The sequence below is a fragment of the Pseudarthrobacter cellobiosi genome, from assembly GCF_023913815.1.
Classification (GTDB): Bacteria; Actinomycetota; Actinomycetes; order Actinomycetales; family Micrococcaceae; genus Arthrobacter; species Arthrobacter cellobiosi.
This window is the reverse complement of sequence record NZ_JAMXBK010000014.1, coordinates 57,672-104,788: the sequence shown is the minus strand read 5'-3', so window position 1 is coordinate 104,788 and position 47,117 is coordinate 57,672. Positions and strand designations below refer to the sequence as shown.

46 protein-coding genes and 3 pseudogenes (1 of these 49 only partly in view) are annotated in these 47,117 nt (G+C 65.8%); 29 read left to right on the top strand and 20 right to left on the bottom strand.

All coding sequences use genetic code 11. From position 1 onward, the window contains the following. Positions 1 to 1,503 (bottom strand): excinuclease ABC subunit UvrA (locus NG701_RS01530; RefSeq protein ID WP_509908561.1); only part of this gene is annotated, 1,503 nt, incomplete at its 3' end. 48 nt (positions 1,504 to 1,551) lie between these two features. Here NG701_RS01530 and NG701_RS01525 point away from each other — a divergent pair. The 4 genes from NG701_RS01525 to NG701_RS01510 all read left to right on the top strand — a co-directional run bounded on the left by NG701_RS01525 (position 1,552) and on the right by NG701_RS01510 (position 4,801). Then, on the top strand, positions 1,552 to 2,661 hold the full coding sequence (locus tag NG701_RS01525) for an adenosine deaminase (protein WP_252563834.1): 1,110 nt from the start codon (positions 1,552 to 1,554) through the stop codon (positions 2,659 to 2,661). A gap of 240 nt (positions 2,662 to 2,901) precedes the next feature. Further along, the gene (locus NG701_RS01520; protein WP_252563832.1) at positions 2,902 to 3,777 is read left to right on the top strand and encodes a pullulanase X25 domain-containing protein; all 876 of its coding nucleotides are present in this window, start codon (positions 2,902 to 2,904) and stop codon (positions 3,775 to 3,777) included. A gap of 158 nt (positions 3,778 to 3,935) precedes the next feature. Beyond that, a complete protein-coding gene (locus NG701_RS01515) occupies positions 3,936 to 4,481 on the top strand; it encodes a YceI family protein (RefSeq protein WP_252563829.1) in 546 nt (181 codons plus the stop codon). 5 nt (positions 4,482 to 4,486) lie between these two features. After that, the gene (locus NG701_RS01510; RefSeq protein ID WP_252563826.1) at positions 4,487 to 4,801 is read left to right on the top strand and encodes an acylphosphatase; all 315 of its coding nucleotides are present in this window, start codon (positions 4,487 to 4,489) and stop codon (positions 4,799 to 4,801) included. An 85-nt stretch (positions 4,802 to 4,886) separates the two neighbouring features. Here the strand turns inward: NG701_RS01510 and NG701_RS01505 are convergent, their stop codons facing one another. The 3 genes from NG701_RS01505 to NG701_RS01495 form a co-directional block, all read right to left on the bottom strand. Further along, positions 4,887 to 6,095 carry an MFS transporter gene (locus tag NG701_RS01505; protein WP_252563823.1) on the bottom strand — a complete coding sequence of 403 codons (1,209 nt, stop codon included), beginning with the start codon at positions 6,093 to 6,095 and terminating at the stop codon, positions 4,887 to 4,889. Positions 6,096 to 6,104: 9 nt separating this feature from the next. Beyond that, positions 6,105 to 9,857 (bottom strand): TM0106 family RecB-like putative nuclease, encoded by a 3,753-nt coding sequence (locus tag NG701_RS01500; RefSeq protein ID WP_374208640.1) that lies wholly within the window; start codon positions 9,855 to 9,857, stop codon positions 6,105 to 6,107. A 90-nt stretch (positions 9,858 to 9,947) separates the two neighbouring features. After that, positions 9,948 to 11,144, bottom strand: coding sequence for a TerC family protein (locus NG701_RS01495; protein ID WP_252563822.1), 1,197 nt, complete (start codon positions 11,142 to 11,144; stop codon positions 9,948 to 9,950). A 138-nt stretch (positions 11,145 to 11,282) separates the two neighbouring features. Here NG701_RS01495 and NG701_RS01490 point away from each other — a divergent pair, with 138 nt between their 5' ends. Beyond that, positions 11,283 to 13,583 (top strand): FdhF/YdeP family oxidoreductase, encoded by a 2,301-nt coding sequence (locus tag NG701_RS01490; protein WP_252563819.1) that lies wholly within the window; start codon positions 11,283 to 11,285, stop codon positions 13,581 to 13,583. 34 nt (positions 13,584 to 13,617) lie between these two features. On the opposite strand, the gene NG701_RS01485 is transcribed toward NG701_RS01490, so the two are convergent. After that, positions 13,618 to 13,947, bottom strand: a complete 330-nt coding sequence (locus NG701_RS01485) for a DUF6457 domain-containing protein (RefSeq protein ID WP_252563816.1) — start codon at positions 13,945 to 13,947, stop codon at positions 13,618 to 13,620. A gap of 212 nt (positions 13,948 to 14,159) precedes the next feature. Here NG701_RS01485 and NG701_RS01480 point away from each other — a divergent pair, with 212 nt between their 5' ends. After that, positions 14,160 to 15,344 (top strand): serine hydrolase domain-containing protein, encoded by a 1,185-nt coding sequence (locus tag NG701_RS01480; RefSeq protein ID WP_252563814.1) that lies wholly within the window; start codon positions 14,160 to 14,162, stop codon positions 15,342 to 15,344. Positions 15,345 to 15,569: 225 nt separating this feature from the next. On the opposite strand, the gene NG701_RS01475 is transcribed toward NG701_RS01480, so the two are convergent. Further along, entirely contained in the window at positions 15,570 to 16,718 is a 1,149-nt protein-coding gene (locus NG701_RS01475; RefSeq protein ID WP_252563811.1) for an ROK family transcriptional regulator, read from the bottom strand. Positions 16,719 to 17,016: 298 nt separating this feature from the next. Here NG701_RS01475 and NG701_RS01470 point away from each other — a divergent pair, with 298 nt between their 5' ends. The 3 genes from NG701_RS01470 to NG701_RS01460 all read left to right on the top strand — a co-directional run bounded on the left by NG701_RS01470 (position 17,017) and on the right by NG701_RS01460 (position 20,356). After that, positions 17,017 to 18,429, top strand: coding sequence for an ABC transporter substrate-binding protein (locus NG701_RS01470; protein WP_252563809.1), 1,413 nt, complete (start codon positions 17,017 to 17,019; stop codon positions 18,427 to 18,429). Positions 18,430 to 18,506: 77 nt separating this feature from the next. After that, positions 18,507 to 19,427, top strand: coding sequence for a carbohydrate ABC transporter permease (locus NG701_RS01465; protein WP_252563807.1), 921 nt, complete (start codon positions 18,507 to 18,509; stop codon positions 19,425 to 19,427). Further along, positions 19,427 to 20,356: a carbohydrate ABC transporter permease gene (locus NG701_RS01460; protein WP_252563804.1), complete on the top strand. Its 930-nt coding sequence runs from the start codon at positions 19,427 to 19,429 to the stop codon at positions 20,354 to 20,356. The genes NG701_RS01465 and NG701_RS01460 overlap by 1 nt, the downstream gene beginning before the upstream one ends. Here NG701_RS01460 and NG701_RS01455 read toward each other — a convergent pair. Beyond that, positions 20,331 to 20,873, bottom strand: coding sequence for a Gfo/Idh/MocA family oxidoreductase (locus NG701_RS01455; RefSeq protein WP_252563801.1), 543 nt, complete (start codon positions 20,871 to 20,873; stop codon positions 20,331 to 20,333). The two genes, NG701_RS01460 and NG701_RS01455, sit on opposite strands and share 26 nt — an antisense overlap. A 116-nt stretch (positions 20,874 to 20,989) precedes the next feature. Here NG701_RS01455 and NG701_RS01450 point away from each other — a divergent pair, with 116 nt between their 5' ends. Genes NG701_RS01450 through NG701_RS01430 form a run of 5 tightly spaced genes read left to right on the top strand, consistent with a single transcriptional unit; the run spans position 20,990 to position 26,340 of the window. Continuing rightward, complete coding sequence (locus NG701_RS01450; protein WP_252563798.1) at positions 20,990 to 22,054, top strand: zinc-dependent alcohol dehydrogenase; 1,065 nt, start codon at positions 20,990 to 20,992, stop codon at positions 22,052 to 22,054. After that, positions 22,051 to 22,848, top strand: coding sequence for a sugar phosphate isomerase/epimerase family protein (locus tag NG701_RS01445; RefSeq protein ID WP_252563795.1), 798 nt, complete (start codon positions 22,051 to 22,053; stop codon positions 22,846 to 22,848). Before NG701_RS01450 ends, NG701_RS01445 begins: the two co-directional genes overlap by 4 nt. Continuing rightward, positions 22,845 to 24,173, top strand: a complete 1,329-nt coding sequence (locus NG701_RS01440) for an MGH1-like glycoside hydrolase domain-containing protein (RefSeq protein ID WP_252563793.1) — start codon at positions 22,845 to 22,847, stop codon at positions 24,171 to 24,173. The genes NG701_RS01445 and NG701_RS01440 overlap by 4 nt, the downstream gene beginning before the upstream one ends. Continuing rightward, complete coding sequence (locus tag NG701_RS01435; protein ID WP_252563790.1) at positions 24,170 to 26,077, top strand: glycogen debranching N-terminal domain-containing protein; 1,908 nt, start codon at positions 24,170 to 24,172, stop codon at positions 26,075 to 26,077. Before NG701_RS01440 ends, NG701_RS01435 begins: the two co-directional genes overlap by 4 nt. A 47-nt stretch (positions 26,078 to 26,124) precedes the next feature. Next, positions 26,125 to 26,340 (top strand): hypothetical protein, encoded by a 216-nt coding sequence (locus NG701_RS01430; protein WP_252563787.1) that lies wholly within the window; start codon positions 26,125 to 26,127, stop codon positions 26,338 to 26,340. A 78-nt stretch (positions 26,341 to 26,418) separates the two neighbouring features. Here the strand turns inward: NG701_RS01430 and NG701_RS01425 are convergent, their stop codons facing one another. After that, complete coding sequence (locus tag NG701_RS01425) at positions 26,419 to 27,603, bottom strand: metallophosphoesterase family protein (RefSeq protein WP_252563785.1); 1,185 nt, start codon at positions 27,601 to 27,603, stop codon at positions 26,419 to 26,421. Positions 27,604 to 27,747: 144 nt separating this feature from the next. Here NG701_RS01425 and NG701_RS01420 point away from each other — a divergent pair, with 144 nt between their 5' ends. Next, the gene (locus NG701_RS01420) at positions 27,748 to 28,215 is read left to right on the top strand and encodes an SRPBCC family protein (RefSeq protein ID WP_252563782.1); all 468 of its coding nucleotides are present in this window, start codon (positions 27,748 to 27,750) and stop codon (positions 28,213 to 28,215) included. Positions 28,216 to 28,248: 33 nt separating this feature from the next. Here NG701_RS01420 and NG701_RS01415 read toward each other — a convergent pair whose 3' ends face one another. Further along, positions 28,249 to 28,746: a DinB family protein gene (locus tag NG701_RS01415; protein ID WP_252563780.1), complete on the bottom strand. Its 498-nt coding sequence runs from the start codon at positions 28,744 to 28,746 to the stop codon at positions 28,249 to 28,251. Positions 28,747 to 28,858: 112 nt separating this feature from the next. Between NG701_RS01415 and NG701_RS01410 the strand changes: the two genes are divergently transcribed. Next, positions 28,859 to 29,182: a hypothetical protein gene (locus NG701_RS01410; RefSeq protein WP_252563778.1), complete on the top strand. Its 324-nt coding sequence runs from the start codon at positions 28,859 to 28,861 to the stop codon at positions 29,180 to 29,182. Positions 29,183 to 29,239: 57 nt separating this feature from the next. Here the strand turns inward: NG701_RS01410 and NG701_RS01405 are convergent, their stop codons facing one another. Both NG701_RS01405 and NG701_RS01400 read right to left on the bottom strand, forming a co-directional pair. Next, positions 29,240 to 29,557, bottom strand: a complete 318-nt coding sequence (locus NG701_RS01405; protein ID WP_252563776.1) for a hypothetical protein — start codon at positions 29,555 to 29,557, stop codon at positions 29,240 to 29,242. 178 nt (positions 29,558 to 29,735) lie between these two features. After that, entirely contained in the window at positions 29,736 to 30,893 is a 1,158-nt protein-coding gene (locus tag NG701_RS01400) for a glutamate--cysteine ligase (protein WP_252563773.1), read from the bottom strand. A gap of 339 nt (positions 30,894 to 31,232) precedes the next feature. Here NG701_RS01400 and NG701_RS01395 point away from each other — a divergent pair, with 339 nt between their 5' ends. The 7 genes from NG701_RS01395 (at position 31,233) to NG701_RS01365 (ending at position 35,224) form a co-directional block, all read left to right on the top strand. Next, positions 31,233 to 31,613, top strand: coding sequence for a VOC family protein (locus tag NG701_RS01395; RefSeq protein ID WP_248762184.1), 381 nt, complete (start codon positions 31,233 to 31,235; stop codon positions 31,611 to 31,613). 115 nt (positions 31,614 to 31,728) lie between these two features. Further along, the gene (locus NG701_RS01390) at positions 31,729 to 32,073 is read left to right on the top strand and encodes an iron chaperone (RefSeq protein WP_252563770.1); all 345 of its coding nucleotides are present in this window, start codon (positions 31,729 to 31,731) and stop codon (positions 32,071 to 32,073) included. 150 nt (positions 32,074 to 32,223) lie between these two features. Then, positions 32,224 to 32,568 carry a hypothetical protein gene (locus NG701_RS01385; RefSeq protein ID WP_252563767.1) on the top strand — a complete coding sequence of 115 codons (345 nt, stop codon included), beginning with the start codon at positions 32,224 to 32,226 and terminating at the stop codon, positions 32,566 to 32,568. Between the two features lie 13 nt (positions 32,569 to 32,581). Beyond that, positions 32,582 to 33,115, top strand: a complete 534-nt coding sequence (locus NG701_RS01380) for a GNAT family N-acetyltransferase (RefSeq protein WP_252563765.1) — start codon at positions 32,582 to 32,584, stop codon at positions 33,113 to 33,115. Beyond that, a complete protein-coding gene (locus NG701_RS01375) occupies positions 33,105 to 33,824 on the top strand; it encodes a hypothetical protein (RefSeq protein ID WP_252563762.1) in 720 nt (239 codons plus the stop codon). The genes NG701_RS01380 and NG701_RS01375 overlap by 11 nt, the downstream gene beginning before the upstream one ends. A 62-nt stretch (positions 33,825 to 33,886) precedes the next feature. Then, positions 33,887 to 34,222, top strand: coding sequence for a cupin domain-containing protein (locus NG701_RS01370; protein ID WP_056346835.1), 336 nt, complete (start codon positions 33,887 to 33,889; stop codon positions 34,220 to 34,222). 45 nt (positions 34,223 to 34,267) lie between these two features. After that, positions 34,268 to 35,224 carry a 2-hydroxyacid dehydrogenase gene (locus tag NG701_RS01365; RefSeq protein ID WP_252563761.1) on the top strand — a complete coding sequence of 319 codons (957 nt, stop codon included), beginning with the start codon at positions 34,268 to 34,270 and terminating at the stop codon, positions 35,222 to 35,224. Between the two features lie 26 nt (positions 35,225 to 35,250). Here NG701_RS01365 and NG701_RS01360 read toward each other — a convergent pair whose 3' ends face one another. Next, positions 35,251 to 36,168, bottom strand: a complete 918-nt coding sequence (locus tag NG701_RS01360) for a proline iminopeptidase-family hydrolase (protein ID WP_252563758.1) — start codon at positions 36,166 to 36,168, stop codon at positions 35,251 to 35,253. Positions 36,169 to 36,363: 195 nt separating this feature from the next. Continuing rightward, positions 36,364 to 37,122, bottom strand: a pseudogene (locus tag NG701_RS01355) (DEAD/DEAH box helicase); the annotation flags it as partial. Positions 37,123 to 37,439: 317 nt separating this feature from the next. Here NG701_RS01355 and fdhA point away from each other — a divergent pair. Then, on the top strand, positions 37,440 to 38,651 hold the full coding sequence (fdhA, locus tag NG701_RS01350) for a formaldehyde dehydrogenase, glutathione-independent (RefSeq protein WP_252563756.1): 1,212 nt from the start codon (positions 37,440 to 37,442) through the stop codon (positions 38,649 to 38,651). A gap of 64 nt (positions 38,652 to 38,715) precedes the next feature. On the opposite strand, the gene NG701_RS01345 is transcribed toward fdhA, so the two are convergent. Then, on the bottom strand, positions 38,716 to 39,516 hold the full coding sequence (locus tag NG701_RS01345; protein WP_252563753.1) for an alpha/beta fold hydrolase: 801 nt from the start codon (positions 39,514 to 39,516) through the stop codon (positions 38,716 to 38,718). A gap of 130 nt (positions 39,517 to 39,646) precedes the next feature. On the opposite strand from NG701_RS01345, the pseudogene NG701_RS21275 reads away from it, so the two are divergent. The 3 genes and pseudogenes from NG701_RS21275 to NG701_RS01335 all read left to right on the top strand — a co-directional run. Continuing rightward, positions 39,647 to 39,784: pseudogene (locus NG701_RS21275) on the top strand (LacI family DNA-binding transcriptional regulator); the annotation flags it as partial. Positions 39,785 to 39,835: 51 nt separating this feature from the next. Further along, positions 39,836 to 40,723 carry a LacI family DNA-binding transcriptional regulator gene (locus NG701_RS01340; protein ID WP_252563750.1) on the top strand — a complete coding sequence of 296 codons (888 nt, stop codon included), beginning with the start codon at positions 39,836 to 39,838 and terminating at the stop codon, positions 40,721 to 40,723. 11 nt (positions 40,724 to 40,734) lie between these two features. Beyond that, complete coding sequence (locus NG701_RS01335) at positions 40,735 to 41,730, top strand: aldo/keto reductase family protein (RefSeq protein WP_252563736.1); 996 nt, start codon at positions 40,735 to 40,737, stop codon at positions 41,728 to 41,730. Between the two features lie 89 nt (positions 41,731 to 41,819). Here NG701_RS01335 and NG701_RS01330 read toward each other — a convergent pair. Then, positions 41,820 to 41,987, bottom strand: a pseudogene (locus NG701_RS01330) (dihydrofolate reductase family protein); the annotation flags it as partial. Between the two features lie 4 nt (positions 41,988 to 41,991). Here NG701_RS01330 and NG701_RS01325 point away from each other — a divergent pair. Further along, a complete protein-coding gene (locus NG701_RS01325) occupies positions 41,992 to 42,498 on the top strand; it encodes a GNAT family N-acetyltransferase (protein ID WP_252563733.1) in 507 nt (168 codons plus the stop codon). A gap of 31 nt (positions 42,499 to 42,529) precedes the next feature. On the opposite strand, the gene NG701_RS01320 is transcribed toward NG701_RS01325, so the two are convergent. From NG701_RS01320 to NG701_RS01305, 4 genes are all read right to left on the bottom strand, one after another. After that, positions 42,530 to 43,048: a GNAT family N-acetyltransferase gene (locus tag NG701_RS01320; protein WP_252563730.1), complete on the bottom strand. Its 519-nt coding sequence runs from the start codon at positions 43,046 to 43,048 to the stop codon at positions 42,530 to 42,532. 45 nt (positions 43,049 to 43,093) lie between these two features. Then, the gene (locus NG701_RS01315; RefSeq protein WP_252563727.1) at positions 43,094 to 43,609 is read right to left on the bottom strand and encodes a hypothetical protein; all 516 of its coding nucleotides are present in this window, start codon (positions 43,607 to 43,609) and stop codon (positions 43,094 to 43,096) included. Then, positions 43,606 to 44,865 carry a serine/threonine-protein kinase gene (locus NG701_RS01310; RefSeq protein WP_252563725.1) on the bottom strand — a complete coding sequence of 420 codons (1,260 nt, stop codon included), beginning with the start codon at positions 44,863 to 44,865 and terminating at the stop codon, positions 43,606 to 43,608. The genes NG701_RS01315 and NG701_RS01310 overlap by 4 nt, the downstream gene beginning before the upstream one ends. A 644-nt stretch (positions 44,866 to 45,509) precedes the next feature. Further along, positions 45,510 to 46,016, bottom strand: coding sequence for a PEP/pyruvate-binding domain-containing protein (locus NG701_RS01305; protein WP_252563722.1), 507 nt, complete (start codon positions 46,014 to 46,016; stop codon positions 45,510 to 45,512). A gap of 140 nt (positions 46,017 to 46,156) precedes the next feature. Between NG701_RS01305 and NG701_RS01300 the strand changes: the two genes are divergently transcribed. Then, positions 46,157 to 46,300, top strand: a complete 144-nt coding sequence (locus tag NG701_RS01300; RefSeq protein ID WP_156380336.1) for a hypothetical protein — start codon at positions 46,157 to 46,159, stop codon at positions 46,298 to 46,300. A 424-nt stretch (positions 46,301 to 46,724) separates the two neighbouring features. Here the strand turns inward: NG701_RS01300 and NG701_RS01295 are convergent, their stop codons facing one another. Then, positions 46,725 to 47,117: the end of a serine hydrolase domain-containing protein gene (locus NG701_RS01295; protein ID WP_252563719.1), read on the bottom strand. The gene runs 1,323 nt beyond the window's last position; 393 of the gene's 1,716 nt are visible here — the last part of the coding sequence; its start codon lies off the right edge, out of view — the gene reads right to left on this strand; the stop codon is at positions 46,725 to 46,727.

Sequence of the window (47,117 nt, the reverse complement as noted above, 5' to 3'; positions counted from 1 at the left end):
GCCGCCGCGCGCCCCGCCGCCGCGCGCCCCGCCGCCGCGCGCCCCGCCGTCGTCGAACAGGAAGGGCCGGGTGACCGACTCCTCGATGGCCGCGAGCCCGGCAACCGGCCCGCTGTAGAGCACCTCGCCACCGCCTTCCCCGGCGCGGGGACCCACGTCCACCAGCCAGTCGGCCCGGCGGACCACGTCCATGTTGTGTTCCACCACAAACACCGAGTTACCGGAGGCCTTGAGCTGGTCCAGGACCGCCAGGAGCGGTTCGGCGTCGGCCGGATGGAGGCCGGCGGACGGTTCGTCGAGCACATAGATCACGCCGAACAGTCCCGACCGGAGCTGGGTGGCGATCCGGAGCCGCTGCATCTCACCGGGGGAAAGGGTGGGGGTGGCGCGGCCCAGCGCCAAGTATCCGAGGCCCAGATCCAGGAGAACGGTGATGCGCTGCAGGAGATCGGCCGTGATGGCCACTGCCACCTCGTTTTCCTCGCCGGAGGACTGCCGGCGTGACGCGGTTCCGGCTTCCTTCAGCCCGGCGGTGGGGCGGATGATTTCGGCCAGTTCGGCCATCGGTGCGGCGTTGAGGTCGGCGATGTTGCGGCCGGCAAAGGACACCGCAAGGGCTTCAGGCCGGAGCCCGGTGCCGCTGCAGCGCGGGCAGGGGCCGGATTCCATGAACGCCAGGACGCGCTCACGCATGGCGGCGCTCTGCGAGTCCGCCAGGGTGTGCAGGACGTAGCTTTTAGCGCTCCAGAAGCGACCCTTGTACGGCTTGGCCACGCGGTCGCGCTCGGGCGTGACTTCCACGACGGGCTGCTCGTCCGTGAACAGGATCCAGTCGCGCTGCTTCCTGGGCAGCTTCCGCCAGGGCACATCCACGTCGTAGCCCAGGTGGCTGAGGATGTCGCGGAGGTTCTTGCCCTGCCAGGCGCCGGGCCACGCTGCGACGGCACCTTCCCGGATGGTCAACGCGGGGTCCGGGACCAGGGATTCCTCGCTGACGGTGTGCGCGACTCCCAGCCCGTGGCATTCAAGGCATGCGCCGGCCGCTGTATTCGGCGAAAACGCGTCGGAGTCCAGCTGATCGGCGCCGGCCGGGTAAGTGCCCGCCCGCGAAAACAGCATGCGGAGCGAGTTGGAGAGCGTGGTCACTGTGCCCACGGTGGAGCGGCTGCTGGGCGCGCCGCGGCGCTGTTGAAGCGCGACGGCGGGCGGCAGCCCGGAGATCATCTCCACCCTGGGATTATGGCCCTGCTGGATGAGGCGGCGTGCGTACGGGGCCACGGATTCGAAGTAGCGGCGCTGGGCTTCGGCGTAGATGGTGCCGAACGCCAGTGATGACTTTCCCGAGCCGGAGACCCCTGTGAAAGCCACGATGGAATCGCGCGGCACATCCACGTCCACGTTCCGCAGATTGTTCTCCCGCGCGCCCCGGACGCGGACGAAGCCGTCCGCCAGATGGCCGTGAGTGGGAAGGGAAGGATCGTCAGCCTGTTTAGGGTTGCGCATTGATCCGACTCTAGCCGCGAACCGGCCGGCGGGCGATATCCTGACCCGATGGACAACAACCGGGACACTGCCGCCGATCCGCTGCCACAGACGGGACTACCAGGTACGGAAGTGCCCGGGACGGAACTTCCAGGGACTGAACCTTCGGAGACGGATCTGCCCGAGACCGACGCCGGGGCGCAGCTTCTGCCCGTGGCGGAACTGCACCTGCACATTGAGGGCACGCTGCAGCCGGAACTGATCCTCGCACTGGCCAAACGCAACGGCATCACCCTCCCGTACTCCGGCCTGGAGGAGCTCCGGGGACTGTACGAGTTCACGGACCTGCAGTCCTTCCTGGACCTCTACTACGCCAACATGGCGGTGCTGCAGACCGAACAGGACTTCGCCGACATGACCCGCGCCTACCTCGCCCGCGCCGCCGCCGCGGGGGTCCGGCACGCGGAGATCATGATGGACCCGCAGGCCCACCTGTCCCGCGGCGTCAGCCTGGAAACCTGCGTCAACGGGGTGGCGTCGGCGCTGGCCACCTCCCAGGAGGACTTCGGCATGTCCACCCTGCTGATTGCCGCATTCCTGCGGGACCAGTCCGAGGAATCCGCGCTGGAGGTCCTGGACGGACTGCTGGCCATGAATGCCCCCATCGCGGCCATCGGCTTGGATTCGGCCGAGGTGGGCAACCCGCCGGCCAAGTTTGAGCGGCTGTTCGCCAAAGGCCGCGAAGCGGGCCTGCGGCTGACCGCGCACGCAGGCGAGGAGGGGCCGCCGTCGTACATTATCGAAGCGCTGGACATCCTGGGAGCGGAACGGATCGACCACGGCATCCGCTGCATGGAGGACCCGGACCTGGTGGAGCGGCTGGTTGCGGACCGGATTCCGCTGACGGTCTGCCCCCTCTCGAACGTCCGGCTGCGCGCCGTGGACACCCTGGCGGACCATCCCTTGCCGGCCATGCTCGCCGCCGGGCTAAACGTCTCCGTGAACTCGGATGATCCGGCCTACTTCGGTGGGTACGTGGACGACAACTTTTCCCAGCTGAAGGGCGTTTTTGACCTTTCAGACTTCGACAGGTCACGGCTCGCGGCCAATTCCATCCATTCGTCGTTCGCCTCCGAGGAGCGAAAAGCAGAGCTTCTGGACGAACTGAACCGCGGGTAGCTCCGCGCGTTCCCACTCGCTACACTCGTGCCCGAGCGCGTCCGGGGAAGAGTCCGGCGATACCAGGGATTTGCGCTCCAGGGTTGAGTAAACAGCCCCTTAGCCGAGACTCCTGCCTCACTTGTGCTGTAATCCGCGTCATAGTCGGTCATGACACGCAGAGTTAACCAATTCAAGTCGCGCGATTAACAGGGTCTTGGCAGGATGCCTAGTGACAGATCGCATTATGCAAGGGGAATCATGGCAAAGTCCATCGCAGATAACACCGACCTCCGACTCAAGACTGTGCTGCACGTCCTGACCGAAGGCGTATGGTCCGGCGGTTCACTCAATGCCGGCGAGGTTCTGGCGGAAGCCACCGCGCGCGTGCCTTTCAGTGATCACGAGGCCACGCTGCTCAGCGGCGGCATTCCGCGTGGACACAAGACGCTCACGTCCGCCACGGCCAAGCTGGTCAAGGCCGGCTGGCTGGTCAAGGGCCGTTCCGGCTGGACCATCACCGATGACGGCATGCGCGCCACGGTGGCCTTCCCCGATGCGGATTCCTTCGCCACAGCGCTCGACGCCGGCACTCCGGTTCCTGCCGACGTGGCCATTCCGCCGGCGCCTGCACCCGCACCGGCAGTCAAGGCGGCTCCCGCCAAGAAAGCGCCGGCGAAGCGGACTCCCGCTAAGAAGGCCGCCGACGCCGTCGGTAAGGCCGCCAAGGCCATCGAGGACGCCGTAGAGCCCGTGGTCAAGGCCGTCCGCTCGCGCAAGGCAGCCCCTAAAACTGCGACTAAAGCAACGGCAGAAGCGCATGCCGTTGAGACTTTCCCGCAGCCCGAGGCCGTGGCGGTTGCCGGCGACTTCAACACCATCCTGGGTGCGCCGGAAAACTGGGCCCCGCAGTATGACGAGGCCCAGCTGACGCTCGATGCCCTGGACCAGCTGTGGAAGATCAGTGCCGACCTGCCCGCCGGCTCATACACCTTCAAGATCGCCCTGAACCGCTCGTGGGACGAGAACTACGGCGCGTTCGGCACGTTCGATGGCCCCAACCACGAACTGCACCACGACGGCGGCACGGTCATTATCCGCTACGACCACCGCACGCGGGACATCACCATCAACTGACCAGGCCCGCCCAGCCCGCTGAGTTTTCGTCCAGATAACGGCATCTGGGGGCGGATTTGGGGTCAGTATCTGGACAAAAACTCCGGAGTGAAGCAGTGTGGAAACCGGTCGTCCTGGCCGGTTTCCACAGCACTGTTTCCCACAAAGGAGATGCAAAAGTGACCCTACCTTCAGGCCTTACATCGGGCGTCTGGGCCCTGGACATGTCGCACAGCGAGATTGGCTTCACTGTCCGGCACGCGGGAATCAGCAAGGTCCGCGGACGTTTCACGGACGCCTCGGCCGAAGCCCGCGTTGGTGCATCCCTGGCTGACGCTTCGCTTCACGCCACGGTCAAAACGGCTAGCTTCGATTCCGGCGACGCCAACCGCGACGGGCACGTGAAGGGGGCGGACTTCTTCGATGTGGAGGAGTACCCCGAGATGACGTTCCGGGCCACCTCGGTGGAGGGCGACGGCGAGGATTACACGCTCACGGGCGATCTCACCATCCGCGGAATCACCAAGCCGGTGGAGCTGGAGGTCGAGTTCACCGGGGTAGCGGTGGACCCCTTTGGTGCCACCCGAGCAGGATTCTCCGCGGAGTGCGACATCAGCCGCAAGGAGTTCGGCCTGACCTGGAATGCCGCACTGGAAGCCGGCGGCCTGCTGGTCAGTGACAAGGTGAAGATCAACGTCGAAGCTGCGCTGGTTAAGCAGTCCTGACTGCCATGAGTTTTTCCGGGCGCCTGGATGACTCCGGCCGGGATAACGGCGATATCCGGCTCTCTGCCCGCGTCTTTGGCGTGGTGCAGGGGGTCGGATTCCGTTTCTGGACGATGGGCAAGGCCGACGAACTGGCCCTCAAGGGCGTGGTGAGGAATCTCGACGACGGCTCGGTGTCCATCGTGGCCGAGGGGCCTGAGCAGCAGATCCAAAAGCTCCTGGACTGGCTGAGGTCGGAGAAAGTCCCCGGCCGGGTGGAACGGGTGGAGGAGTCAATCTCCGCGGCCGACGGATCGTTCCGGGACTTCCGGGCCCGCTGACAGGCTCCCCGCCAGCCCCGCGCGGGAGGGGGCCACGTGGACGTTGGGGACGTTTTCGGCCCCGCGCTGAAGGCTGGGGACGTTGTTAGGCCAAACTGGATTGGCGCTCTTTCGGCCCCGGCGGGTAGGCGTGCCGCCGTCCCGCCAGGATCAGCACAAACGCGACGGCGGCCGGGATGGCGGCGGCGATCGGGATCAGGAGCGGCCCCGCGATGGTGAGGGCGGCGGCGCCGAACATCGCCCCGATCATGATCCCGATCTGGATGGTCAGCACCGTCAGCCCGTTGGCGGCGTCCCTGTACTCGCCGCCGGCGCGGAGGATGGCGGACTGGTTGTAGATCCCCATCGCGCCGATGCCTGTGCCCCAGACCAGCATCAGGACCAGCGTGACCGGGAGCGCCAAGGCCGGCAGGACGCTTCCCACCAGCGGGAGCAAGGCCAAGGACAATACGACGCCGGCGACGGTGATCAGGAGCCAGCGCCGCGGCCGGGAATCCACGGTGATGCCGGCGATCCAGATACCCACCAGCCCGGCAACTCCGAGGACACTGATGGACAGCGGGATGCTGAAGTCAGGCAGCCGGACCTCGCGCAGGAACGGCGCAATGTAGGTGAACAAGGCGAAATGGGCCATAAGCATCAGCGGCCAGGCGACGGCGACAGTCTTCACTCCCGGCTGGCCGATCGCTTTGCGCAGGGACGGGTGCGGGGCGTCGGGGATGCGCCGCACCGGGGGAAGCAGCCACACGGCCAGGAGCGCCAGCACCACCCCGGAAGCGGCCAGGACCAGGAACGCCGCGCGCCAGCCGACAATGTTGCCCAGGGCGGTGCCCACCGGGGCGCCGATAGCCAGTCCCAGGCTGTTGCCGCTGAACACGATGGCCAGTGCCTTGCCCACTTTGTGAGCGGGGACGATCCGCGCCACAAACGGGGCCATGGCGGACCACAGCAGGCCGTGCGCGATGCCGCCCACCACGCGCGAACCCATGGCCGCGCCGAAATCGGAGACGATGGCCACCAAGGCGTTGCTGGCCGCGAAGAACAGGATCAACGCGATGAGCAGGTAGTGGCGCGGGACCCGCGACAGCAGCAGGGACAAGGGGATCACGGTGACCACGATGATGGCTGCATAGCCGGCCGTCAGGTACCCGGCGGTCGCCTCGGAGACCCGGAAGTCGGCGCTGATCTGGGGCAGCAGGCCGGAGGGCAGGAGTTCGGTGGTGATGGCGGTGAAGCCGATGGCGGCAAGGACTATCAGGGCGCCGACAGGCAACCTGTTGCTCTGGGATGTCACCCCTTGAACTTACCTTGAGTCAGCGGTGAGAACACGGTTTCTCAGGGTGTTGCGCGGGCCATGGATGCCAGTGCTGAGGCCGATGAAGGCGCCAAGTTCCTCGAGCACCGCCGGTTTGGCCGGCATGTAATTCGTGAGCTCGGGGGAGCGGATGATCACGGCTCGCCACTGGCCCCGTGACACAGCCACGTTGATCCGGTTCCGGTTCAGCAGGAATTCGGCCCCGCGGGGAGCTTCGGCAACCGCAGAACAGGCCATGGACACCAGGACAACCGGCGCCTCCTGGCCCTGGAACTTGTCCACCGTGCCCACCCGGACACCCGGCAGGCCGGCGTCGTGCAGGGCCTGCCGGATCAGCTGGACCTGCGCGTTGTAGGCGGCCACCACCAGGATGTCTTCCGGGTTCAGCGGCCTGGCCGGCTTGTCGTCGCCGGGAAGCCATTTCAGCCCGATGTGCCGCTGGGCCTGACGGACCACCTCGGTAGCTTCCTCTGCGGAGGACTTGGTGTTCCCGCTGTGGTCCACAAAGACTGTTTCCACCCCGGCCGGCAGTTCCGCGAGGCTGCGGAGGGATGCCGCAGGCGCAGCTTCCAGTTTTCCGTCGTAGCTGAGGACGGACACGGCCCGGCACAGGTCCGGGTGCATGCGCCAACTGTCCGCCAGGAAGTAGCCCAGTTCGCCGGGGAGGGTGGCGTGCCCGGCAGCGAGCCAGCCCAGGGCCGACTCGTCCACGGGCTCCGGGTGCGAGCCCTGCGTGACCTGCGGCAGCTGCTGCGGGTCACCGAGGAGCAGGAGCCGCTTGGCGGCGCGGGCCACGGCCAGGGTGTTGGCCAGAGAGAACTGGCCGGCTTCGTCAATGACCAACAGGTCCAAGGATCCGGCGGGGACGGACCTGCCCGTCATGGTCCAGGCGGTGCCGCCCACCAGGCAGCCGCCGGGGGAGACGAGCAGCGCGGCGACGTCGTCGTCGGACGTGCGGTGCCACAGCACGGGATGCGGGGCCGCCAGCTTCTTCGCCACCCGCGCCGGATCCACACCGGCGGTTTCGATCGCGGTGCACAGCATGTTCTCCACCACCGCGTGGGACTGCCCCACCACCCCGATCTTCCAGCCCTGCTTCACCAGCCGGGCAATGACATGCGAGCCGACGTAGGTCTTGCCCGTCCCGGGAGGGCCCTGCACGGCAAGGTACGAATGATCGAGATCCAGCAGCGTGGCGGTGATCGCCGTGACGTAGTCCGCTGCACCGGCGACGTCCTTGCCGACGGCGGCGGGACCCGGCATCGAATGGAAGCGCGGCGGCACCTTGCGCAGGATGTCGACGCCGGGGTGTTCCGGAAGGACGGGGACCGAGGCGCCGACACTCTGGGCCAGCTCGGCCAGGGCGGCTTCGATGCTGGCGGTGCGGATCGGCTGGTCCTCGGTGAGCGCCACCGGAATATGCGGATAGGCGGGGACCTTCCCTGTTTCCCGCTCCTCGATGGTGATCATGGTCTGGCCGGCAACCCGCGGGTGGTCCTCCACAGCGGTCACCAGCGTGCCAAAGGTGAACCCGCGGCCCGTGGTGGCTCCCAGCGGATCGTCCAGGCCGTCAGGGACCGGGGAATCGTAGAGCCGGCACCAGGTGCTCCCGGGTTTGAACTCCGACCCTTCGCTCATAACTCCGGTCAGCCTCAGCGTGCGGGTGCGCATCCGGGCCGTGGGCTTTGCGAGCTCCCAGTCCGTCAGTATTTCCGCGGTATCCACCACAAACACGTTGCGGTGCTCGGACCAGTGGTCGATCTCGGACTCGGTGCGGTCGAAGTGTTCCCACCAGAACTGCTTGCGCTCGCGGCGGTGGTATCCGGTGGCCGCGGCCACCATGGCTACGGCCCGTTCGTCGCTGGTCCACGGCCGGTTGTCGGGGAGGCCGGCCAGGTAATCCTGCAGGCGGCGCTCCTCCGGTGTTGGTTCGGGTTCCGGAATTGGTGGCGGGGCAGCAACGGCGGACGACGACGGCGCCGGCTGCCCGCCGTCGTCGGCTGTTCCGTGCCTGTCCGCCGCGCGTGAGGCAGACGTCCCGCGCAGACCCAGCAGCCAGTCACGGAGGCGGAGGGTGGAGAGGCAGTCGTACTCGTTGTAGTCGGAGATGGAGGCCAGGATGTGGGCGGCCGCGGCGTCGTCGCCGTCGTCCCGGGCGGCGCAGTAACCGGCATACGCCACCACGGACGCTCCGGCGTCCTTCACGTCCCCGGAGCGGAGGTTGCTGCCCATGTACAGGGGCTCAAGCTTCTTGATGGAGTAGGAGGGCTCGGAGATCCGCAGCGAATGCCGGGCGGTGGCGTAGAGGTCCACGAGGAGGCCGTCGCGGAGCCAGTTGTCCACGATGTCCTCGCCGGCGAGGTGCGTGACGGACAGGTTCCGCAGCGCCGATTTCTCGTAGGCGGCGTAGTGGTAGACGTGCATGTCCGGGAACCTGGCGCGGCGCTCTTCGACATAGGCGAGGAAGTCCAGGAAGGCCTGCCGCTCCTCGTTGCGCGAATGCGCCCAGAAGGGCCGGAATAAGGGCTTGTCGGCGGCGTGGACGTCAGCAGCGTCACCGTCAAACACAGGTGCCTCGATGACGCCGAACAGGTACTCCAGCCCCCACTTGCTGGTGGCGGGGTCCTGCCAGAGGGGATCGCCCTCGAAGTCGAAGAAGATGTCGCCCGGGCTGGGCCGGGGAATCTCTGCCAGGGCGTTCTCCGGCAGCACCTTGAACGTGACGGTGTGCTCCTCGCCGTCCTTGGCGAAGGTGCGGGAACCGTCCGGAACGTCCCGGCCCAGCTGCATCCTGGCCTGGTCGCCGAGCCGGGCCACCGAGCCGGTGGCCTTGCTGAGCGGGAGATCCGCCAGTGCGTCGATGGTGGTGATGTGATCGGCGATGAGTTTCTTCCGCCGGAGGGTGGTCATGCCGCCCACCATCAGGAGGTCGCGGTGGGACTGGACCTGCTCGGCGCAGTAGTTGCACCGCCCGCAGAACGCGACGCCGGGCTGTTGCCACTGCACCGCCGAACCGGCCTCCCGGTGGGCGGCGGTCAGGGCACGGAAGCGGTCGCGGCGCTCGCGGAAGACCGGCAGCAGGTCCGGCAGGGAGTGGTGGCTGCGGACGTAATCGCCGTCCACCACGGCGCCCAGCACCAGCGTGACCCGGGGCGACGGGTCCAGGCCCATGCCGATGAGCTGGTCGCCGTAGGCGGCGAGTTGGAGGAGCGCGCCCACCTTGGCGTGCCGTGCCAGCTTGGTGTCCCACACCTCGTAGCGTCCAGGATTGCCGGTGCCGGCAGCCTCGTTGACGATGAAGTCGGCGTAGCCCAGGAATTCGCCGTCGAAGAAAGTTGCCTGGAAGACGACATCGGCCCCGGCGCGGAGCGCGAGTTCCGTTTCAGCGTGCTTGGCCAGCAGCTCGCCGCGCGTGTTCTCCCCGCGCTCGATCGAGTACACCCCGGCCCCGCGGCTGGCGTCCCAAGCGCCGTACTGGGCGATCAGGCCGGCCAGGACCTTGGCCTCGTGCTTGTCACCGAGCGCCCCGGCACGGCGCTGCATTTCGTCGTCGGGAAACTGCGCCTTGGGGGACCGGCCCAGTTTCTCGTCCAGGATGCGGAGCGTGCGGTACTCACATTCGCTGGCGGCCACCAGATCGCTGGCGGAAAACACTAAGTCCTGCGGCGCGCTGGGGCGGGGATCAGCGAGGCGCGGATCAACAGTACCGGGATCAGCGCTGGCTGGATCGAGCAGAAACACGGGGCCTCCCCATTGACGTGCCTGGCCGGAGGGCAGTTCCCCTGGCGCTGGTTTGAATCTAGCAAGAGGGGCTGACAATAAGGCCCCCGGCTACTCCTGTGCTGCCCGCACCTGCGCGTCGTCGTGCTCGGTGTGGGCTTTGCGGAGGAGGTCCATGAATTCGGTTTCGTTGCGGATAAGCCGTTTGTACTTCTCCGGCAGGCTGCGGATCTGGTCTTCCTCCCGGACCATCCGGGCGAAGAGCTTGTCCCGCTCCGCCATGTCCGTTTCGTAGTTGAGGTCCAGGTATTCGGTGGCGTGCCGTTTGGCGCCGGAAACCGCGTTCTTGGCCTTGCCCTTGGGGCTGAAGATCGAGGCCAGGACGGTGACCGCCAGGACGCCCAGGATCACGGTCAGGGACACGCCGGTGCTGACTTCGATGACGTTGACGTGCTCGCCGTCGTTGATGAACGGCAGGTTGTTCTCGTGCAGGGCATGCAGGATGAGCTTGACGCCGATGAAGCCGAGGATGGCGGCGAGACCGTAGGCAAGGAAGATCAGCCGGTCCAGCAGTCCGTCGATCAGGAAGAAGAGCTGACGCAGGCCCATGAGCGAGAACGCGGTGGCTGTGAAGACGATGAAGACGTTCTGCGTGAGGCCGAAGATGGCGGGGATGGAGTCCAGTGCAAACAGGATGTCGGTGCCGCCAATGGCAACCATCACCAGGAGCATCGGGGTGAGGACGCGCTTGCCGTTCTCATGGGTGAAGAGTTTGTCGCCATCGTAATGGGCCGACGCCGGGAGGTACTTTTTGGCGAGCCTGACCACCAAACCTTCGGAGTCGTCGTCGTGATTGTCCGGCTTAAGCAGGTTCCCAGCGGTGATCAGCAGGATCAGGCCAAAGATGTAGAACACCCACGCGAAGGTGTTGATCAAAGCGGCGCCAAGGAAAATGAACGCCGTCCGGGCGATCAGCGAAAACACGATGCCGAAGAGCAGCACTTTCTGCTGGTCCGCACGGGGGACCTTGAAGCTGGCCATGATGATCAGGAACACAAAGAGGTTGTCCACGGACAGGGCCTTCTCCGTGATGTACCCGGCGAAGTACTCAGTGCCCATGGTGGTGCCGCCGAACAACAGCACCCCCAGGCCAAAGAGGAGGGCGATCCCCACATAGATGGAGGACCAGATGGCCGATTCCTTGAGCGTGGGGGTGTGGGCCTTACGGACATGGAAGAAGAAATCGAAAGCCAGCAGGCCCACGATTCCCGCGATGGTCAGGGTCCAGACAAAGGGAGGGACGTCCATCAGTCCACCCTACCTAGGCGTTTGCCGTTAGTCCTGCTTGACTTGGATGACCCCCTCAGTAAGGGTGGACTGGGACCGTCACACCGCGCTGAAAACCAGTGCGCTGCCGGTGTGAGCTTGAACCAAGGAGAGTGCAACGTGGCACGCAAGAACCCGCACGTGGAAGAGGTCAACGAGGCTGACATCGAGGTCAGCGGCCACCCCAAGACGTGGGCCGCCGGCGTCCCGGGTGTCTACCACTCGTTGGAGCCGGCCGTGCAGCACATGGGTGTGGTCAGGACCGGGAAAACCCTGCTGGCGCTGAACCAGAAGGACGGTTTCGACTGCATGAGCTGCGCGTGGCCGGACCCCGGGCACCGCAAGACGTTCGAGTTCTGCGAAAACGGCGCCAAGGCTGTCACCTGGGAGGCCACCCCGGTGGTGATCGGCTCCGAATTCTGGGCCGAGAACCCGGTCGGCGACCTGCGGCAGCGGTCCGAGTACTGGCTGGGGATGCAGGGGCGACTCACCGAGCCTGTCCACAAGCCAGCGGGGCAGGACCACTACCGGCCGGTCAGCTGGGAGCAGGCTTTCACCATCGTCGCCGACAAGCTCAAAGGGCTGCCGAGCCCTGACCAGACCGCGTTCTACACCAGCGGCCGGACCTCCAACGAGGCCGCGTTCCTCTATCAGCTGTTTGTCCGGGCCTATGGGACCAACAACCTGCCGGACTGCTCCAACATGTGCCACGAGTCCTCTGGCTGGGCCATGGGCCAGACCATCGGCATTGGCAAGGCCACCATCTCCTACGATGACTTCGCCAAGGCGGACCTGATCATCGTGATGGGCCAGAACCCGGGCACCAACCACCCGCGGATGCTGACCGCCCTGGAGGAAGCCAAGGAGGCGGGAGCCAGCATAGTGGCCGTGAATCCGCTGCCGGAAGCGGGCCTGATGCGCTACAAGAACCCGCAGAAGGTCAAGGGGATCATTGGCCGCGGCACGGAGATCGCCGACCAGTTCCTGCAGGTCCGCATCGGCGGGGACATGGCCCTGCTTCAGGCCGTCTCCAAGCGGGTTCTCGACGCCGAAGCTGCGAATCCGGGCACGGTGCTGGACCACGCGTTCCTCGCCGAACACTGCCAAGGTCTGGAGGAGCTTCGCGAGCATCTGGCCCAGCTGGACGAGGCTGCCGTGCTGGCGGCCACCGGCCTGCGGACCGAGGAGATCGACGAGCTCGCGGACCGTTATCTCAGGGCGGAGAAGGTGATCATCACCTGGGCCATGGGCATCACCCAGCACAAGAAAGGTGTGGCCACCATCAAGGAGATCATCAACCTCCTGCTGCTCCGGGGCAATATCGGCAAGCCCGGCGCCGGTGCCTCTCCCATCCGCGGTCACAGCAACGTCCAGGGCGACCGCACCATGGGCATCTGGGAGCAGATGCCGCCGGCATTCTTGGACGCCCTCGGCAAGGAATTCAGCTTTGAACCGCCGCGCGAACACGGCGTCGACGCCGTCGAAACCATCAGGCAAATGCGCGACGGCGGCATCAAGGTTTTCGTGGCCATGGGCGGTAACTTCGTGGGAGCCATTTCGGACACCCACGCGGCGTTCGCGGCAATGGAGAACACTGAGCTGTCGGTCCAGATTTCCACCAAGCTCAACCGCTCGCACACCGTCACCGGGGCAGAGGCCCTGATTCTGCCCACGATGGGCCGCACGGAGATTGACATGCAGGAATCCGGTCCGCAGTTTGTCTCCGTGGAGGACACGGTCTGCGCGGTTCATGCCTCACGCGGGACGGTGGAGCCGGTGGCCCCGGGCCTGCTGTCCGAAGTGGCCATCGTCAGCAGGCTGGCCGAAAAAGTGGTGGGTAACTCCGTGCAGGCGGACTGGGCCGGGTTCGAGAAGGACTACGACCTCATCCGGGACCACATCTCGCACGTGGTCAGCGGCTGCGAGGACTACAACCGGAAGATCCGGCAGGACGGCGGCTTTGTGCTGCCGAACGGGCCGCGGGATTCGCGGACGTTCACCACCCCGACGGGCAAGGCCATGCTCACGGTCAACGAGCTCGAACATGTGGAGCGGCCGGCCGGAACGCTGATCCTGCAGAGCATGCGCTCGCACGACCAGTTCAACACCACCATCTACGGCAACAACGACCGCTACCGGGGTATCAAGAAGGGCCGCGAAGTGGTGTTTGTTAGCCCCGGGGACCTCGCCGAACTGGGGCTCAGCGACGGTCAGCACGTGGATATCCGCGGCGTGTACAAGGACAACGTGGAGCGCGTGCTGCGGAACTTCCGGGTGGTCTCGTACCCGACGGCGGCCGGTTGCGCGGCAGCCTACTACCCTGAGGCCAACGTGCTGGTGCCGCTGGACAGCGTGGCCGAGGGCAGCCAGACGCCGGCGTCGAAGGCAGTGATCGTCCGGCTGGAGCCGGCAGCCGGTTAGACGGTTAGGAGCGAGACCCGGCGGCCGGGGCTCCCTACTGACCGGTGTCCGCCCAGCCCCCAGCCGCCGGGCCGCCGTCGTGCCCGTCCTCGCACAGCCGGAAGGCGACGTCGGCCGCTTGGGTGACTGCCGCCGTCGACTTTTCCTTGGATCCGGCGCTGCCGTTGCCGGCGGCGAGCCCTGCGGCGTAACCCACCAGGAAAGTGGTGACCGGTGCGGCCGCATGGATCACCGAGCCGGCAGACTTCCTGGCCAGATCAAGGAGGAGTTCCTGATCCACCTCCAGGTCCAGGATCTGCAGCGCCTGGGCCAGCCGGCGGGTCCACTGGTCCAGGACCTGGGCTTCGTTCTCGTCAACAGTCATGTTAGCTCCTAGGTTGCCGGTTCGCTGCTAGTGGGCGCCAGGGGGAGTCCTTGCCCATTGCCCACGACACTACAAGGCCTGGGCGGCTGAGTCACCGGGCTGCCGCAGCGTCCTTGACACTCCCTTTAGCCCTGAGGAACATCGAAGATGCCGGTGCAGCTGGCGGTCTCTTGGGTGTTCAGTTGCTTACCGGCCCCGTGAAGGGACGTGGGATGCAGGCAGCCGTTCATGGTTTCAGTTCCTTCGGCCTTGCGGCCGGCGTGGCAGCGGCCGTGCTGGTGGCCTCGCTCGCAGGCTGCACCAGCGCCCCGGATCCGCCAGATCAGCAGTCCCCGACCCTTCAATCCTCTCCGGCGACGGCGACGGCCCCGAAGACGCGGGCTTTTGTTGCCGCGCTGGAAAGGTACAGCGCGGAAATGCGCGCGGCAGGAGCGACGGCCGTCATCATCCAGCTGAAGTCAAGGCTGGGCGAATGGTCCTCGGCCGAAGGCGTCCGCAGCCTCGAAAACCAGGAGCCCGTGCAGCTGACCGACCAGACCCATATCGGCGACATCACCATGACCATGGTGGCGGTGTCGGTCATGAAGCTGGTGGAGGAAGGGAAAGTCCAGTTGGATGACCCCATCCAGAAGTACCTGCCGGACTTCGAGAGCATCATCAAGCCGCCTGGACCCATCACCATCCGCAGCCTGCTCAGCCACCGGTCCGGGATGCCCCACTACTGGGATAGTCCCATCGACATAGGGAACAGGCGCTTTACCCATGAGGAGCGTCTGTCCTTCGTTGCGGCCATGTCGTGGACCGGCGGATCGGGCAGTCGTTACTACTACTCGAACACCAATTATTCAGCGCTCGCGCTCCTCGTCGAGAAGCTGCGGGGCAAGGACATCGGAGCGGTCATTCACGACGACAACGTGGTGCCGTTGGCGCTGCAGGACACCCTGATGACGGGGGAGGAGCCGGGCCCGCAGCGGATGGTCCACGGCTACACCAGGGAAAATGGCGAGCTGTTTGACAACACGCTGGCTCCGTTCCACGCAGGTTCCCCCGATACGGGGATGATTTCCACGGTCCCCGAACTCAACACCTATTTCGCCGCCCTGCAGAAAGGGACCCTGCTGACGCTCCAAAGCGTGCAGGAGATGCATCATCCAAAGTACGAAACATTCGGCCTTGGTCTCGTCAGACGGTATGACGAGTGCTCCAACAATGACTACTTCGGCCATGTCGGGGTGGTGCGGGGATACGCGGCGCTGGCGCTGATCAGCGCGGACGGGTCCCGTCAGGTGGCCATGGCGGTGTCCCGTGCACCCGCCCCTGACCTGATTGGTTTCGATGACGAGCGGTCGCTCGAGATGGCCGGCGTGGCGCTGGAAGCGCTCAACCTGGCCTGTTAGCCGGCGGAAAGCCGGCGACGAAATAAGACGGGGGTACCGAGGTTAGGCTGTACCGGAAGCCGAACCGAGGAGATCCTGTGCACGATGTCACCATCCGCCACAACCCGGAGCGCCAGCGCTTCGAAGTGCTGACCGGCAGGCCACCGCGCCGGCGCACCTGGAATTCCTGAAGGCGGTCCTGGCTTCAGGCGCCGCCCAGGCGTAGCGGTCAGTTGCCGGCTGCGCTCAGCCGAGCCGGGCGTTGACCGCGGAAGCAGAGAATACTTGGTTCACCAACAGGGAGGACATCCCGCGGATTCCGGCGTCCTCGCCCAGGGCTGCAAGCCGGACGTCAAGGTGACGCGTGGCCCGGGGGAGCGACATGGGGTACAGCGTTTCGCGGATGCCGCCGATCAGCGAGGACGATGCAAGGTCTCCGGCAATGAGCAGGACTGCCGGGTTAAGCAGGCACACCACGGTGGCCATCACTTCGCCGAGCCGCCGGCCCGCCTCGTGAGTCAGCCGCATGCTGTCGACGTTTCCCGCCAGTAGCTGCTGGCGCACATCCCGCCCCGAGGAAGCCTCGATGCCCAGGCCTGCGAGCGCGCGGGCGATCGCGCCTCCGCTGGCTCCTGCGGCGAGGCAGCCGAAGGAGCCGCATTGGCACTGCAGCTCAGCGAAAGCAGGGTGGCGGACGTGGCCGATGTCGCCCGCGCCGCCGTCGACGCCCTGGTAGATCTGCCCGTCGATGACCAGCCCGGTGCCGATGCCGGTGGAAACCTTCACCAGGCACAGCGAAGTGGTGCCGGCGAACCCGGCACTGTATTCGCCCACAGCCATCGCGTCCGCGTCGTTTTCCACCAGGACCGGAACCGGGAACGCGTCCTGGATGAACTCCACTATCGGGTAGGCGTCCCATCCGGGCATGATGGGCGGTTGGCTGGGCCGGAGCGTGTGCGGATCCACCGGGCCGGGGATGGAGACGCCCACCCCCGAGACCTTCGACGCCGGCGTCTTGGACCTCTTAAGGAGTCTGTATCCCGCTTCGATGATGCCGTGCAGGACTTTCTCCGGACCGTCGTCGACCGCAATATCCAGGTGCTCATCGGCCACGATGGCCCCGCTGAGGTCGGTGAGGGCGACGCGGGTGGAGGTTGTTTCAACCGACGCTGAAATCGTGCAGGAGTGCTGGAGGTTGAAGGCCAGGTCAGTGGGGCGGCGTCCGCCGGATGGCCTGGCAGTGCCGGCCTCGCGGATCAGTTCGGCCTTCAGGAGCGCATCCACACGCTGTGCCACCGTCATGCGGGACATGCCTGTTTCTTCCTGGAGGTCCCCGCGCGTCCGGGCCTTACCCGACCGGATCAGCTGAAGGACGTCCCCTGGTCCCACGTACATCTGCGGCTCCTACGGTTGAAAGGCACTCTGGCAATCCTAGATGCTCCTGAGGTGAAGGAGGCAGAACCTGCTTGCGCCCGTGTCGATTGACTCTGCAGCTAATGCTAGACAGTTAGGCAACATTTGGATAGCCTTTAGGCACAAGTCCCGGCTTTGTGACTGCGCTCATGGCCAGGAAGTTTTTCAGCACCTGTTTGCTGGCCCGGCCGAAGCGGTCCGGGCCAGACGGAAACGGGGGCCCAGCGCGCGAATCCGCGGCACCGGTTCCGGGGCCGCCGAAGACAGGAGCATCGAAGTGATGAGAACCAGAGGCCGCTCACAAGTGGCCGTGATTGCGGCAGCGTCGCTGACCATGGCAATGCTGGCAGGCTGCACACCCAACGAAGGTTCGAATGGCGGCCAAACCACTGGCGGCACGCAGGCGATCACCGTCTGGACGGCGGACACCCTGCCGGATCGCGTCGCCAAAACGGAGGAGATCATCGCCAAGTTCACCGCCGCCACGGGCGTTCAGGTTGACCTGGTGGGCGTGCCGGAGGACCAGTTCAACCAGGTCCTGACCTCATCCGCTGCGGCCGGGGACCTCCCGGATGTCATTGGCTCCATTTCACTTGCGCAGGTCCGCACGCTCGCCGCTAATGACCTGGTGGACCCCGCAAGCAACAAGGCGGTCATCGAGAGCCTGGGCGCAAGCACGTTCTCCGAGCGGGCCCTCGAGCTGACGCGGGACGGCGACCAGCAGCTGTCGGTCCCCGACTCCTCCTGGCAGCAGCTCCTCTACTATCGGAAAGACCTCTTCGAGAAGGCCGGCATTACGGCACCGAAGACCTATGACGACATCAAGGCAGCGGCGCAAAAGCTGGACACCCCGCAGCTCGCAGGCCTTGCGGCAGCCAATAAGCCCGGCGAGGCGTTTACCCAGCAGACCTTCGAACATATTGCGCAGGGCAACGGGTGTGAAATGGTCAATGACCAGGGGGACATCACTTTTGACAGCCCCGAGTGTGTGGGTGCCCTTGAGTTCTACCGCGACATGCTGACCCAGTACTCGGTTCCGGGCGCCCAGGACGTGGACACGGTCCGCGCTTCCTACTTCGCCGGCCAGGCAGCCATGGCTATATGGTCCACCTTCATCCTGGACGAGATGGCCGGCCTGCGTGACAACGCCAAGCCCACGTGCCCGGAGTGCGTTGCCGATCCTGCCTTCCTCGCCAAGAACACGGGCGTCGTGACAGGTATCCAGGGCCCCGACGGCGAGCAGCCAGCCCAGTTCGGCGAGATTGTGTCCTGGACAGTCATGAAGGACTCTGCCTCGGATTCCGCGAAGAAGTTCGTGGAGTACTTCATGACCGAAGGCTATGTTGACTGGCTGTCCATCGCCCCCGAAGGCAGGCTTCCGGTCCGTGCGGGAACGGCGGACAAGCCGACTGAATACTCGGACAAGTGGAAGACCATGCCTGCCGGTGTGGACCGGAAAGAACCTCTGGGCAACTTCTACTCCGAGGACGTCCTCTCCATCCTTGAGCAGGGTCCGGATGACCTGAAGCGCTGGGGTATCACCCAGGGCCAGGGCGACCTGGTGGGCGCAGCCTTGGGCGAACTGCCCATCGCCAAGGCGGTCAGCGACGTCACTTCCGGCGGAGTCGATCCTGAAACCGCAGCCAAGCAGGCCGCGGAATCCCTTCGCTCCATCCAGGGTTCGCTGAAGTGAGTTCGGTCAAAAAAGACGTTCCTGCCGGGCCGGCGGCATCAGCCGCCGGCCCGCGGGGGCGCCGCCAGCTTTCACCGATGGCCAGGGAGGAGCAGCGGGCCGGACTTACCTTGCTTTCGCCCACGCTGGTCCTGGTCCTGGTCATGGTGGTTCTGCCGATCCTCTGGACCCTGGTGCTGGCGTTCCAGCGTGTGCGGATCCTGAATATCCGTGCCGCCGGCATCTTCGGCCCGTATACGGTGGCCAACTTCGACAGCGTGTTCTCAAGCAGCTTCTTCACGTCACTCGGCACTACGCTGGCCTACTCCATCTTCGGCACCGCTGGGGCGATCATCCTGGGGCTGATCGCGGCACTGGCCCTCCGGAAGCCGTTCAAGGGCAGGACGCTGATCCGCGCGTCCATGCTGATCCCTTACGTATCACCCATCGTGGCCGTGACATTTACCTGGACCACCATGCTGGATCCGCAGTTTGGCCTCATCAACTATTGGGGAAAGCGGCTGCTCGGCTGGGAGGAATCCATCCCGTTCCTCAGCGAGCGGGCCAGGGAAGTCTCCTTCCTCGGCCTGAACTTCGAAATCCCCACCGCACTGATTGCCGTTATCGTTTTTGAAATGTGGCGGTCCTTCCCGTTCGCCTTCCTGTTCCTCACTGCCCGGATCAACGCTATTCCGGACAGCCTGGAGGAGGCCGCCAGGGTGGACGGGGCAACCCCCATCCAGCGCTTTGTCCACATCATCCTTCCGCAGCTGTTGCCTACCATCGCCATGCTGTCCGTCCTGCGGTTCATCTGGACGTTCAACAGCTTTGATGACATCTACCTGCTCACCGGCGGTGGCGGCGGCACCGAAGTGGTGGCCGTGACCGTGTTCAACTTCCTGACCGCCCGTGGCGATATTGGTGCCGCGTCTGCCCAGGCGCTGGTGCTGGCCGTAATCCTCGGCCTGATGGTGGGAATCTACATCAAATTCTTCGGCAAGAAAGAGGAGGTCTCCTGATGGCTGTCCCCGTCGAAACGAGACGCCCGGCCTCCCCGTCCCGGCCCCCGGAGGGTTCGCGCTGGACGCGGGACGTGATCGAGACCAAGGTCTTCGGTGTGCTCCGCTGGGTGGTGATCGTGGGCCTGGTGCTGGTGACGCTGTTCCCGTTCTACTACATGTTTATCCTCTCCATCAGGCCCCTTGACTCGCTGCTGCGCGATCCAGGCTCGCTGGTCATTCCGTTCGGCGAACTCGATTGGGGTTCCTACCGCAACATCATGACTCCGCAGGAGGACGGCGGCCAAGGCTTCCTGAGGTTCATGGGCAACAGTGCCATGGTGGCGCTGGGAACGGTGCTGATTTCGCTGCTGGTGGCCATTCCAGGCTCCTACGCCATCAGCCGGCTGAACTTCTTCGGCCGCCGCCAGATCAGTGCGCTGTTCCTGGCCGTGTACCTGTTCCCCAGCATCCTGCTGGCCATCCCGCTGTTCACCTTCTTCACGCGGCTCGGCCTGCGCGGCCAGTTGGTGGCACTGCTCATCGTGTACGTGGCCCAGGTCATCCCGGTCACCATCTACATGCTGCGCAATTACTTCGACACCATTCCCACCAGCCTCGAGGAAGCCGCGGCCCTGGACGGCTGCAGCAGGCTCGGCGTGCTGCGCCGTATCAGCCTGCCGCTGGCCATGCCGGCTATCATTTCCAACGGCCTGTTCGTGTTCATGATCGCGTGGAACGAGTTCCTCTTCGCCCTGCTGTTCCTGGTGAACACCCGTTCCAACTGGACCGTCTCGCTGGGCCTGTCCCAGCTGGCTGGCAGCATTGAAGTGCCCACCACCGTGCTGATGGCCGGTTCGGTGATCCTCACGCTGCCCATCATCATCATCTTCTTCGCTGCTGAGCGGCTCCTCACCGAGGGCCTTACTGCCGGCGCGGAGAAAGGATGATGGCGGGCGATTCGGCCGCAAGGCCGGGCACTCCGACTACTGCACGCCGTCCTGGCCGGGCAACTGGACAACGGTATGGTGCCGCACATGCTCCGTCACTGTGGAATGTGGTCAGGGTGACATAGTCCTTGTTGCCTTCGGCGCGAACTGCCTGGACCGGTCCGGCAGCGAGTTCCATGAGGTCCAGCCGGTGCGGGCCCAGGTCGTACAGCACGCCCAACTCCTCGCGCCAGCCTTCGGTGGCTTTGCCGGCCGGGAATCCGGTGTTGAGGAATCCTCCGTCAAGGAATCCGCCGAGCAGCTCTTCGAACGTGCCGAAGGCCCGCACGCCGTGCTCTGCGGCAAGCGCCTTGGCGGTGCTCCCGCTCGCGGACCACACGCCTGCAAGTTCGGTCTCGGCGCCCGCGCTGTGCAGTGGTGCGTGCAGGGTTGCGGCCCATTGGCCGGCGCCCACCAGCCCGACTTTCACAGCCGGATTGCGGGCAGGGGATTGCCTCGTGGAGGCGTCGGTAACCATGTGATGAAGATACTGCAGATTATGCATAACATCTATGCACAAGTAGGCTAGTTGTTATGCTAATGTCGTTTGCATCACAGTCCTAGCCACCTCACCTTCCTAAGGATCGATCTGAAGTGTCCCGCTTGCTCCGCATGGCCGCGCCGCGCAGCGTTGCCGTGATCGACCAGCGTTCCGTTCCGCTCGAAGCCGGTCAGGCGCGGGTGCGGACCATCTATTCCGGCATTTCGGCGGGCACCGAGCTCACTGCCTACCGCGGCACCAACCCCTACCTGACATCCATCTGGGATCCCGACGCCCGGTTGTTCCAGCCCGGGCAGGAGGCGCTTGGCTATCCGCTGGATGGCTGGGGATATTCCGAAGTGGGCGAAGTGTTGGAGCTGGCACCGCAGGCAGGACAGGCGGTGGACACCGTTGATGCCGATCCTCCCGTGCAGGTGGGCGACATGGTCTGGGGGATCTGGGGCCACCGGGACGAGGGCGTTCTCGCGGCGGAATCACTGCGGGGCCACGTGCTGCCGGACGGGATGGATCCCCTCGCCGGCGCCTTCGTGCGGGTTGGCGCAATCGCCCTGAGTGCCGTGCTGGCCGCGGACCTGGGCCCCGGCTCCACCGTGGCCATCTTTGGCCAGGGCGTCATCGGACTGCTTGCCACCCGCTTCGCAGTGCTTAACGGGGCAAAGGTGATCGCCGTGGACGGAATCCAGGCCCGCCGCCGGCGCGCCCTCGAATGGGGTGCCCTGCATGCCCTCGGCCACGCCCCGGAACTGGCAGGGGACATCCGGCGCATCACCGGCGGCGCCGGCGTGGATGTGGCCATCGAGCTCAGCGGAAACTACCGTGCACTGCACGAAGCCACCCGGGCGGTAGGTGCCGACGGCACCGTCATCGCCGCCGGCTTCTATCAGGGCGAAGCCGCCGGTGTCCGGTTCGGTGAGGAGTTCCACCATAACCGGGTTCAGCTCCTCGCTTCCCAGATCGGCTCCGTTCCTAACCGGCTCCGCTCCCGCTGGACCGTGCCCCGGCTGCAGCAGACCGTGGTCGACCACCTAGCCGACGGCCGGGTGAACGCGCCGGCCCTGGTGACCCACACCTTTTCCTTGGCGGATTCCGCCAAGGCCTACGAACTTCTGGACACGGACCCTGAGTCCGTCCTCCAGGTGGTATTGGAGTTCCCATGACCCTCATCACTGTCCAGGAGCAGCACCTGCCCGGTACCAGTTTGGCAGAGAAATTCGACCAAGCCCTTGCCTGGGGATTCGACGGCATCGAACTGCGGTCCGCCGGCGGGCTGCAGTTCCAGGCGCGACTGCCGGAACTGCGCCGGGCCCGGGATGCCGGTGTGGTCATGCCCACCGCCTGCGTGGAGATGCCCCACTTTGTCGGAGCCTTCGACGACGAACTGCGGAAGGACGCCGTCGTCCAGCTCAAATCGCAGCTGAGCGTTATGGCCGAGATCGGCGGCCGGGGCGTCATGACGCCGGCATCCTACGGCATGTTCTCCAAGCGCCTTCCGCCATTCATCCCGTCGCGCACCGAGGACGAGGACACCGCCGTGCTGGTGGAATCATTCACGGTGCTTGGCGAGCATGCGGCCGCCGAAGGGGTGGAGATCTATCTTGAACCCCTTAACCGCTATGAGGACCACATGATCAACACCCTCGCCGACGGCGTGCGGTTGCTGACGCTTGTGGGCCTGGACGCCGTACGCCTGGCTCCGGACACCTATCACATGAACATTGAGGAAAGCGACCCTGCGGCGGCCCTCCAGGACGCCGCCGGATACATCGGCCACATTCAAGCAAGCGATTCCAACCGCCTCGAACCCGGTGCTGGGCACATCGACTGGGCCCTCTTTGGTGCGACGCTGAAATCCATCGGCTACCAGGGCACAGTGGCTGTGGAATCCCGGTTGTCCGGGCCAGCGGAGGAAGTCCTTCCACGGGTGCCCTCCCTGTTGGGGCGATACCTGTGACGGCCGTCTCGGGGACCAGCGACGGCGTGTCATCAGTAATGGCCGAGCTGATCGCCGCGCGTTCCACGGCGGTGCTGGAGGCCAACTGGCGCACGACCCACACGGTTCCGGCCGCTGGCCTCTATCCCCACCAGTGGAGCTGGGATTCGTCCTTCATTGCCGTGGGCCTCAGCCGGATCTCACCCCGCCGCGCGGGCCAGGAGATGGATGCCCTCTTCGCCGGCCAGTGGGATGACGGCCGGCTGCCGCAGATCATCTTCGATCCCCACCGGGACGAGGACTACGCCCCGGGGGCATCGTTCTGGCAGTCCCGCCTCATTCCCGGCTCCCCGAAGCAGGTGGAGACGGCAGGCTTGGTCCAGCCGCCAAACCACGCGTGGGCTGTCTGGAAAATCCACCAGGCCGACCCCGCCGAATCCCGCAGCCGCTCCTTCCTGGAGCGGAACTACTCCAAGCTGGTCCACTGGCACGAATACCTGTCGGGCCGCCGCGACCGCGGCGGGTCCGGCTTGGCCTGCATCGTGCACCCCTGGGAGTCCGGCACGGACAATTCGCCGCTGTGGGACACGGTGATGAAACGGATCCCGGCGGACAACAAAACCGATCTGAACCGGCCCGACCTGCAGCACGCCGACGCCGGCGAGCGGCCCAGCCAGAAGGAGTACGGCAAATACTTCTGGATGGCTGAGCGCTACCGGGACCACGGCTGCGACGACGCCGATGCGGACTACCCGTTCCTGATGGAGGATCCGCTGTTCAACACGCTGCTGGCGGTGTCGGAGCTGGCCCTGGCGGACATTGCCGCCGAGGTGGGCCTGCCCGGCGAGGCCCACCGAGACCGGGCGCAACAGACCACCGAAGCGCTGGAGGACCTGTACGTCCCGGAACTGGGCTGCTACTCAGCCCGCGACATCACCGATGGAACAGTGGTCAAGAAGGCGACCATCAACGGCCTGATCCCGCTCCTGCTGCCCGGACAGGTCCACACCGACGCCCTGCTGGAGACCCTGAACGGACCCCGCTTCATGGACGGGCGCGCCCTGATGGTGCCCAGCTACGACGCCACGGCCGTGGACCACAATCCGGCCCTGTACTGGCGCGGCCCGGCCTGGTTCAACATGTCCTGGATGATCGCCGAGGCGCTGGACAGGCTTGGCCACACCGACCAGGCGGCCTTCCTTCGGGGCAACATCGGCAGGCTCGCAGCGGAGCACAACTTCCCCGAGTACGTAGACCCCTGGACCGGAGCCGCGCACGGGACCCGCAGATTCAGCTGGACCGCCGCGCTGGCCCTGGAAACCACCTATCATCGGAGCACGCCATGACCGCTGTTGCACCCCCGTCCGCCGTCTCGGTCCTCGTGGCCCACGGCGCCATGATGCGCGGCGCTGCCGACGGAAGCGTGGGCCGGGCAGACGCACCCGCGCAGGGAACCGAAGGCCTCTACATTGCCGATACGCGCCTGCTGTCCCGTTGGATTCTGGAGATCAACGACTCCACCTTCTGGGATGTGGGCAGCGTCCGTGAACCGGGCCGCCGCGAGACCGCCCTCAGTCCGGCGGCACGGCGGAACCAGACGCACGACCTCTTCGTCCTCCGGACCCAGGAGCTGGACGCGGGAGGCCTTACCGACACCCTGCGCATCCGCAACCTTGGCCGGGAGCCAATCACCGCACGGCTGGTCCTGCGGGCCGGCACAGACTTCGCGGACCAGTTCACCGTCCGCACCGACGGCCGGATCTTCGATCTCAGCGCCGCCGCCAGCAGCATGGACGTCCACGACGACGGCTCGCTGGCTTTCGATTACAGCCACACTTTCCGGGGCCGGACCTTCCAGGCCGGCGTCCGCCTGGCCGCGAGCATCCCGCCTATGGTCCGCAGGGAGCCTGCCGACGGGCGCTTCGTCGGCGCCGCCCTGTCCTGGGATCTGGCGTTGGCAGCGGGGGAGACGCAGGCCCTGACTGTTTCTGCGGTCGCCAGTGGCGGGCAGGCACGCCCGACGGTTCCGGCCGCCGTCGTACGTTCCGGCGAGGGGCTGACCGCCTTGGCGCGCCAGAGCCTGAAAGACCTTGATTCGCTGCTGATGCCCTGCCCCGTCAAGCCCGAACTGACCATCCCCGCGGCCGGGCTGCCCTGGTTCCTCACGCTCTTCGGCCGGGATTCCCTGCTGGCGTCCATGCTCACGCGCGAAGAATGCCCGCAGCTGCTGGGCGATGTGCTCCGCGCGTTGGCTGCAACGCAGGGAACGGTGGATGATCCGGCCCGGGTGGAGCAGCCGGGGAAGATTGTCCACGAGGTGCGCGTGAGCGAGCTGGCCCAGCTGGGTGCCGTTCCCTACGGCCGCTACTACGGCACGGTGGACTCCACACCGCTGTTCCTGATGGCGATGGGGCAAGTGGAGGATCCCGCGCTGCTCCGCGACCTGGAGCAGCCCGCCCGCGCCGCCGTCGAGTGGATCCTCGGCGACGGCGGCCTGAAGGACACCGGGTTTGTCCGCTACACTCCGGACCCCGCCGGCCTGCTCCACCAAGGCTGGAAGGACTCGTTCGACGCCGTGGCCGGAGCCGACGGCCGCGAACCGGTAGGCGCCATCGCCCTTGCCGAAGTGCAGGGTTACACCTGGCGCGGCCTCCGGGAATGCGCCCGCCTCGCAGCCGAGCAGTGGGATGACCCGGCCTGGGCAGGCACTCTTCGCGGGCTCGCCGACGAGCTGAAGCTCCGCTTCCGGGACGAGTTCTGGATGGAGAACCAGAACTTTCCCGCCCTGGCCGTGGACGGTGAAGGCCAGCAGGTTGACGCGCTGGCCGCCAATGCCGGCCATCTGCTGTGGGCGGGGATCCTCGATGCCGACGACGCCCGTGCGGTCGCTTCCCGGCTGCTCCGGGACGATTTCTTCACCGGGTGGGGGATCCGGACCCTCGCTGAAGGCCAGCACTATTACCACCCGATGTCCTATCACAACGGCTCCGTCTGGCCGCATGACAGCATGCTGGCCGCGGAGGGAATGGCAGCCTACGGGCTGACCGACCAGGCACGGACCGTGGCAGCGGGGATCCGGGAGGCTGCCGCGCACTTCGGCAACAGCCTGCCGGAACTGTTCGGCGGTTTCTCGCGGGCGGATTTCCCTGTGCCGGTTAGGTACCATCACGCAGGTTCGCCGCAGGCCTGGGCTGCGGCCGCGGGCCTGGCCGCTGTCCGCCTGACCAGTAGCTCCGAACGGGCGGACTAAGAAAAGCACACGGGTTGCAATGCCGCCGCCGGGCTTATCGTGGAGGTATGGACTCGCCAAAGGTGCAGCTGTACTTGGATATCACCGCTAAAGGCCTGTGCCTGCTGGGCGTCGCGCTGATGATCTTCGGCCAGGGTGGATGGTTCTACGTGGGCGTCGCCACCGTGGTCCTGGGCGTGCTGTTCATCGGCGCCACGCTGATGGCCACCCGCAACCTGCGGCACAGGGGATGGGACAGCAGGAACCGGCCAACAGCCGGATAGCCCGCCCCACCCACTCGCCCGCCAGTCCCGCCGGAGCCACACGGAGCGGCAACCTAGTCTTGGCCGATGGTAGCGTCCCTAGACCTGGGCCGGATCCAGCGGCTGCGGAACGATCGGCTGGTCGTTGGCCGTCAGGTCTATGCCCATGTCCTTGGCGAAGACCAGCCGGGTGTCCTTGTAGATTCCGGGGTGGTTCTCATCCAGCTCAAAGACCCGGGCGCCGCGCAGGCGGTTCCGTTCAGCGCCGGGGAGCCCATAGGCGCCGAATCCGGTTCCGGGGGCGTAGCCGAGCTGCACCCCGTAGTAGTTGCCCACGTAGGTATTGACGTGATCGTGGCCCACAAAGTAGCCGAGCACATCCCCGCGCTCCAGGAAGGCGCTGAACAGGCCGGAGTTGATGGGGCCCGGGCACTCGTCCTCGTTCCGCTCGCCGACGATGTTGTGCTTCGTGAGGGCCCGGGTGTGATCGGCCTCCGTCCGCGAGTCGAGGCTGGCGAACCACATGTTGCGGTGCTCGTGGAGCGCAATGTGGCCCCACATCAGGGAGGGGACCTTCTTGCCGTACTTCTGCTCGGTGGCGATGGACAGGTTGCGGTACCAGGTGACCTGGTCCATGCGTACCCAGTCCCAGTCGGGGTAGCCTTCGAAGTCCTGTCCATTGATGGCGTCCGGGGCATATCGGCCGGTGTCGATGAGCCACAGGCCGAAGGCCGGCTCCTTGGACTTGGCCGACTGCACGAGCAGCATCGAGTTCGACGTCCCGGTGAGCCCCGGCGTGGAGTCGCCGTTCATGTTGAATTCGTAGGTCTGCAGGAACTGCAGCATTTTGGCCTCGGTCATGCCCGTCCGTGCCACGGAATCCTCGTCGTGGTTGCCGAACGTGACGGCCCACGGGATCTGCCGGCGCTCCATGGGCTGGACCACGTGGTTGAGTGCCTGCTTGACCTCCAGCTCAGAGTCGCAGCCGCCATTGATCACATCGCCGTTGATCACCACGAAGTCCGGCTTCTCCGCGTCCAGGGTCTTGTCCATGAGCTCGATCGTGCGGCGGTCCGTTTGCTCGTCGTCCTGGGTGTCGTTGAACTGGATCACTTTGAAGCCGCCGTCTGGGCGGAAGGCAAGTGCGGGCTTGGGTGCCTTCGCCCCCGGCGCCGCGTAGCTGCCGGTTGCTGCGGCCACTGTCAGTCCCAGCGCGCCAAGCGTCCCAGCGGCAGCCAGCGCTGCCCGTCGGCTGATGTTGGGCTGGTGGATTCCGGTGGTCATCGTTGCCTCTTTCGCTGATGCGGCCGTACCTCCGGCCGTCGATCCTGCGACTGTAGGCGAGCCAAGTTTCGGGTTCCGGAACACTTGGTGAACGCCGCGTGCAAGACCCGCTGAATCTCGGCTCCATCCGCCTATGATTGCGGCATGTCATCTTACGAAGTCACTCGCAGCGCCGTTATTCCCGCCCCCGCAGAAGACGTCTTTCCGCTGGTCAACGGCTTCCTTGAGTGGACCAAATGGTCGCCTTGGGAGAACGTGGACCCGAAATTGAACCGCTCGTATTCGGGCAACGACGCCGGTGTGGGGGCCAAGTATGCATGGAGTGGCAACCGCAAAGCAGGCAGCGGAACCATGGAAATTGTCGAGTCCGACTTTCCCCGGAGTATCAAGGTCCGGCTTGAGTTCACCAAGCCGTTCAAGGCTGTGAACCCCACCACTTTCACGTTTACCCCGGCCGACGGCGGAACCCAGGTCACGTGGCGGATGACCGGCGAGAACAAGGGGCTCGCGAAGATTTTTGCCATGATCGTGAACATGGACAAGATGGTCGGCGGCGACTTCGAGCGCGGGCTGGCTGCGCTCTCGGCCGCCGCGACGGCCAACAAGGCCTGACCCGGCGCTGCTGACGCCGGTGCTTGCCCGGCGTCAGCCGTTGAGGATCTGCTCGCGCAGAATATCGGCGTGCCCGCAATGCTGGGCGAACTCCCGCAGCACGTGCAGGTATACCCAGTGCAGCGGGAGCGGGCCGCGGCGGTTGCCGGGGAGCACGTCGTCGAACTCCAACAACGACGTCGCCTGGCGCGATGCCTCGCAAGCCTCCCGGTGCGCCCGCCGGACGCTGGCGATGGTGTCCTGGGCCGTGAGGATGAACGACTCGTCGGGTGTTGCCGGAATGCCGATCTCGGTGCGCGGCCGGCACGTGATGGCCTCGTCGAACCAGACCTTCTCCACGAACGCCGCGTGCTTCACCAGGCCCAGCAGTGTGGTGCGGGATGCCACCAGCGACCGGCGCGCCTGCTCCTCGGTGAGGCCGTTCAGGCAGGCGCTGAGCATGTTCCGGTGGTCATCGATGAAGGCCTCGAACTGGGCGCGCGCGGGCTGGCAGATGGCGTTCTCGGCGAACGCGGCTGAAGGAGCAGACATCCCCGAAGTATTGCAGGCAGGGGTCGCGGGGCTATGCTCGGCTCGCTGGGGAAGGCCCGGCGTCGGCCGCTCACCCGTGGTGATCGCCGCGCCGCGCGCCTATGGTGAGGTCATGTCTGATTCCTTTTCGTCCTTTGTGGACACCTTCAAAAACATTGGCGTCACGAAGGCTTATGGCCCGGCCGTCCAGGTGGGCGGGGAAGAGATCACCCCGGTCGCCCTGGTGTCGTTCGGGTTCGGGGGAGGCGGCGAAGCCGGTGACGGTGCCTCCGGCGGGGGTGGCGGCGGGATGGTGCTGCCGCTGGGGGTATACCGGACCGTCGGCGGCCGCGCGGCGTTCCGTCCCAACACCGTGGTCACCCTGATGTGCCTGGTCCCGGTGATCCTGGCTGCCGGCGCCGCTGCGGGCCGGGCCATCCGCGCCTCGCGGTCCTAGCCGTACTGCCCGGCCAGAGGCCCGCCTGGCCAGAAGCCCGCCTGGCCTGTGTGGCAACTAGCCGGAGACGCGGCGGTTGCGCGCCTGGCGTGCCAGCCGGATGAATCCATAGACAAAGACGGCCTCGATCAGGACCATCAGCCCGAGCAGCAGCCACTGCCCCTGGGCCATGAAGACCACTGCGCCGGTCAGGACCAGGGTGGTGCCGAGCGCCAGCGCGTACACGGCGAAGCCGAGGGCCACTTTGGCGCTGCGCACACCCGTCCGGAAGCCAAAGCCCACCGGTTCGCCGCCGGGATAGCCGGCCACACGGTCCGGGACTGCGGGCTTGAGCCTGTCGAATTCCGCCCAGGGATCCGGGTCCTGATTGCTCATGCTTCCATTATCCCGCGGTTCCCGGCCCACTTGCGGCCGACGGATTCTGCTCAATCGTTCGACGGCGGCATGCGGGCCGCCCCGGAAATCCAGCCCTCCCGGCAGGGTGGAAGTTGATGATTGAGCAGAATCCGACGCGAGACCAAAGCGCGCGGGTTTGCTCTATCAGGTTTGGTGGCTAAACCACTGGGTTGGGGACCAAAAGTGATAGGTCATCCGAGGTGCTCGGCTCGTAGAAAGCCGGCTCCTGGTGGGTAATGACGACGGCGTCGCTCACCACGTCAGCCAGCCTGCCGTGGCGCGCGTAGGCCTGGCGCTGCAGCCTGGCACCGGTTCCGTTGCTGAAGATCCGGTGCAGGGATGCCTCGACGTAGGTAGCGTCGCCCGCTTCGACCAGGGCGTCGCGGACATGGTTATGGAGCGCGGCGATGACATTGCGCGCGGATTCCGGCTTGTGGGTCAGCGGGTGGAGCAGCTCGCCCTGGGTTCCCCACCGGCTGGCCAGCCAGGCCCCCTGGCGCAGGATGATGGCCGGAACCATGTCCGGGTCCTGGCCGGATTTCCATTCCCGGGCAGCGGTCTCCACCAGGCCCCGCACTAGGGCGGCGATCAGGACGGTGTCGCGGGGATCGAGGCAAACGTCGGATACCCGGATTTCCACGGTGGGGTGGCGGGCGGAGAGGCGGGCATCGAAATCAGGGTTGTTGACTACGCCAGTGCCGGCCAGGTCCGCCACCCGCTGGTGGTAGGCCTGCGCCGAGCCGAAGATTTCCGTCGGCCCGGCAGAGGACCACCGGTTCCAGGCCTGTGTGCGGAAGCTCGCATAGCCGCTGTCAGCGCCGTCCCAGAACGGGGAATTGGAGCTCAACGCCATCAGCGGCGGCAGCCAGGACCGGATCCGGTCCAGGATTGCGACGCCTTCCTCATCGGAGTCGACGGAGACATGGATGTGGCATCCGCAGGTCAGCTGCTCACGGGCTGTCAGGGCGAACTTTTCCAGCAGCGCGTCATAGCGGGGATTGCTGGTGGAATGGGGTGTCACCGCCAGAGGGGACGTGGCAAGCGCGGCGATCCTGGCGCCCGCTTTTCGGGCAAGCGAGTCTGCGTAGGCGCGGCCTGACAGGATTTCGGCGGAGAGTCCGCTCAGGGTGCTGTGCGGGTGGGTGATCACTTCGAGCTGTTCCTGGTGAAGCTCGACGGCGAGCACCGGGTGCGTGGAAAGGTCCGCCGGTTCGCCCGGGTCCTGGAGGCGCAGCAGGTCTGCTGCCAGAGGCAGGGGACTGCCGTTGGAGGGATCAACGATCAGGAATTCTTCTTCAACACCAAAAGTACGCACTAGCTAAGTGTGCGCCAACAAAAGCGGCCCCAGATCCACAGTTGTTCCCGGCATCCGTGGGGGCATCCGCGAAGGCACCGTGGGGGCCTCTTTGAGGGCCGCCTGGAGCGGTTGAAAATCCCCTATATCCTCGGGTGCCCTTTCAGTTCCATAATGGCCACATAGGCTTCGGGGACCCTCGCGCCGATGATGGCTGGCGCGGCGCAGGAGAGTCCCAGGTGGCCGCTCCGGCACTTGGCGCAACGGGCGGCCACGCGGCACCGGACGACGGGGTTCCGGATCCGCCACCGGGGGAGAGCATCGCCACCAACGCGAAAGCAAGGCACAAAGGAAATCATCATGCTCAAGGATCGAACCATCATGGCTGTTCTCGCGGCGAAGGACATCAACAGGGCGAAGGATTTCTATCGGGACAAGCTGGGCCTGGAACCGTCGGATTCCATGGAGGATGACAGCTTGTTTTACAGCGGCGGCAACGGAACGGGTTTCCTGATTTACCAGACAGAGAATGCCGGGACGGCCAAGAACACCCAGATGGGCTGGGAAACGGACAACCTCGAAGCTGAGATGGAGGAACTGCGGGGCCGCGGGGTCGTCTTTGAAGACTACGATTTCCCCGGCCTGAAGACGGAGAACGGCGTTGCTGATAACGACTGGGGGAAGTCCGCCTGGTTCCTGGACAGCGAAGGGAACATTCTCAACATCTCCCAGCGCAAGTAGCCACCCGCAGGCTGATTGGCGCACGAAGGGGCCGCACTTGCCGCGAAGGCAGGTGCGGCCCCTCGCGCGCCACACTCAGGAATAGCGCGCCACACCCAGGAATAGAATGGGCGCCATGGGCTCCGTTGACGATTCCTTGGCCGATCTCCCTGAGCCGGACGGCGGCTGCCTGCAACATGTGATCGACATTGCAAGGGCCGTTGTGCCGGAGGCCGAGCAGGGGATGAGCTATGGGATGCCGGCCCTGAAATTTGAGGGAAAGCCACTCGTGGGCGTCGTTCGGGCAGCCAAGCACCTCTCCGTCTTCCCGTTTTCCCCGGCGGTGATTGACGCCGTCGCCGGCCGGCTTGAAGGGCACTCCCTGTCCAAAGGGACCATCCGGTTCACGGCGGCGCATCCCCTCCCCAACGACGTGCTGGAGGACATCGTCCGGCTGCGCCGTGCCGAGATCCTCAAGTAGGCCCGGCGTCGGTCAGCCTGGCGCTGCACACGACGGCCGAAGCGGAGACGCTGCGCCAGTGGGGCGGGGACCCGGACCTGGGACCAAACCTCATCAACGGGCTGGCACCAACCAACCGGGGTCATAGTCGCGGACTACGAAGCGCACCGCATGGACTGGGATTCGGTGTCGGTCCAGACCACCGAGGCGCAGACGCAGCAGTTCGTCTCCCTGTACGAAGCGCTGCAGGACTTTGACGATTCCGCCGCAGTGCTCCGGGGGGACCTGCCCAAACTCGCGTTCGCCGACGCCGAGGACCAGATCGACTACAAGCCGGTTTGGCGCGGTGTCCGGGTGTCCATCGGGGAGCCCCTGGCGAGGCATCAAGCGGCCCTGACCGAGGCCGGGTGGGACGTCCGCGTCCTGCCGGGCCTAAATCATCCGGGTGCAATGGACAGTGCCGTGGCGCTGCCCATTCTGGCAGGCTGGCTGCAGAATGCGGGCTGGGTGAAGTAGCTAGGCTGGGGCCATGGACTTTCTCATCAGGCAGGCCACTCCCGAGGACGCTGAAGCCGTGGTGCACATGCACACCCTGGCCCACGAGGAGACCTATGGGGACCGGCTGTCAGCGGAGTTCTTCCGCACACGGAGGGCCAGCATTCCCGAACGGGTGGAACGCCGTCGACCATTCCTGGCCGGCAGCGACCCGCGGATCATTGCCGTGGACGCCAACCATGAAGTTGTGGGTCTCGCCGACTCGGGTCCCGCACGGGATGAGGACGGCCCGGAGGTGCTGGAACTGTATTCGCTGTACACACTCCGGCGGACGCACGGCAGCGGGCTGGGGGCCGCGTTGCTGAGCGCGGCCATAGGTGAGAGCCCGGCGTATCTCTGGGTGCTGGAGAACAATCCCCGGGCGTTCGCCTTCTACCGCAAACACGGCTTTCGCCCTGACGGCACCCGCGGCCAGCTGCCACCCGAGTGGGAAGAGCTGCCGGAATTACGGATGGTCCGTCCGGCGCGGGCGGGTCGTGATCATGCGGACAGGGTCATTGCCGGATAAGGGGTCACTACCGCGCTGGGCCAGGATCGTCGTCGCCGTTTATCTGGCAGTGACGGTGGCCGCTGTCGGAGCTTCGCTCGTTACCGGTTCCTTCGAAACGGGTCTGGATGCCGTGTTCCGGGAGCGGCTGTGGCTGGCCGTGGTGGTCCTGACGCTTCCCGTTTCGGCGGCGTATTTCGCCGTGGCCTTCCTCCTTGACACCTCGAGTCCGCCATCGCCGGGTGTGTTGAGTCCGACGACGGTTATCCACTACCTGGGATTCCTCGCCCTTGCGGTGGTCAACGCAGCGCTCTTCCGGTGGATGATCCTGAGCATCCGAAGGCCCGTTCCAGCCGCTGCCACGCCCACCGCCACGCCTGTGGCTGTGCCTGCCGCGGTGCCTCAGGTTCCGGTGGTGACAATTCACGGGGTCACCCGGAACGTCCGCAACCTCTGGTGGACCGTGCCCCTCGCTGTCCTGCTGAGCTTCCCGCAGTGGCTCGTAGCGGGTCTTGCCTGGTGCGGGATCAGCGGCTGCAGCGGTGGAGGCTTCGGGGTGTCCACCGGGACCGAATGGTTAGCGGTCACCATGAGCGTGGTGAACGGGTTGATTCTCGCGGTGGCTGTGTTCGCAGTGCGCTGGCTGTATCCCACGCGGAGGCGCGCCCTCATTGCCCTGGCGGCCGGAACGCTGTTCGGGCTTCTGGGGGCTGCCGTCACGCACGGGTAGCACCGCAGGACGGTGAGTGAACGGCCCTCGGCAACGCACGCAATCGTAGGTACGGTTGCGTCATGCAAAAGATATCGATTGAGGCTTTGGCCCGTCAGCAGATCGCTGCCGCTGTTGCGGCACCCAGCGGGCGGGCAGCCGATACAGCGTTCGGCGGGCATGAGAAGAAACTGCGCCAGACCGTCATGGCCTTCCGTGCCGGCACGCAGCTCAGCGAGCACCAGAACCCCGGCGAGGCAACGGTCTACGTGCTGAAGGGATCGGTCTGGCTGAGGGCTGGCGGGGAGTCGTGGCAGGGCAAGGCAGGGGATCTCCTGATCGTGCCGGACGGGCTGCACAGCCTGGAAGCGGAAGAGGACTCGGCGGTGCTGTTCACGGTGGTCAAGACCGACCGGTAGCGCGGAGCTGGTTAACTGGCAGGGAAGTCGAGAGAAGGAGCACCCATGTCCGGTTTGCCCGCATCACCGAAACTACGGGTGAGTCTGCCCAGCCAGAACCTGGTGGACGCACTCGAGCCGTCCGCCGGCGTCGAACTCTTCCTGTGGGACCTGACCGGCCCGGCTCCGGCGGAGCAGTTCGACATTGTGGTGCCGCCCTACATGGGCGGGGTAGGGGCGCTGGCTGCGCTGGACTCCGTGGACGTCGGCCTGGTGCAGAGCCAGCTGATCGGGTACGACGGCGTCGAGGCGGTTCTGCCCGCGGGGTGCCTGTTCGCCAACGCGGCCGGAGTGCATGAGACGTCGACGGCGGAACTTGCGTTGGGCATGATCATCGCCAGCCAGCGGGGGATCCCGGACTTTGTGCGGCATGCGGCGACGGGAATCTGGGACCACCGCGAGCGCCCCAGCCTGGCCGACAGGCGCGTGCTCCTGGTGGGTTACGGGGGAGTGGGGAAAGCGATTGAGGCCCGGCTGCTGCCGTTCGAGGCCGAGGTGACGCGGCTGGCCAGCCGCGGCCGCGACGATGAGCGCGGCAGGATCCACGGGATTGATTCCCTGTATGAGCAACTGCCGCTGCACGACATTGTGGTGGTCAGCGTCCCCCTGAGCGAGCAGACCCGGCACCTGGTTGACGCCCGGTTCCTGGCGGCCATGCCGGACGGCGCACTGCTGGTGAACGTGGCCCGCGGGCCGGTGGCGGATACCGAGGCCCTGCTGCGCGAGACGTCCTCCGGCAGGCTGCGGGCGGCCCTGGACGTGACGGATCCGGAACCGCTGCCGCGCGATCATCCCCTGTGGACCGTGCCCGGTGTCCTCATCACCCCGCACGTGGGCGGGGCCAGCTCGGCCATGCTGCCGCGGGTGGCGCGGCTGATCCGGAAGCAGATCGGCTTGCTGCAGGCCGGGCAGGAGCCCGTGAACGTGGTGCTGGGCGGGCTTGTCGGGCGTTCATCCGGTTGAGACTCAGGCAGGGACTTACGGGACCGTCAGCCCCGTTGAACCTGTAAGGGCGTTTCCGTGGGTGCCTGTTCCGCCCGGTGCAGGAAATCTCGCAGTACCTCCTGGTAGCGCTCAGGTTCCTCGAGATGGGGCATATGGCTGCTCTCCTCGAAGATGACCAGCTCCGATCCCGGCACCAGGCTGTGGTACCAAGCCGTGTCCTCCGGCCGAATCTCATCGTGACGGCCGCACAGGAACAGTGTAGGAACCGTTAGTTCACCCAGGCGACCGGTAACGTCATAGTCCTTGTGGATGCCTGTGATCTGGAATTCGCTCGGCCCTTGCATCCGCTCATAGATAGCCTGGTTCAGTTGGCTAAAAGTCCGCATCAAAGGATCCGGCCACGGGTCCAGCCGGCAGACGTGTCGAAGGTAGAACTCCATCGTGGCCGCCTGGTATTCATCGGAGTCCGTAGTTCCTGCGGCCTCGTGCCGGTCCAGCACAGCGCGGACATCCGCGGGCAGGGCCGCGCGCAGTGCCGCTGCGCCGACGGCGTAGCGGGGCAGGCTCAGGCATGGATTCGCCAAGACGAGGCTCGCCAGCCTCTCCGGCGTCCGGAGGGCGTACTCGGTCGCGATGATCGTCCCCCATGACTGGCCGAGCAGGTGGACGCGGCCCAATGCGAGGCCGTCAAGGATCCTGCTAAGTTCGTCAACCAGGCGCTCGTTGGTCCACATCTCGATATCGTCGGGCGCATCCGATTTTCCCGCCCCGAGCTGATCGTAGAAAACCACCGGCCGCTCATCGGCCAGGGCCTCCAACGGCTCGAGATAGTCATGGGTGGCACCTGGGCCGCCGTGGACAATGACCAGCGGTGTGTGCTGACCGTCGCCCACGACCCGGTACCAGACACTGCCGCCGGGAACCTCCAGCCGGCCCTCCCGAACTTTTTCTCCAGCGGCCATGATCCACCCCGAAATGAGTAAGTCGGCGCGAGCAGCGCCACCCTTCTTCCGATTAGACTCCGCATCTCCGTGCAGGTCAACAGACCGCGTTGCTGGGCCGGAACGAGAGCCTTGGCTGGCGGGGCTGCCCTCAATTGAGGGAACGGAAGAACGCCGCCGCATCTTCCGCGACCTGCTCCGGGGCGCCAGCGTGCATCAGCCGTCAAACACGCCCCGCACGTCATCGGCTGTCAGCGCTGAGGCAAACATCGCGTCGTCGTCCAGTACGGCGGTGAACAGCTTGGCCTTCCTTTCCTTGAGCGCCATGACTTTCTCCTCGATGGTGTCCTTGGCCACCAGCCGGTAGACCATGACGTTCCGGTTCTGGCCGATCCTGTGGGTGCGGTCAACGGCTTGCGCCTCTGAAGCGGGGTTCCGCCAGAGGTCCAGCAGGAAGACGTAGTCCGCCTCAGTCCGGTTCAGGCCGAATCCGTCCAGATAGGCGTACTCGATGCCTTCAGCGTCGAGCCGTGCCGCGGCCTTGCCCAGGAAGCCGGTGAACTGGCTGAAGATCAGGGCGCGGTGTCCCTCGGATACGATATCGCCGAGTTGCTCCAGCAGCGCATCGAGTTTGCTGGACGGGACGGAGGCGTACTTCTCGTCCACCAGGGACGCGTCCAGGCTGAGCCTGCGCAGCATGGTGAGGGACTTGAATATCGCGAAGCGGTTCTTGTTCATGTCATCCAGCAATCCCAGGACTTTTTGCCGTTCGCGCTGCAGGTGCCGCTGGTAAATGGTGCGGTGCCGCGGCGCCAAATCCAGCTCCAGGACCTGTTCCTGCTTGGCGGGAAGATCCTTGGCCACAAGATCCTTGGTGAGGCGCATCATCAGAGGCCGGATCCGCCGTCGTAGTTGTCGGCGAAGTTCCTCGATGCCGTTCTTGAACGAGGCCCTGGTCCGATACGGGGCGCTGCGGTTGCCTTGGACCTTGCCTTTCAGCTCCAGTTTCTGGGGATCCCACTCGACGCTTGAGACGGCGCCTTTCGCGCATAGGTGCGGCCGCGGTGGCGGAGCTCATAACGGCCAACCGGCCCCCGGCAGGGGAGCAGATAGGGGGTTCGGGCTATGGACCCTTCGGACCGGCATGCCTAGACTGGCCGGACCTCCAACTCCAGGAAAACATCCAGCTGCTCAAGCCATGGGCAGGCCCTGTATCTGGGGGATCCATCGCAACACTTCACAACTCACGGCAGCCCCACGACGGCGTGCCGTGCCGAGAGAGGAGAGCACTGATGACTGCAAACAAAGCCGTTGCTTATAAGGAACCGGGCAAGGTCGAACTGATCGACATCGATTACCCCACCTTTGAACTCAAGGACGGACCGGGCGTGAACCCGGCGAACGTGGGGCGCACAGTACCCCACGGGGTCATCCTGAAAACTGTGGCCACCAACATCTGCGGTTCTGACCAGCACATGGTCCGCGGGCGCACCACGGCCCCTTCCGACCTGGTGTTGGGGCATGAGATCACCGGCGAAGTGGTGGAGGTGGGGCCCGGCGTCGAGTTCATCAAAGTCGGGGACATCTGTTCTGTGCCCTTCAACATCGCCTGCGGTCGCTGCCGGAACTGCAAGGAACGCAAAACCGGGATCTGCCTGAACGTCAATCCGGACCGCCCCGGCAGCGCCTACGGATACGTGGACATGGGCGGCTGGGTGGGCGGCCAGGCCAACTACGTGCTGGTCCCGTACGCGGACTGGAACCTGCTGAAGTTCCCGGACAAGGACCAGGCCATGGCGAAGATCATGGACCTGGCCATGCTGTCGGATATATTCCCCACGGGCTTCCACGGCGCGGTGTCGGCCGGGGTGGGCGTCGGCTCCACCGTGTATGTGGCCGGCGCCGGGCCTGTTGGCCTCGCAGCGGCCACCAGCGCTCATTTGCTGGGTGCCGCCGTCGTGATTGTGGGGGATCTGAACGAGGACAGGCTGAAGCAGGCGCGCAGCTTTGGGTGCGAAACGATTGACTTGAGCAAGGGCGGCCCCGCGGAGCAGATCGAGCAGATCCTGGGCGTCCCGGAAGTGGACTGCGGCGTGGACGCGGTGGGCTTCGAAGCGCGCGGCCACGGCCATGACGCCAAGGAGGCACCCGCCACGGTGCTGAACTCGCTGATGGAAATCACCGCGGCCGGCGGTGCGCTGGGCATTCCCGGGCTGTACGTTACCGGCGATCCGGGCGGTGTGGACGAAGCTGCCAAGAAGGGTGCGCTGAGCCTGAGCCTGGGCACCGGCTGGGCCAAGTCGCTCAGCTTCACCACCGGACAATGCCCGGTGATGAAGTACAACCGGCAGCTGATGATGGCCATCCTGCATGACAAGGTGAGCATCGCAAAGAACGTGAACGCGAAGGCGATCAGCCTGGAGGATGCGCCCAAGGGCTATGCCGAGTTCGACGCCGGCGCGGCCACCAAATACGTCCTCAACCCGAACGGATACCTCAACTAAGCCCCTCACCTGGCCAGCGGCCGCCGTCGGGAATCACGACGGCGGCCGCTGGCTTGGTGCCAGGCTATGCGAGGGAGGCGAGGAACGCCGTCGTATCTTCTGCCACCCGATCCGGGCACTCCCACAGCACCGGGTGCGCCACATCGGGATAGATCTTCAGCACGGAGCCGGGGATCCGGGCGGCCAGGGTTTCCTGGTCGCCGCGTGGCAGCAGGCCGTCCTGGCCGCCCCACAGGATCAGCGTGGGCGCCTGGATGGTTCCCGATTCCGTGGGTGGCGTGGCCTCGCACAGTCCGTTCAGGATGGCTGACCAGGCGCGGGCGGGCATCCTGAGACCGTCGCGCACACGGTCCTCGATGTACCAGGCGGGGACCTCGTGCAGCAGGGGAAACCAGGACAGGGAATCCCGTACCAAGTCCTCGTCGAGGGGGTCGGTCAGGCTGTCCACTTCGTCGGCGAAGGCGGTCTGCCCGTGGAGGCTCAGGGGAGCGCCCACCAGCACCAGCGCCGCGACCTTTTCGGGATGGGAAATGGCCAGTTGCTGGGCAACGTAGCCGCCGCTGGATGAGCCGACGACGACGGCCCGCGGCACGTTGAGGGCGTCCAGGATCGCTGCAGCGTCCTCGGCCTGTTCCGCCAGGGAGTAGCCGCCCTCCGGTTTGTCCGCTTCGCCTTGCCCGCGCAGGTCCGGCGCGTAGACCCGGAAACCGGTCAACAGGGGAATCAGGCGGTCAAAGCTCCCGCGGGATTCGCCCCACGCGTGCAGCAGAAGCACCGGTTTTGCGTCGCCGTCGCCGTCGCCTTGGACGAGGCACGGCACTGAGATGCCCGTGCGGAGCGTGAGATCGCGGACTTCGGAGTCCATAGATTCAGGCTACGCGGGGTGAGGTGGGCGTGGGGAGGGTCGAGCCGAGCGTCCCCGGCTTCGGCATTGGAGTCACTGACGCACTGAACGAATTGCAAGCGCTTGCGTCAATGTGGAATGCTTGTCTAGTATGGGTTGTATGGTAGCTAGCGTTGAATTAGTGGCGGAACGTGCTGGGGTCTCTGTATCAACAGTTTCCCGTGCATTGCGTTCCGTTCCTGGTGTTTCGGCGGCAACTCGCAAGCGCGTGCAAAAAGCGGCCGATGAGCTAGGCTATTCGGCATCCCCGGCTGCGTCGCGCCTTGCGACAGGCCGGACGATGACCGTGGGCATCGTGGTACCGGTGCTGGCCAAGTGGTTTTTCGGAAAGGTCATTGGCGAGGCCACACACAGGCTCCGGGAGGCCGGCTTCGATGTGCTCCTCTACGAGCTCGCCACTGCCGGACAGCGTCAGAGGTTCTTCGGCACCGTGCATTTGCATGGCCGTACGGACGGGGTCATCATCATGGCCCTGCAGCCGAGCAGGGAGGAGTTGGAATCGCTCGCCTCCCAGGGGCAGGCGGTAGCTTTGCTTGGGGCTCAAGCGCAGGGTGCCGGATCGGTGTCTGTGGACAACGTCGGGGCCGGGCGGGCTGCTGTGAGGCACCTGTTGAACCTTGGCCATGAGCAGATAGCGTTCATCGGCATCCGTGATGAGGAGGGCAGCAATTTGGGCGGTGTCCCGCCCTTGGAGCGGCTGGTGGGATACCGGGAGGCTCTGGCCGAGGCCGGACTGACCCTGGACGACGCCCTTGAACAATTCGATGAGAACAGTGTCGTTGGGGGCGCGGCGGCCATGTCCCGGCTGCTTGTCGCTGAACGCGCTCCGACCGCGGCTTTTGTAGCCTCCGACGAGATGGCCTTCGGGGTCCTCAAGGTCCTCCGCCAGGCAGGCCTGGAAGTTCCCCGGGATTTCTCTGTGGTCGGATTCGACAACCACGAGCTCTGCGACGTCCTGGGCCTGACAACGATGGACCACGAGGTGGCCGAACAAGGACAGGACGTCGCCCGGATCCTCCTGGAGGTCATGCATGGAGGGCAAGCGGCCAACCTTGCCCGCCCGGCACGCCTGGTGGTACGGGAGACAACCGCGCCGCCCCGCGCCCTGCGCACAACACCTACCTCCCCGGATTCTCAGTATTCCGCCGGACACCCCGGCAAACTCTGAAAGGAAACTTTATGCAGTATCGCAAACTCGGCAACAGCGGCATGTACGTCAGCTCGATCGCGCTGGGCAACTGGGCCACCCACGGCGAAACCGTGGACCAGGATGTTGCCACGGCATGCGTGCGCAAGGCCCTGGACCTTGGCATCACCACTTTCGACACCGCCGACGCCTATGCAGGCACCAAGGCCGAAACCATGCTCGGCGAAGCACTCAAGGGTGTGCGCCGCGAGGGCATCGAGGTCATGACCAAGGCGTTCTTCCCGACCGGCACCGGGAAGAACGACCGTGGCCTGTCCCGCAAGCACGTAATGGAATCCATCAACGGTTCGCTGCGCCGCTTGCAGACGGACTACGTGGACGTCTATCAGGCGCACCGCTATGACTACGAGACCCCGCTCGAGGAGACGATGGGTGCCTTTGCGGATATCGTCCGTGCCGGGAAGGCCCACTACATCGGCGTCTCGGAATGGACCGTGGCGGAGATCCGCGCGGGCGCCGCGTTGGCGGACGAACTGGGCATCCAGTTCGTCTCCAGCCAGCCGCAGTACAACATGCTGTGGCGCGTGATCGAACCTGAAGTGGTGCCGGTCTGCGAAGAGCTCGGGATCACCCAGGTGTGCTGGTCGCCGCTGGCCCAAGGCGTGCTGAGCGGCAAGTACGGTGCCTCCACCGTACCGGCGGGCAGCCGTTTCACCGCCGACGACGGCGGGCTGAAGACTGAGCACAAGTTCATGCAACCCGAGGTGCTGGGGCGCGTGGAGAAGCTCAAGCCGATTGCCGCGGATCTCGGTGTACCGCTGGCTACCCTGGCCGTGGCTTGGGTGTTGGCGAACCCCAACGTTTCCGCGGCGATTGTCGGTGCCAGCCGCCCTGAGCAGCTCGACGACACTGTCAAGGCCGCCGACCTGGCGCTGGGCCAGGAGACTCTGGACCGGATTGACGGCGTGCTGGGCGACGTCGTCGAGAGAGATCCAGCCAAGGTGGAGTCCTTCCTAACGCGCGTCTAGCGGCAGCCCGCATACGGGCACCGTTACGTCCGCTGAGTGTCGTCCGACGATTGAGCGTCAGCGTGTCAGCGTGTCAGCGTGTCAGCCTTTCAGCGGATCACCCGGTAGCGCACGTGGGTGACGAGGCTGGTACCGCTCACTTCCGTCGGCTCAAGCTTGAGGTTCGCGACGCCGTCGAGCAGTCGTTCGCCTGCTCCCAGGATCATGGGCGCAGTGTGGAGCCGCAGCTCATCGATCAGTCCTGCCGAGAGGTATTGCCCGGTGAGGGTTCGTTATGCGCGCGTCGACGACGCTGCCGAGATGGCGCGCGTGAATGTGCGGGCGTGGCGTGAGACGTACCGCGGGGTGATGGCGGACCGCGTCTTCGACGACCCCGGGTTGCCCGCCGCCCGGGAACGGTTCCGGACTGCCATGCTCAGCGATGAGCGCTACCGCGCGAACAACGTGGCGGTGGCCGAGCGCGGCGGCGAAGTGATCGGGATCGCGATGGCGGGGCCCCTGCGGAGCTCCGAGTCGCAGTGGAGCACGCACCTCTACGTGTTGTACGTCGTGGCGGCCGAGTATGGGACGGGTACCGGGGCCGCCCTCCTGGATACCGTCGTCGGACCTGACGATTCGGCAGCGCTCTGGGTGGCCGATCCGAATCCCCGGGCGAAGGCGTTCTATCGCAAGCACGGGTTCGTGGCGGACGGGACCGTGAACGTGGAGGACGGTGTGCGCGAGATCCGCATGGTGCGGATCTCCTCCGGGCGTGGCTCGCGCTCGTAATCGCGCAGGTGTGCAGGCTGCCGTCAACCGGTCAGACGGTGTTGATCCAGTAGCGTCGTTTGCCGTTGCGTGTGTCCTCGCAGACGCCGCCGTTCCTTTCGATAGTCGCCCGGGAGCCGACGTTATTCTCATCGCAGGTGAGAAGAACCCGGGCGATCCCCAGTTTCCGAGCCATCGGCAGGGCGTCGGCCAAAGCGGCAGCGGCGTGTCCGCGGCGCCTAGCAGAGGGCCTCACGCTGTAGCCGATGTGCCCGCCCTCGTTGAGCAGGAAATCGTTCAGCTCGTGCCTGATGGCCAGCGAGCCAAGGAACGTGTCACCCTCCACAATCCATAAGTACGTGCAGGGCACGTACCCCGGCTTGCGCGGGCTCTCCGGCAGCGCATCGTTGACGAGGGCATCGACAAAGCGGCGGAACGACTGGGCATCTTTGAGTTCTTCCAAGGACCAGTCCTCCGGGCCCCCACCGTCCCGGTTGGCGCCGCCAAATTCCGTGGATCCTTCCAGCCAGGAGGAGTGATAACTGACGTCCGGAGCGATGAGAACAGGCATCCTACGAGCGTAGTCGAAGGGTCCGCCAGGGTGGACGGCAAATCCTTAGCCGTTCTTGTTTTTGCCTTTGCCCTCGCCTTTTCCCTGTTCCGGTGCAGGGGCTGGTGCCGGTACAGGTACCGGCACGACGGGCGCAGTGTTTTCCTGGGCGGCCTGCGCGGCGGCTTCCGCGTCGGTCTTGGTCTTCTCCGCTTCTGCCGCTGCGGCGGCCACTGCTTCCGCTGCTTTCGCTGCCGCTGCGGCGGCATTGAGGTCGGCCCTGACGGCGGTGATGCTGGTCATGATTTTCCGGCGCCGTTCCTCGGAAACCTGGCCGCTGCCGGCTGCAGTCGCCACGTCCGCTTCCAGGCTGTCCAGGGTCTTGAGCGCGGCCGCGTGATCGTTTGCGGCCGCTGCCTGGCTCACGCCGAGCACGAGTTCCTGGAGCTGGTGGGCAGTGTCGCGCTGCATGCCGGTATCGGCCGGGCCGCAGCCAGCGAGCGAGACTGCCACCGCCAGGGCGGCGGCAAGGCCTGCTCCCCGTGCTCCGGTGCGTTGGTTCTTGGACTGAAACGGGGTCATGGTTCCACACTCTTCTGAAGTTCCTGAAGGTGGTCACCCAGCGTGCCGCTCACCGCAGGGTAAGGCACGACGCCGGATGTGGACTCTGGCGCCTGGCCCGCTGTCAGTGCCGCGGCCCCGCCCGCCAGCGCGAGAACGACCGGGATGGCCACTACCCAGAGCCGCACCTTCTGTCCCGCGCGGAATGACTTCCGTCGGCGCGCTCCCCTGGGGCTGCTGGGCTGATCGGCATCAGGCGCCAGCCGCGGCTGGGCGGCGTTGGCGGAATCCTCGCCGTTGGGGCCTTCGTTGGTTGGCCTGGCCGGCAGATTAGGGGAGGGCGACTCTGCTGTGACGGACGGCGTCCTGAACGGCTTGGCCGGCAGCACACGCGTGGTTTCCGGTGCAAGTTTGCCGGGAGTGGATGTCGGCGAGACAAGGGCCTGCCGCAGCGCCGTCTCGATGTCCGCAGCTGTCGGGCGTTCCAGCGGCTCGATTGCCGTCATCGACCGGATCAGGTCGGCCCACTCGGCAGGGAGATCCGCGGCAATTGCGGGCGCGCGGTGCAGCCTGGCCACGGCAGATTCCACAGCGCTGCCGGGGTACTCCATCGTCTGCTTGATGCATTCGAGCAGGACCAGTCCCAGCGAATAGATGTCTGTGGCAGGGGTGAGCGGGGAGCCCATAGCCTGTTCGGGGCTCAGGTACGCCGCGGTGCCCACCATTGCTCCAGTAGCGGTCAGACGTGTTGCGTCGCCGATTCGTGCTATGCCGAAGTCTGCGACCTTGGCCCGCAGTGGCTCCCCGGGCCGGGTCTGCACCAAGAGGATGTTGCCCGGCTTGATATCGCGGTGGAGGATGCCGAGGCCATGGACATAGGCCAGTGCGTCAGCGATGCCGGCTCCTATGACGGCGAGCTCGTCCAAGGGGACCTCACTGTGCCTGATCCGGCTGCGCAGATCCTGTCCCTCGACCAGTTCCATCGTCAGGAACGGCCGGGGCTCATCCGGGATGCGTACGTCGACGCCGACATCGAACAGCGTCACGAGGCTAGGATGGTTCAGGGTCGCCAGCAGCGTGATCTCAGCTTCCTGGCGTTTCAACTGGTCTGCGTCGGGGGCCTGGGGTGCGAAGAGCTTCAAGGCCACGTCCCGACCCAGATTCTCATCGCTTGCACGGTAGACGGACGACATGCCGCCTCGGCCGATCACCTCGCCCAGCCGGTAACGTCCGCCAACCACGTCAATTCTGATGGAGCTCGGCGATTCCGCCACCATACCCGTTCCTTCCGGCGCTGCGGCAATGTATATACCAAAATCATAAGGCAACTTACTATATTGGCCGCTCCGAGTGAAGCCAGCCATCACCGGATGGCCGTCGAAATCCGGAACCGGCGATGTGGTGCACCCTCAAGGAACCGGTGAGTGGTGCCCGCATCGTTCCCATGACTCACGGGCATATACTGAGTTTCCAGAACTGCGACTCCGGTGGGAGGGAGCCCGGCGTGGCACCTGCTGCAGGAGGCTCCTCATGTCTATCCAGGCTAAGTATTCGCTTCGCGCAGGCGTCGTGGCGATCGCGCCAGTGATCCTGCTCGCCGCTCTCGGTTACCACCCGTACCTTCCGGGTCCACAGCCGAACATTGATGCGTTGGTTGCGGAGGTCACCGCCGACTCGACGCGCTGGGGGGTTGTGCATTTGGCGACGGGAGTCGCTTCAGCAGTCCTGGCCGTGGCATTCCTCGCGATCAGAAGCCACCTGCACGAGCTAGGCGAAGACCGCTGGAGCGCCGCCGCGCTGCCCTTCGTCGTCATCGGCAGCACGCTGTACGCGATGCTGCCAGGAATGGAATTCGCACCGCTCGCCGCGAGTGAAACGGGCGGAGACGTCGGGGCGGCTCAAGTTGCCCTGCTCCGATGGTTCATCCCGCTGCTGATCGCCGCGGCGGTCGCGCCGTCCACAGGGAATCCCAGCAATCGATCACCGCCGCGGACAGCGCCTCGGCCCCGCGGACATTCAGGTAGGTTTCCTGTTGCCCGGCGAAGCTGGCCTCGGCCAGGTCCTCAGCCGTCGCGGAGGAACGCACCGCAACGGCCGCATCCCCGCCGTCGCCAAGACGCTCGTAGGCGGCGCCGAGTTCTGCTGCGATGTCGGCCGGCATCGTGCCGGCCGTGAACAGGGTTTGGATCCGCTCCGAGGCGTCCGCGTAGTCCTGGGGCGCCGCCGTCGGTGACAGGGTTGCCAGTTCCTGGATGCGGGCCTCAAGGTGGTTGGCTTCCACAAAATGCGAATAGGCTGCGGTGTCCAGCACAAAGCCTGGGGGGACCGGCAGCCCGGCCTGAAGGAGGCCGCCCAGTCCCACGGCCTTGCCGCCGGCCATGGCGATGTCGCCTGCCCCCACATCGCCCAAACTTTTGACGTAGGCCATGACCGCGCATCCTTACTGCCCGGTTTTGGGCGCCTGCAGCGAACCTGATTCTCCACATACTGGCACTGCCGCAGACAAGAGGCCATAGCTCATCCGTGTCTTGGGATTCACTCCCGCCGTGGCGCACATAAGCTCGATACATGGGCAAAAACCAGCACAGCGAGTTGGAAGGGCAGACCTCCATCAACGAGCTGCTCGACAAGCCCATCGGCGACACCCATATCCAGCTGGTGCTGCCCATCCACGTCCAGCTCCGGCCAGGAGAATTCCGCCGCGTGTCCTGAAGCGGCGGAGTACGCCGGAGAAGTACGACGGCGGCGCTTGGGCGGGTGCCGACGGTCGCCTCCGCACATGAGCCAGACCCACACAAGTGCCAGTGGCGGTTATCGGGGGAGGCCTTTACCGGCGGACCTTCCTGACTTTCAGGCTGCGTCGTCTCGCCGGAGTTCCCGTGTTCTGGTCCGCGATCCTGCGGAGGCGGCGCCAGCGCATGCCGGTCCGGGGGTGAGCCTGGTCCGTCGGATGCGTTGGATGTACCGGCCTCGATGCACTCCTTCGGCGCCGAGAGCGGAGAATGACGACTAGCGTCACGCCCAGCCAGGCGAACGCTGCCCCGATGACGAGGAAAACCGCCGGGATCGTGTCCATGATTAAGTTTAGATCCCAATCCGTAAGCGCACTTACTAATTCCGCCGCTTGCGGCTACCGTCAGCTCCCGGCTGACCCTAAGCCAGCCGGACGGAAGGGCGGGGCGTTCGTGCGGGTCCTTGGGCGCGCCGGTAGATGAAGTATTCGGCCACCGCCAGGTTGAAGACCCATGACGCACCGTACTGGTAGAGCCCGGCAGCGCGTGGAATGGGGGCCGGCCCGCGTCCCGGAAAGAAGCCAGACCGTCCGCGGAATTGGCCAGAGGATGGCAAGTGCGAGCACCGGCACCAGCGAGATCCCGACGTCGGGAAATTGACGGATGATCACAAACAGGTGGGTGTCGAACCGGGCCGGGGCGTAGCTGAGGCACAGCCACAAGGCGAAACCGTCGAGCGCGAGAGCAGCAACTCCCCACGCCAGAGGCACCCAGCGCTTCGGAGGCGCGGCACGCCG

Excerpts from the sequence above, each read along its gene's own strand:
- NG701_RS01405 (WP_252563776.1), bottom strand. The coding sequence starts at position 29,557 with ATGAGCAATCAGGACCCGGATCCCTGGGCGGAATTCGACAGGCTCAAG.
- NG701_RS01415 (WP_252563780.1), bottom strand. The coding sequence starts at position 28,746 with ATGTCTGCTCCTTCAGCCGCGTTCGCCGAGAACGCCATCTGCCAGCCC.
- NG701_RS01365 (WP_252563761.1), top strand. The coding sequence starts at position 34,268 with ATGTCCGGTTTGCCCGCATCACCGAAACTACGGGTGAGTCTGCCCAGC.
- NG701_RS01455 (WP_252563801.1), bottom strand. The coding sequence starts at position 20,873 with ATGGTTACCGACGCCTCCACGAGGCAATCCCCTGCCCGCAATCCGGCT.
- NG701_RS01340 (WP_252563750.1), top strand. The coding sequence starts at position 39,836 with ATGACCGTGGGCATCGTGGTACCGGTGCTGGCCAAGTGGTTTTTCGGA.
- NG701_RS01425 (WP_252563785.1), bottom strand. The coding sequence starts at position 27,603 with ATGACCACCGGAATCCACCAGCCCAACATCAGCCGACGGGCAGCGCTG.
- NG701_RS01495 (WP_252563822.1), bottom strand. The coding sequence starts at position 11,144 with ATGGACGTCCCTCCCTTTGTCTGGACCCTGACCATCGCGGGAATCGTG.
- NG701_RS01300 (WP_156380336.1), top strand. The coding sequence starts at position 46,157 with ATGGGCAAAAACCAGCACAGCGAGTTGGAAGGGCAGACCTCCATCAAC.
- NG701_RS01305 (WP_252563722.1), bottom strand. The coding sequence starts at position 46,016 with ATGGCCTACGTCAAAAGTTTGGGCGATGTGGGGGCAGGCGACATCGCC.
- NG701_RS01445 (WP_252563795.1), top strand. The coding sequence starts at position 22,051 with ATGACCCTCATCACTGTCCAGGAGCAGCACCTGCCCGGTACCAGTTTG.
- NG701_RS01370 (WP_056346835.1), top strand. The coding sequence starts at position 33,887 with ATGCAAAAGATATCGATTGAGGCTTTGGCCCGTCAGCAGATCGCTGCC.
- NG701_RS01385 (WP_252563767.1), top strand. The coding sequence starts at position 32,224 with ATGGACTGGGATTCGGTGTCGGTCCAGACCACCGAGGCGCAGACGCAG.
- NG701_RS01520 (WP_252563832.1), top strand. The coding sequence starts at position 2,902 with ATGGCAAAGTCCATCGCAGATAACACCGACCTCCGACTCAAGACTGTG.
- NG701_RS01460 (WP_252563804.1), top strand. The coding sequence starts at position 19,427 with ATGGCTGTCCCCGTCGAAACGAGACGCCCGGCCTCCCCGTCCCGGCCC.
- NG701_RS01390 (WP_252563770.1), top strand. The coding sequence starts at position 31,729 with ATGGGCTCCGTTGACGATTCCTTGGCCGATCTCCCTGAGCCGGACGGC.
- NG701_RS01310 (WP_252563725.1), bottom strand. The coding sequence starts at position 44,865 with ATGGTGGCGGAATCGCCGAGCTCCATCAGAATTGACGTGGTTGGCGGA.
- NG701_RS01430 (WP_252563787.1), top strand. The coding sequence starts at position 26,125 with ATGGACTCGCCAAAGGTGCAGCTGTACTTGGATATCACCGCTAAAGGC.
- NG701_RS01335 (WP_252563736.1), top strand. The coding sequence starts at position 40,735 with ATGCAGTATCGCAAACTCGGCAACAGCGGCATGTACGTCAGCTCGATC.
- NG701_RS01380 (WP_252563765.1), top strand. The coding sequence starts at position 32,582 with ATGGACTTTCTCATCAGGCAGGCCACTCCCGAGGACGCTGAAGCCGTG.
- NG701_RS01525 (WP_252563834.1), top strand. The coding sequence starts at position 1,552 with ATGGACAACAACCGGGACACTGCCGCCGATCCGCTGCCACAGACGGGA.
- NG701_RS01475 (WP_252563811.1), bottom strand. The coding sequence starts at position 16,718 with ATGTACGTGGGACCAGGGGACGTCCTTCAGCTGATCCGGTCGGGTAAG.
- fdhA (WP_252563756.1), top strand. The coding sequence starts at position 37,440 with ATGACTGCAAACAAAGCCGTTGCTTATAAGGAACCGGGCAAGGTCGAA.
- NG701_RS01485 (WP_252563816.1), bottom strand. The coding sequence starts at position 13,947 with ATGACTGTTGACGAGAACGAAGCCCAGGTCCTGGACCAGTGGACCCGC.
- NG701_RS01320 (WP_252563730.1), bottom strand. The coding sequence starts at position 43,048 with ATGCCTGTTCTCATCGCTCCGGACGTCAGTTATCACTCCTCCTGGCTG.
- NG701_RS01465 (WP_252563807.1), top strand. The coding sequence starts at position 18,507 with ATGGCCAGGGAGGAGCAGCGGGCCGGACTTACCTTGCTTTCGCCCACG.
- NG701_RS01315 (WP_252563727.1), bottom strand. The coding sequence starts at position 43,609 with ATGACCCCGTTTCAGTCCAAGAACCAACGCACCGGAGCACGGGGAGCA.
- NG701_RS01510 (WP_252563826.1), top strand. The coding sequence starts at position 4,487 with ATGAGTTTTTCCGGGCGCCTGGATGACTCCGGCCGGGATAACGGCGAT.
- NG701_RS01470 (WP_252563809.1), top strand. The coding sequence starts at position 17,017 with ATGAGAACCAGAGGCCGCTCACAAGTGGCCGTGATTGCGGCAGCGTCG.
- NG701_RS01420 (WP_252563782.1), top strand. The coding sequence starts at position 27,748 with ATGTCATCTTACGAAGTCACTCGCAGCGCCGTTATTCCCGCCCCCGCA.
- NG701_RS01410 (WP_252563778.1), top strand. The coding sequence starts at position 28,859 with ATGTCTGATTCCTTTTCGTCCTTTGTGGACACCTTCAAAAACATTGGC.
- NG701_RS01360 (WP_252563758.1), bottom strand. The coding sequence starts at position 36,168 with ATGGCCGCTGGAGAAAAAGTTCGGGAGGGCCGGCTGGAGGTTCCCGGC.
- NG701_RS01435 (WP_252563790.1), top strand. The coding sequence starts at position 24,170 with ATGACCGCTGTTGCACCCCCGTCCGCCGTCTCGGTCCTCGTGGCCCAC.
- NG701_RS01480 (WP_252563814.1), top strand. The coding sequence starts at position 14,160 with ATGCAGGCAGCCGTTCATGGTTTCAGTTCCTTCGGCCTTGCGGCCGGC.
- NG701_RS01395 (WP_248762184.1), top strand. The coding sequence starts at position 31,233 with ATGCTCAAGGATCGAACCATCATGGCTGTTCTCGCGGCGAAGGACATC.
- NG701_RS01345 (WP_252563753.1), bottom strand. The coding sequence starts at position 39,516 with ATGGACTCCGAAGTCCGCGATCTCACGCTCCGCACGGGCATCTCAGTG.